The sequence below is a fragment of the Amycolatopsis pittospori genome (assembly GCF_013870525.1).
Classification (GTDB): domain Bacteria; phylum Actinomycetota; class Actinomycetes; order Mycobacteriales; family Pseudonocardiaceae; genus Amycolatopsis; species Amycolatopsis pittospori.
Genome location: NZ_JACBXD010000016.1, coordinates 55760 through 111108, shown reverse-complemented (window position 1 = coordinate 111108; position 55349 = coordinate 55760). Strand labels below are relative to the sequence as shown.

The following is a 55349-nucleotide window of genomic DNA, read 5'->3' as shown; positions in this document are numbered from 1 at the left end:
CTGCTGATTTCGGGGCGAACCACCCCGATGTCGGTCCCAGGTGGGACGATGTCGGGGTGGTGAACCTCTATCGCGACACCGGAGTGGTGTTGCGAACGCACAAGCTGGGTGAGGCCGACCGGATCGTCACCCTGCTCACGCGGCGGCACGGCAAGGTCCGTGCGGTCGCGAAAGGCGTGCGTCGGACCTCTTCGCGCTTCGGGGCCCGCCTGGAGCCGTTCGGACACGTCGACGTCCAGTTCTACACCGGCCGGTCCCTCGACGTGATCACCCAGGTCGAGACGGTCGACGCCTTCGCGCTCCCGCTGGTGGCCGATTACCAGCGCTACACGGCCGCGAGCGCCATCGCCGAGACGGCGGACAGGCTGTCCGCCGAAGAGGGCGAGCCGGTCCTCAAGCTCTACATGCTGGTCGTCGGGGCGCTGCGCGCGCTGGCCGGTGGTGAACGCGACAGTTCCCTCGTCCTCGACGCCTTCTTCCTGCGGGCCATGGCCTACGCGGGCTGGGCGCCCGCGATCACCGAATGCGCCCGGTGTGGTCTGCCGGGGCCGCACAAGGCCTTCAGCGTGTCGGCGGGCGGCTCGATGTGCCCGGACTGCCGGGTGCCCGGCTGTGTGCATCCCTCGCACGAGGTCCTGACACTGCTCGCGGCGCTCCTGCACGGCGAATGGACGGTGGCCGAGGCGTCGCAACCGGTGCCGCGGCGGGACGCCTCAGGCCTGGTCGCGGCCCATCTTCAGTGGCATCTGGAGCGTCAATTGCGCTCGCTGCCGCTGGTGGAGAGGCGTGCGCGGGAGACCCCCACCCCGGCGCAGTAGGGTCGCAGGCACAGGTTCACTCGATCAGGAGGCTCGAAGGTGCTGCGCAGGGGACGCGAGAACAAGGCGTCACAATTCGAACTTCGCGCGCCGGAGCCGCACCCGTCCGGTGCCCGGCCGCCGGAGATCCCCCGGGAACTGATCCCGAAGCATGTGGCGCTGGTGATGGACGGCAACGGCCGCTGGGCCAACGAGCGCGGGCTGCCCCGCATCGAGGGCCACAAACGCGGTGAAGCGGTGATGATCGACGTCGCCAGCGGAGCCGTGGAGCTGGGCGTCAAATGGCTGTCGGTGTACGCGTTCTCCACCGAGAACTGGAAGCGGAGCCCGGAAGAGGTCCGCTTCCTGATGGGCTTCAACCGCGACACCATCCGCCGCCAGGTCGACTACCTCGGTTCGATCGGCGTCCGTATCCGATGGGCGGGCCGCCGTCCGAAGCTGTGGGCGAGCGTCATCAAGGAACTGCAGGTCGCCGAAGAGAAGACCAAGAACAACACGGCGCTGAACATGACGATGTGCGTCAACTACGGCGGCCGTGCCGAACTGGGCGACGCGATGCGCCGGATCGCCCAGGACGTGGCCGACGGGAAGCTGAACCCGGACAAGGTCACCGAGAAGACCATCGGGAAGTACCTGTACCAGCCCGACATGCCGGACGTGGACCTGTTCCTGCGGCCGTCGGGGGAGCAGCGGACGTCGAACTTCCTGCTCTGGCAGTCCGCGTACGCCGAGATGGTCTACCAGGACACGCTCTTCCCGGATTTCGACCGCACCCACCTGTGGCGGGCTTGCCTCGAGTTCGCGAAACGCGACAGGCGCTTCGGCGGCGCCGTCGACAAGGCCTCTGAAGGGACCCCATGACCACCGAAGCAGCGGACACGGCGGCGTTGCTGACGTCGGCACGGGAAGCCCTCGAACGCTATCTCGAAGTCCACGTCGACGACGACGGCGCGCTGACCTTCTCGCACGCGGACGTCCCCTGTGTCATCCAGGCGACCCGGCTGGCCGAGGGGCTGACCGTGCTGAGCCTGACCTGCGTGGTCGCCTGGGATCTGCCGGACGATCCGGCGATCGCGGCCTCGGCGGCGGAACGTGCCGGGCAGGGTCTGTTCGGGACGCTCGGCGTGGTGCGCTCGGAGAAGGGCATCGACATCACACTGAGGTACGCGTTCCCGGCCGAGGGCATGGACGCCTCGCCGCTCGGGACGCTGCTCATGCTGGTCGTGTCGACCGCTTCGCAGCTGCGCACCGATCTGCTGGGCACCGCCCCCGGGGACTGACCGTCTCCACACAGGGTCACCTGGCATCATCTCGCGCATGGAAACCATTTCCAGAAGCGCCCCGGAGCGGAAGCCGGCCCGGCGGTTCAAGATCACCTCGATCGAGGTGCTCTGCGCGATCCTGCTGATCGCGATCCTCGGGCAGAGCTGGCTCCAGCAGGTGTTCGACGTGCCCGCGCTGCGGACCGGCTCGACGGTCTTCGTCGCCGTCTGCGTGCAGGCACTGCCGTTCCTGGTGCTCGGGGTGCTGATCAGCGGCGCGATCGCGGCATTCGTGCCCGCGCGGGTGCTGGAGAAGGTGCTTCCCAAGCGAGCCGGTGCGGCCGTCGGCGTCGCGGGGCTGGCCGGTGTCGCGCTGCCGGGTTGTGAGTGCGCGTCGGTGCCGGTGGCGCGACGGCTGATCGGCCAGGGTGTCGCGCCCGCGGCCGCGCTGACGTTCCTGCTGGCCGCGCCCGCGGTGAACCCGGTGGTGCTGGTCGCGACGGCGGTGGCGTTCCCCGGGAATCCGGAGATGGTCTTCGCACGCTTCGCCGGTTCGCTCGCCACGGCGATGGTCATGGGCTGGCTGTGGGCGAAGTGGGGCAAGCTCGACTGGATCGCGGAGCGCGCGCTGCGGCGTCTTCCCGAGGTCCAGCACGGTTCGCGCTGGAAGACCTTCGCCGAAACCGCGCGGGCGGACCTGGTCGAGGCCGGTGGTTTCCTCGTGCTCGGCGCGATGATCGCGGCCGCGATGAACGTGCTGGTGCCCGCGAAATGGTTCGGGGTGCTGGGGGAGCAGATCGTGCTCGGAGTGCTGGTGATGGCCGTGCTCGCCGTCGTGCTGGCCCTCTGCAGCGAGGCCGACGCCTTCGTCGCCGCGTCACTGACCGCGATGCCGCTGCTGCCGAAACTGGTGTTCCTCGTGGTCGGGCCCGCGATCGACGTGAAACTGTTCGCCCTGCAGACCGGCACCTTCGGTAAATCGTTCGCGTTGCGGTTCGCGCCGGTGACGTTCGTCGTCGCGCTCAGTTGCGCGGTCGTCTCGGGAGTGCTCATCCTCGGAGGTGGCGCGTGAAGCGCGAGACGCAGAACATCCTGCTGATCCTGCTCGGCGGGGCGCTGCTCAAGATCACCATCAACGGCGACTACCTGCGCTACGTGAAACCCGCGCAGCAGCCGTGGATCATCGCCGGCGGCGCGGTGATGGTCGCGCTGGGCGCGGTCGCGATCGTCCGCGACCTGCTGGCCGCCCGGGCCGAGGCCGCGGTCTCCGGGGACGTCCACGCGCACGACCACGACACGCGTTCGGCGTGGCTGCTGATGGTGCCGGTGCTGGCCGTCTTCCTGGTCGCGCCGCCCGCGCTGGGCGCCGACTCGGTGACCCGCACCGAGGCCAGGGCGCCGCAAAGCGCCTCGGCGAGCAACGCGGCCGCCTTCCCGCCCCTGCCGGCCGGCGACGTGGTGCCGCTGGAGGTCAACGAGTTCGTCAGCCGCGCCGGCTGGGACAAGAGCGGCACGCTGAACGGCCGCACGGTGAAGCTGTCCGGTTTCGTCGTGCACAACGAGGGCGACACGATGCTGGCCAGGCTGGTCATCGGCTGCTGTGCGGCCGACGCCTACCCGATCACCGTGCGGCTGGTGGGGGACGGCGTCTCCGGCTTCGGCAACGACACCTGGCTCGAGGTGACCGGCGTGGTCGTCCCGGGGACGGCCGTGCGGGAGAACAGCTACATGCCGGACCTGACGCTCACTTCGGTGCGCCAGGTTCCGGCGCCGAAGGACCCCTACGAGTACTGATCGCGCGTGCCGCAGCGTGCTATGAACGGCTCGTTACTTGCAAATTTTGCAAGTAACGAGCCGTTCATAGCACTTGGCGTCAGTGGTTCGAGCAGGTCCCGACGATCTCCACGGTGTGGCTGATGTCGGAGAACCCGTGCTCCGAAGCGATCTTCTCGGCCCACCGCTCGACGGCGGGACCCTCCACCTCGACGGTGCTGCCGCAGAGCCGGCACACCAGGTGATGGTGGTGGTGCGACGAGCAGCGCCGGTAGATGGCCTCGCCGGTGTCGGTGCGCAGGACGTCGATCTCGCCCGCCTCGGACAGCGACTGCAGCGTCCGGTACACCGTGGTGAGCCCGATCCCGTCGCCGCGTTTGCGCAGCTCGTCGTGCAGTTCCTGGGCGGAGCGGAAGTCGTCGATCTCCTTGAGCAGTTCGACCACGGCGGACCGCTGTTTCGTCGACCGGCGTCCCGGCACCGGCGCGGAACTGTTGGCTGTCGTGGGACTCATGCTCACTTCCCCTCCTGAACGTGGGCTACGGCGTCCACCACGATATGCGCAAGGTGATCGTCGACCAGCCGGTACACCACCTCTCGGCCGCGTCGCTCACCCTGTACGACGCCCGCCGTCTTCAGTACCCGCAGGTGCTGGCTGATCAGCGGCTGCGCGACATCGAGTGTGTCCACCAGTTCGTGCACGCACCGGTCCGCGTTACGCAGTTGCAGGACGATGGCGATGCGCACCGGCGCGGCGAGCGCCCGGAGCAGGTCACCGGCGTCGGCGAGGACGGACGCCGAGGCCGAGGCCGCGGGTTCGGCGGGGGGCCGGGCCGTCGAGTGCGGTCCGGGGTCTTCCGTGAAGCCAGGGGCGGCCGAGTCCGGGGTCACCGTAGCCATCGCCGCCTCCATGTTCATCATGATTTCCGAAGTCATTGCCAGTAACAGTCGGCTTCATCTTAGTGTTCCCGCCTCGTGGGGTCTGTTCGCCGACCGGGCGACCACTTGGCGGCCCCGTTACTACTCCATTCGGGTGACTTCGCAAAGAAATGACCATTCCACTTCGCATGTGGTCGCTGACGGTGCAAGGTTGTCGCGGAGCGTTTCGTCGCTTCTCGTACGCTGACGACCGCGCTCGGAGGGCCCGGAGAGGCAGTGGGGAGACATGACTCGTTTCGTGACGAAGCTGGGCGCCGTGACGGCGGCCTTCGCTTTTGTGTCGGTTCCGGGGCTCGCCTCGGCGCAGACGACGCAGGCCGTCGATGAGAAGACCGGCCCGGTGTCGTTCGCGAATGTGGCGTCGGTGCGCATCGGGAACTCCGGCTCGCTGATCACCGAAACACAGAGATCACCGCTGACCCCCGGACAGTCGAAGCTCTCCCCGGACCGCACGAAGGTCCCGCGTGACGACGGCGAGAAGAAGACGTTCGGTGGCAACTGGGACATCAACCTCGGCCGCTACGGCGCGGCCGCGCAGAGCCCGTACCCGAAGGGTGTCGCCAGCCGCGACCACAACGTGCTCGCCGCGCTGCAGCAGACCACGGTCCCGACGGCGGTGGCGGAGAGCAACTACGCCCTGATCGACAACGGGCACGGCGGCGCGACGCCCGCCGACAACACCGTGCTGGTGCTCGAAGGCGCGAAGAGCGCCGTCGACTGCACCTCGCCGAGCAAGCCGGCGTCGTCGACGAGCGTGAGCAAGATCTGGGTACGCGACGGGAACGGCGATCTCAAGTCGTCCGGCGCTTCGGGCGTCGACGTCAAGGGACTCAAGCTCGGCCCGCCGTCGACCGTCCAGGGCGAGGACATCAGCAAGGAGAAGACCAGCTCCGACCTGACCGTGTCCCGTGTGTCCGCCTTCGACCAGCTGATCCGGCAGGACGGCTGGCGCAACGGCGACGTCAACGCGGCCGCGGGCTGGAAGCTCGAGATCGTCACGCACGTGAAGAACCCGGCGGGCGCGGACCTGCGCGAAGCCCGCACGACGATCGTGCTCGGCGGCGTGAGCTGCTCGATCCCGAAGAACTTCGTGGCGAAGCCCGCCGGCGGGACCGGCCCGGGCGCGGCGCCCGAGCAGCCCGCGGTGCCGGGGACCGTGCCCGCGGGCGGCATCCCGCCGCAGACGGCCGACTCGACGCGGACCGTGGTCGGACTCGGCCTGCTGGGCGCCGGCATCGTGATCGGCGCCGCGGCCATGCTGCTGTTCCGTCGTCGTAACCCCGCTTCGGTGCGCGAGAAGTAGCGTTCTCGTGCGGAACTGGCTGGCGGGAGCCTCCGCCGTCGCGTCCGCGCTCGCGATCTCGGCGGGCGTGATCGTGCTGACCTGGATCCCGCCCGAAACCCCGGTTTCGTTCGCCGAACCCGCGGTCCTGCCGGGGGAGGACGGTGCCCCCTTGGCGCTGCCCGCCGACAGCGCGACACGCGGACAGCGGCCCGGCACCATCCGCCTGCCCGAAGGCGGGCTGGCGAAGCTCGTCCGGTCCGAGGTCAACGCCGACGGCATCCTCCCGATCCCGCGTGGTCTGCAGGACGCCGCCTGGTGGGGCGCGCGGCTCGGCGCCGACTCCGGGACGGCCCTGATCTCCGGGCATGTCAACTGGGGTGGCGCGGAAGGGCCGTTCGACGAGCTTTGGCGGATGCGGGACGGCCAGGAAGTGAGCGTCAGCGACGCCGCGGGCGGCATCTGGACCTACCGCGTGCGCGAGGTCGTCACCGTGCACAAGAACGATCTGCCCGCGCGGGCGGCGAAGCTGTTCACGCAGAGCGGGCCGCACCGGCTGGTGCTGGTCACCTGCGGCGGCGACTACCTCGGCGGGACCGACGGCTACCGGGACAACCGCGTCGTCGTCGCCACCCCCGTCTCCGGCCCGCCCGCCTGACCCCACTCCCGCGTTTAGTCCTCTGAATGCGGTCCTTGCGTGCGCAACTACCGCATTCAGAGGACTAAACGCGGGAGGACTGACCCCACCTGAAGTCGATGCAACCCGCGTCAGCTCGTGTCGCGTGTCTAGCGACACCGGCCGCTCCGGCGGCTTGAAGCGAGCAAGGAGTAATACCCGATGGTGGGACAGTTCGACGACCGTGCGGCGAGCGAGGAACAGCCGAAGAAACGCTCCGGCCTGGGCTGGATCCTCGCCTGCGCCGGAGTTTTCGTGGTGGCGGCCGTGATCGCGGTGTTCGTTTTCACCGGAAAGAGTGACCCGGTGGTCGCGGCCGCGCAGGATCAGGCGAACGCGTCGGCGGCGCAGACCCCCGGGGACACCCCGGCCGACACGGGTCAATCGCCCGGCACGGTCAAACTGCCCGGCGGCGGCACGGCGAAGCTGATCCGCAAGGAACTGACCGCCGACGGCACCCTTCCCATCCCCGAGGGCCTCGACGAAGCCACCTGGTGGGGCGCGAAACTGGGCGCCGAGCAGGGCGCTTCCCTGCTGTCCGGGCACGTGAACTGGAAGGGCAAGAAGGGCCCGTTCGACGAGCTGTGGCGGCTCAAGACCGGCCAGGAGGTCAGCCTCGTCGACACCGACGGCGGCAAATGGGTCTACAAGATCGGCGAGATCGTCACCGTGCACAAGACGAAGCTGGCCGAGCAGGCCGAGAAGCTGTTCGGGCCGGACGGGCCGCACCGGCTCGTGCTGGTCACCTGTGGTGGCGAGTACGTGGGCGGGACCGACGGCTACGAGGACAACCGCATCGTCACCGCGTCGTTGGTCAGCCGTCCCTGACCCGTTCCAACCTCGCCGGAGGTCGTGCGGGGTCCTGCGGTTAGTCTTGTCGTTCCAGTCCTAACCGTCCCCGCATGCTTCGGAGCGTGGAGTGCCCGCGAACACCATCGAGACCGTCGTCAGCCTGTGTAAGCGTCGAGGCTTCGTTTTCCCGTGTGGAGAGATCTACGGCGGTACCAAGTCGGCGTGGGACTACGGGCCGCTCGGGGTCGAACTCAAGGACAACATCAAGCGCCAGTGGTGGAAGACCGTCGTGCAGAGCCGGGACGACGTCGTCGGCCTCGACTCCTCGGTGATCCTGCCCCGCCAGGTCTGGAGCGCGTCGGGTCACCTCGACGTCTTCACCGACCCGCTGATCGAATGTCTGTCCTGCCACAAGCGTTTTCGTGCCGACCAGCTGGCCGAGGACTTCTCCGCGCGTACGGGCAAGGAGGTGACCGAGGACGACCTGTCCGAGGTCCCGTGCCCGAACTGCGGCAACCGGGGCGAGTACACCGCGCCGCGTGACTTCAACATGATGCTGAAGACCTACCTCGGCCCGGTCGAGTCGGAGGAGGGGGTCCACTACCTCCGCCCGGAGACCGCGCAGGGCATCTTCATCAACTTCCTCAACGTGCAGACCACCGCGCGGAAGAAGCCGCCGTTCGGCATCGGCCAGATCGGCAAGTCGTTCCGGAACGAGATCACGCCGGGCAACTTCATCTTCCGCACGCGTGAGTTCGAGCAGATGGAGATGGAGTTCTTCGTCGAGCCGGGCGAGGACGAGACCTGGCACCAGTACTGGATCGACGCGCGCACCGAGTGGTACAAGGATCTCGGCATCAAGCCGGAGAACCTGCGCCACTACGAGCACCCGAAGGAAAAGCTCTCCCACTACTCGAAGCGCACCGTCGACATCGAGTACCGGTTCGCGTTCAACGCGGGCCAGGAGTGGGGCGAGCTCGAGGGCATCGCGAACCGCACCGACTACGACCTGACGACGCACTCGAACCACTCCGGCGTCGACCTGTCGTTCTTCGACCAGGCTTCGAAGCAGCGGTTCCGCCCGTTCGTCATCGAACCCGCGGCCGGTGTCGGCCGCTCGATGATGGCGTTCCTGGTCGACGCGTACCACGAGGACGAGGTCCCCAACGCCAAGGGCGGCGTCGACAAGCGCGCCGTGCTGAAGCTGGACTACCGGCTCGCGCCGTACAAGGTCGCCGTGCTCCCGTTGTCCCGCAACGCCGATCTCACGCCGAAGGCGCGCGACGTCGCGGCAACGCTGCGGAAGCACTGGAACGTCGACTTCGACGACGCCGGTTCGATCGGCAAGCGGTACCGGCGCCAGGAAGAGATCGGGACGCCGTTCTGCGTCACCGTCGACTTCGACACCCTCGACGACCTCGCCGTGACCGTGCGCGAACGCGACACCATGGCGCAGGAGCGGGTCGCGATCGACAAGCTCGAGGCTTACCTGGCGGGCCGCCTGATCGGCTGCTGACGCCCCTCGCGTAGTGCTATGAACGGCCCGTTACTTGCAAAATTTGCAAGTAACGGGCCGTTCATAGCGTTCAGGGACGGGGGAGCGGGGCCGGCCCCAGCGCGCACCCCTGACAAGTGTCACCCTCAGGTCGTGACGCGCGGCCCAAGGCCGCGAAGCCCTGGAGCGACAAGCTCTAGGCATGAGAGAACAAGACATCACCGCGGGGGCGGCGGTAAGGCTTTCCGGCCTGCGTAAGCATTACGGCGACGTGCGCGCCGTCGACGGTGTCGACCTCACGATCGCGCCGGGCGAGGTGGTCGCCCTGCTCGGGCCGAACGGCGCCGGCAAGTCCACCACCGTCGACATGATCCTGGGTCTCACGCGGCCCGACGGCGGCACCGTGACCGTCTTCGGGCGCGAGCCGGGTGACGCGGTCGGCGACGGGATGATCGGCGCGATGCTGCAGGGTGGCGCGCTCGTCGAGGATCTCACCGTCGCGGAGACGGTCGGCATGGTCGCGGCCCTGCATCGCAAGCCGATGCCGGTGCGCGAGGCGTTGCGCCGCGCGGGGATCGACGACATCGCGAACCGGCGCTCCACCCGGCTTTCCGGTGGGCAGAAGCAGCGTGTGCGGTTCGCGGTCGCGTTGGTGAGCGACCCGGATCTGCTGATCCTCGACGAGCCGACGGCCGCGATGGACGTCGGCACGCGCCGCGAGTTCTGGAAGTCCATGTACGAGTACACGAACTCCGGTCGCACGGTCCTGTTCGCGACCCACTATCTCGAAGAGGCCGAAGAGTTCGCCGACCGCGTCGTGCTGATGCGGTCGGGGCGGATCGTCGCGGACGGTTCGGTCGCGCAGGTCCGTGCGCTGGCAGGGGGACGCACGGTCCGCGCGGTGGTGCCCGCGGCGGCGGAGCCGGTGATCGCGGGGCTGCCCGCGATCACCGGTTTCGAACTCCGCGGCGACCGCGTAGCCCTCTCAAGTTCCGATTCCGACACCACGCTCCGGGCGTTGCTGGCCCAGGTTCCCGAAGCACACGACATCGAGATCAGCGCCATCGGCCTCGAAGGCGCTTTCCTTTCCCTGACAACGGAAACCACCGAGGAAGCCGTCCGATGAACCCGACCTATCTCAAGACCGAGATCGTCCGTACCTTCCGCTCGACGCGGTTCGTGCTCTTCGCGGTCGCCTTCCCGGTACTGATGTTCCTGCTACAGACCAACGTTTTCGGTGCCGCCGACGTGAACATCGCCGGGGTGATCATGGTCAACATGATGGCTTTCGGCACCTTCTCCGCCGCGATGACGAGTGGCGCGAAACTGGCCATCGAGCGCTCCACGGGCTGGCAGCGGCAGCTGCGGCTGACCCCGTTGACCGGCGCCGGCTACCTCAGCGGCAAGGGCCTTTCGTCGATGCTGGTGGCGCTCCCGGCCCTGATCCTGGTCCCGCTGGTCGCCGTGCTCTTCCAGGGCGTCCATCTCGATGCCTCGGCCTGGCTGAGGCTGGTGGCGGGGATCTGGATCGGCGCCATCCCGCTGGTCCTGCTGGGCCTGCTGCTGGGGCAGTTCGGCACGCCGGAGTCGATGCAGCCGGTGAGCATGGTCGTCACGATGGGCATGGGGTTCCTCGGGGGCCTGTGGATCCCGATCGACGGCATGCCTTCGTGGATGAGCGACCTCGCCCAGGTGACGCCGACGTACTGGCTGATCCAGCTGGTCCGCCCGGTCGTCACGGACCATCTCACGGTGAGCTTCCCGGCGGCGGCCGGTGTGCTCGCGGCGTGGACCGCGGTGCTCGGTGCGCTGGTGATCAGGCGTTACCGTAAGGACAGTGCGCGGGTCTGAGAAGGGTGAACCGGTGGACGACTACCCGGGCAGGGTGAAGACGGGCCTGAACAACCGCGAGAACTGGTGGTCGGACATGCCGCCGCGGACCGGCCGGGGACCGCGTCCGGGGCGGTGGGGTCTGCTCAGCCTCCTGTTCATCCTGCCGCTGCTCATCCCCGCCGGGCTCACCGTGTTCTCCGCCGGGCGTACCTGGACCGACGTGCTGATCGTCGTGCTGTTGGTCGCCTATGCCGCCTGCTACGTGCTGTTCCCGCTGGTTCTCCGGCCGTACCGCCGAAGGATGACCTACGCCTTCTCCGCGGCGATGCTGGGTATCGGTCTCATCCTGACCTTCTTGTCCGAGAGCAACCCGTACGTGCTGATCTACGCGACGGCGGTGCTGGCCTTCACCCTCTCGCCGGCGTGGGCGGCGATCCTGGACGGCGGGGCGCTGTCGCTGATCCTGGTCGTCCACCTCTTCCAGGGGCGGGACGATTTCGGCGACCTGATCTCGGTGGCTTCGATCACGGCGGCGATGTTCTTCATGGCGAACCTGGTCCGCGCGGTGCGGAAACTCGAAGCGGCGAACCAGGAGATCGCGACGCTCGCGGTCGCGGGGGAGCGCGAACGCCTGGCGCGGGACCTGCACGACATCCTCGGCCACAGCCTCACCACCATCACGGTGAAGGCGGGGCTGGCCCGCCGGATGCTGGAGAGCGGCAAGGACGACGGCCGCGCGATCGACGAGATCCGCGAGGTCGAAGGCCTGACCCGCAGCGCGCTGTCGGATATCCGCGCCACCGTGTCGGAGTATCGCGAGGTGTCGCTTTCGGCGGAACTCGCCGGGGCGCGGGCGGCGTTGCGGGCGGCCGAGATCGACGCCGACCTGCCGCACGCGGTGGACAACGTCGATCCCGGCCTGCAGCGGACTTTCGGGTACGTGCTGCGGGAGGCCGTCACCAACGTGCTCCGGCATTCCGCGGCGAAGCGGGTGAAGGTCCGCTTCGGCCAGACCTGGCTGGAGGTCGAGGACGACGGCCGGGGTGGCGAGACGGCGGCCGGGAACGGTCTGCGTGGTCTGACGGAACGCCTGGAGGCCGTCGGAGGGACCTTGAAGGCCTCCGCGCCGGCCGGGGGAGGATGGCTGCTCCGGGCCGAGGTCCCGGCCGCGACGATGCGAAGCGACGTGCGGGCGTCGCTCGCCGAACCCTCTGGAGGGTGTGCGTGATCCGGGTCTTGCTCGCCGACGACCAGGCGATGGTGCGCGGCGCCCTTGCCACGGTGCTCGGCCTCGAATCCGACATCGAGGTGGTCGCCCAGGTCGGTTCGGGGGACGACGTGCTCCCCAAGGCCGAGGAGACCCGCCCGGACGTCGCGCTGCTCGACGTCCAGATGCCGGGCAAGGACGGTCTCGAAGCCGCCGCCGAACTGCACGGCGCCCTGCCCTCGTGCCGGATCATCATCTGCACCACCTTCGGCAGACCCGGCTATCTCTCGCGGGCGATGGCGGCGGGCGCGGCGGGATTCGTGGTGAAGGACGCGCCCCCGGAGCAACTCGTCGACGCGGTGCGGAGAGTCCACAGTGGACTCCGGGTGGTCGATCCCGCCCTCGCCGCCGAATCGCTCGCCACCGGAGCGAGCCCGCTCACCGCACGCGAACACGACGTCCTCAAGGCGGCGAAGGACGGCAGCACGGTGGCCGACATCGCCCGTGCGCTGCACCTTTCCGAAGGCACCGTGCGCAACCATCTTTCGGCCGCGATGGGCAAGACAGGGGCGCGGACCCGGGCCGAAGCGGTACGTCTCGCGGAAGAGCACGGCTGGCTCTGAGATCACCTCGCCGCTCTGCGAGAATCACCTTCGTGAGTACCGCCGTACGGACGAAACCCACCCGCGCGAACTGGGTGCGCCGGATCGTGGCGGGCACGCTGCTGGTCGTCTTCGCGGTGATCGGCGGGACGGCGTTCCGCGTCTGGCAGGTCGCGCGCGAGGACGTGCGCGACCGGGCCGACGTCATCGTGGTGCTCGGCGCGGCCCAGTACAACGGCAGGCCGTCGGAGATCTTCCAGTCGCGGCTGGCCAAGGCGAAGGCCCTGTACGACCAGGGTGTCGCCGCGACGATCGTCACCGCGGGCGGCAAGAAGGCCGACGACAACTACACCGAGGCCCAGGCCGGCGCGCTGTGGCTGCGGAAGCGGGGCGTGCCCGTTTCGGCCACGCTCGCCGTCGGCGAGGGCAGTGACACCCTGCGCAGCCTCCGCGCGGTCGCCGAGCAGGTGGAGAAGCGGGGCTGGAAGACGGCCGTCCTGGTCAGCGACCCGTGGCACTCGTTCCGCGCCCGGACCATGGCCGACGACCTGGGCCTGGACGCCTGGACGTCGCCCACCCACAGCGGCCCGATCGTGCAGACCCGCGAGACCCAGGCGTTCTACATCGTCCGCGAGACCGGTGCGCTGCTGTACTACCGGCTCACGAAGTCCCCGGTCGACGCTCTGTAAGTGTCGGTGATCGCGCTTAAGCTGGGCCGGTGAGCGACACCTACACCTCGGCCGACAGGGCGCGCCTGCTGCCCGAGCGGCCCAAGGGCGCGGCGCTGGAAGGCGCCGAGGACGGGCGGAACGCCTTCGCCCGTGATCGCGCGCGCGTGCTGCACTCGGCGGCCCTGCGGCGGCTGGCCGGTAAGACCCAGGTGGTCGGTCCGGGTGAAGGTGCCGAGGTCAGCGGGGTGCCGCGCACCCGGCTGACGCATTCGCTGGAGGTCGCGCAGATCGGCCGCGGCATCGCGGACGAACTGGGCACGGACCCGGATCTGGTGGACACCGCGGGTCTCGCGCACGACATCGGACATCCGCCGTTCGGGCACAACGGCGAGCGCGCGTTGAACGAGGTCGCGCGGCCTTGCGGCGGGTTCGAGGGCAACGCGCAGACACTGCGGATCCTGACCAGGCTGGAGCCCAAGGTCCTGCTCGAAGACGGGTCCTCGGGCGGGCTGAATCTCACCCGAGCCTGCCTCGACGCCGCGACGAAGTATCCGTGGCAGCGCGAGGAGGGCAACCCCAAGTACAGCGTCTATGCCGACGACGCCGAGGTGTTCGGGTGGATCCGCGAAGGCGCGCCCGAGCGCCGTACCTGCCTGGAAGCGCAGATCATGGACTGGTCCGACGACGTCGCCTATTCGGTGCACGACGTCGAGGACGGTGTACTGGCCGGTCGGATCTCGTTGCAGGTGCTGGCCGATTCCGAGGAACGTGCCGCGGTGGCCGAGGCGGCGCAACGGTTTTCGGACCAGTCGCAGTCCACTTTGGAGGGTGCGGCGAAGGAACTGCTCGACCTGCCCGTCGTCGCGGAACTCGCCAGGCCGGGCCTCGACGGCTCGCTCAAGGCACAGGTCGCGTTGAAACGGCTGACGAGCGAACTGGTCGGCCGGTTCGCGACGGCGGTCGTCGGCGCGACGCGGACGGTGTACGGCGAGGGCCCGCTGAGCCGCTACGCCGCGCAACTGGTGATCCCGGAGCAGGTCGCGGCCGAGGTCGCGCTGTTCAAGGCGCTCGCGCTGCGGTACGTGATGAGCGACAGGCGGCGCCTGGCGATGCAGGACGGCCAGCGTCAGATGCTCGCCGAACTGGTCGGGGCGCTGTGCCGCCGCGCCCCGGAGGCGCTGGACGGTCTGTTCCTCCCGGCGTGGGAGGCGGCCCCGGACGACGCGGCCCGTCTGCGCGTGGTCGTCGACCAGGTGGCGTCGCTCACGGACGCGCAGGCCTCCGCGTGGCACGCCTGGCACACCGGCCGCCACGGCTGAGCGCGAAGGCGGAACTTTCGGACAGGAGACGGACCGGCCCGTGCACGGTACGGTCGGCGGCATGGGCGCTGTCGAAAGCCACCTCAGGTTTGGTCTGGACCTCTATCGGGTGCTGGCGAGCCGCGCGGAGAACGCGTGTTTCTCGCCGTACTCGATCGCGAGCGCGCTCGGCCTGGTGACGCAGGCCGCGAAGGGGAAGACCAGAGAAGAGCTGGTCGAGCTCCTCGGCGATCCGGACGACCTCGCCGACCTGCTGAACAAGGCCTCGTCGCTGCTCGACGACGGCCCCGAACTCGCGGTCGCGAACACGCTCTGGGCCTGGGACGGCCTCCCACTCGAAGACTCCTTCCGCAAGGAGCTGGCGACGTGGCCGGGCGGCAAGGTCGCGAGCGCGCCGTTCGGCGACGACCCGGAGGCCGCGCGGAGGCTGATCAACGCCGATGTCGCCGAGGCCACCCGCGACCTGATCCCCGAACTGCTGCAGCCCGGGACGGTCGCTCCGGACACCGTCGCCGCCATCGTCAACGCGCTGTATCTCAAAACCGCGTGGACCAACCCGTTCTCGAGTGACAACACCGCGCCCGCGGACTTCCACGCGCCGTCGGGCACCCGTACCGTGCCGACGATGTGGCTCGAAAAGCGGCTCGACCACACCCACGAGGACGGCTGGCAGGTCGTCCGCCTCGGCGCCGAGGGCGGGGTGGAGGCGATCGTCCTGCTGCCCGACGGCGAACTCGACGACGCCGAACTCGACGCGGGCAAGCTGGCCGGTCTGCTGGAGAACACCCGTTCCAAGACGATCAGCCTGTCGCTGCCGAAACTGGACCTCGACGTCGCGAGCCCGCTGACGCAGAAGCTCCAGGAACTCGGCGTACGGACCATGTTCACCGCGCGCGCCGACCTCACCGGACTCGCCGACGACGACCGGCTCGAAGTGTCCGAGGTCGTCCACCAGTCCGTGCTCCGCATCGACGAACAGGGCCTCGAAGGCGCCGCCGCGACAGCGGTGCTGATGCGGCTGACGTCGATCATGGTCGACGAGCCGCTCGAAGTCGCCGTCGATCGCCCGTTCCTCCTGCTCGTGCGGCATGCCACGACGGGTGTGATCTACTTTCTCGCCCGCGTAGTCGAGCCGTGAGGATGGTCAGTGAGTCTTTTCCAGGCTGAGGCGGCCGCCGAAGTGGCCGAGGAGACTTCCGGGCGACCTCGCCGGTTCACCGGTGCCGACGCCGCCATCATGGGCGGCTTCCTGTTGTTCGCGTTCCTGCTCTACAACGGGCTCTGGCTCGACCTCGAAGAGGGCTACCTCTGGAACAGCGCTTCGGACCAGAACCTGTGGGAGTGGTTCTTCTCCGTCACCGCGGACAACGTGCTGCACCTGAACAACCCGCTCACGACGCATTTCCAGAACCATCCGCTCGGTGTGAACCTGATGGCCAACACGGCCATGCTCGGTATCGGCATCCCGCTGGCGCCGGTCACCCTCACCTTCGGGCCGACCGTCACCTGGGCCATCGCGCTCACCGGCGGTCTCGCCGGCACGGCGGCGGCCTGGTACTGGGTGTTCTCGCGGCATCTGGTCACCCACCGGGTCGGCGCGGCCATCGGCGGCGCGTTCGTCGGATTCGCCCCGCCGATGATCTCGCACGGCAACGCGCATCCGAACTTCGTCGCGTGGTTCGTCCTGCCGTTCATCGCACTGCTGGTGTTCAAGATCGCCCGCGGCGAACGCCCGGTCCGCAACGGGATCTTCCTCGGCCTGCTCGCGGCGTACCAGATCTTCCTCGGCGAAGAGCCACTGCTGATCTTCGCGATGGCGTTCGCGATCTTCGCCATCGCCTACTTCGCGACGAACCACCGCGAGTTCCGGCCGATGGCGAAACCGCTGGGCGTCGGGGTCGGCATCGGCGTCCTCGTGGCGCTGGTCCTGTGTGCTTTCCCGCTGTGGTGGCAGTTCTTCGGCCCGCAGAGCTACCAGGCGATCGAACACGGTCCCGTCGGCAACGACACGGCCGCGTTCACCCGGTTCGCGACGCAGTCGGTCGCCGGGCAGCCGCAGGCCGCCGCGGACGTGTCGATGAACCGCACCGAGGAGAACGCCTTCTTCGGCTGGCCGCTGATCGTGCTGATGGTGATCATCACCGTCTGGTTGTGGCGCGAGGTGTTCGCGCGGGCGCTGGCGATCTCGATGTTCGTGATGGCCTGGCTCTCCCTCGGTGTGGAACTCGTGGTGGTCCACGAGAACACCGGTATCCCCGGGCCGTGGAAGCTGCTTTCGGGGCTGCCGCTGTTCGAGTCCCTGCTGGAATCGCGGCTCGCGATGGGCTGTATCCCGCTCATCGGCGCCCTGCTGGCGCTCGCGACCGAGCGTGTCTACGCCGCCGCGTCGAAACTGCCGGAAACACCGGGGGAGCGGCAGTTCCCCTTGCGGCTGCTGTGGATCGGCGTCGTCATCGCGGTCCTGCTGCCGGTGGCGCCGACACAACTGATCGTCAAGGAACGGCCGCCGACACCGAAGTTCCTCGCCGACGGCACCTGGCGGACCTATGTCGCGCCCGGCGGGACCGTGGTGCCCGTTCCGTTGCCGAGTTCCGGCGAATCCGAACCGCTGCACTGGCAGATCGACGCCGGACTCGGCTACTCCATGCCGGAGGGGTACTTCGTCGGGCCGAGCGGTCCCGACGACAAACGCGGCCGCTACGGCGCCGTCCAGCGGCCGACGTCGATCATCTTCGACCAGATCAAACAGACCGGCGTCCCCGCGACGATCACCGAATCGCAGCGGGTGCAGGCGCTGGAAGACCTGCGGTACTGGAACGCCGACGTGCTCGTGCTGATCCCGCGCGAACACCAGGACGCCTTCCGGGCCACCGTGGACCTGTTGCTGCGCAAACCCGCCGAGTTCGTCGACGGCGTCTGGGTCTGGGACGTCCGGACGATCACCCCCTGACGCGGCCGGTCAGTCACCCGCGGGGCGGCGCACGACGAACGGTTCGGTGTGGCCCTCGATGCCCCAGGATCCATCCGGGTCGGTGAACGGCTCGTCGAGGGGCAGGGCCAACTGCTCGTTGACCCACACCGTCCCGCATTCGAGCCGTCTCGCGACTTCGGCGGCGCGTTCCTCGTCCGCGCCCCACACCGAACCGCACGAGCCGGCCGCCGAGGTGTTCGCCAGCCCGACGGCTTCGTCCACTGTGGAGCATCGCACGATCGGCAGCACCGGGCCGGACTGTTCTTCGCGCACCACTCGCATCCCGTCGTGCGCCTCGGCGAGGATCGCCGGTGCGAAGAAGTACCCGGGCCCGTCGAGCCGTCCGCCGGTGACGATCCGCGCGCCGTCCGACCGCGCTTCCTCGATGAGACCGGTGACCTGGTCGTAGCGCGACCGGTTGTTCACCGGGCCCATCTGCGTTCCGGGTGTCCGCCCGTCGCCCACCACGACCTCCTCCGCCAAGGCCGCCAGCGCCGCCACGACTCCGTCGTAGGCGGATCCGATGGCGTAGACCCGTTTGACGGCCATGCCGATCTGCCCGCAGTTGGCGAACGCGCTCCAGAACAGTCTTTCCGCGATACCCGCGGGATCGGTGCCGGGGAGGACGATCGCGGGGCCGTTGCCGCCCAGTTCCAGCGTCAGTCGTTTCAACGCGGGCGCGGCCGCGGCCGCCACGTGCCTCCCGGTGGGGACGGAGCCGCTGAAGTCGATCTTCCTGATCCCCGGATGCGCGACCAGATGCTCGCCGAGCGGATCCTGCCCGGTGAGCACGGTCAGCACACCGGGTGGCAGCACCTCCGCCAGCATCCGGCCCAGGTGCAGGGTGGTGAGCGGGGTGCGCGGCGACGGCTTGAGCACCACCGTGTTCCCGGCGGCGAACGCCGGCGCGAGCTTCGCGACGGCCAGCCGCACGGGGAAGTTCCACGGGGTGATCGCGGCGACCGGACCCAGTGGGCGCCGGTGTGCCTCCACCCGGCCGTCGACCCGCGGTTCCAGGCGCAGCCGGGCGAAGTACCGCAGCCGCGCCGCGGCCCTGGCGAACTCGGTTTCGGCTTCCCGAAGCGGTTTCCCCTGTTCCTCGGTCAGTACGGGGGCCAGCACGCTCGCGGCCTCCTCGACGACGACCGCACACGACATCAGCGCCGCGTGCCGGTCCGTGGCGCGCCACGCGGGCCAGGCATCGGCGGCGGCACGGACCGCTTTGTCGACATCGGCGGGCCCGGCATCCGGGACGGTGGTGATTCGCTGTCCGGTCGCGGGATCCTCGACGGCGAGGTGGCCCATGTGTTTCCTCCGGTGGGGGAGTGCGGAGGGGACGCCGAAGAAACCGGTGTGCGGGAAGGAATGCCGAATGTCAGCCTACCTTCGATGATCGAACGAAGGTTCCGGCGAAAAGGCTAATCGGATCGACACGCGATCCCGTTCCGTAGCCGGAAGGCCGCCGTTTCGGCCGTATGGTCCACGTCACTCGCGAGCGTGTCACGTCCGCGCGGGTCGCCTCGTCCACCTACTGAACGCAACCCGCACGAGGAGGACCCCATGCCGCGAATTCCCGCCGTCAAGACCGCCGACGCCGGTTTCCTGCTGAAGCTGTTCTACAAGTTCGCCGGGAAGCGTTTCGGTGCCGTGCCCGAGCCGATGGCGGTCTACGCGCACCATCCGGCCCTGCTCCGGGCGAACGGGCTGCACGAAATGATGGTCGAGAAGGCGAGCAAGACCTTGCCGTCGAACGTGCGCGAGCTGGCCGTCTACCGGGTCGCGACGCAACTCGGCTGCTCGTGGTGCATCGACTTCGGCACCATGTTGCAGCTGCACGAAGGTCTCGACATCGAACGGCTGAAGAAGATCGACGACTACGCGAAGTCGTCCGCGTTCACCGACCAGGAACGGCTCGCGCTCGCGTACGCCGACGCGATGACCGCGAGCCCGGTGACCGTCACCGACGAGCAGGTCGCCGAGCTGGAACGCGAATTCGGCCGCAAGGGCGTCATCGAGCTGACCTATCAGATCGGGCTCGAGAACTCGCGCGCCCGGATGAACAGCGCTCTCGACATCACCGCGCAGGGCTTCACCTCGGGCGACGCCTGCCAGGTGCCACTGCCGTAGCCGGCGGGTGATCCGGGCGGGGGAGGGCCGCCCGGATCACCCGTCGGCGAGGTGGCTCAGTAGCGGACGAAGGACAGCTGGATCGGGGCTCCGTTGTAACAGGCCCCGACATGTCCCCAGGTGCCGGTGGTGAAGTGGTGCACCATCTGGAAACCCGTGATCCAGCGGCGCGGATAGCGCGTCGCGCGCGAGTTCGGACTGATCCCGGTGATCCCCACGTTGAAAGAGCCGCCATTGTCGTAAGACGAGTACTGGCCGAAATGCAGATTGTGGTTCGTCTCGTTGATGACGTCGATTCGGTCGATGTAGAGGTTGGAGCCGCTGAAGTTGCCCCATATCTGGGTCCGCATCGACCAGTCCTCGACATTGCCCAGCTCGTCGCAGGAGTCACCCCAGGTGGCGATGATCGACGAAGCGATGCCCTGGTAGAAGTAGTTTCCCCCGCCGCGTTGGGCGGCCGCGGGCTGCACGGTCGCGAAGATCCCCGCCAGCAGGACGAGGAGTACCGAAAGGGCGCGTTGCAGGGGGCGCCGAAGCGCTCCGCGTGAGGTGGCGAATTCCTTCTTCATGTCTACCGCTTTCACCGGATTACAGTTTTCCAGTGTGCAGGATTGCAGTCCGTCGTATCCGTCGGCAATGCGCTTCAGGCAGACGTGAAACCCTGGGGTATCCCGGATTAGTCATCGACACTGATATCGCCGGTTCCCTCGCGCATCCGAGTACAGGGAGAGTCATGCGAAGAATCACGACCGTCGCCGTCGCCGTCGCCGCGGCCACCGGCGGGCTGCTCGCCACGGTGGGACCCGCCTCCGCCGGATACCTGGTCGGCGCCTACTGCGGCCGGGCCGTCATCTGTGAGACCAAGGAGGTCTGGCGCCAGCAACTGCCGGACTGGTCGAGGTACACGACGATCAACTACGACGCGAGTTCGCCCGAAGGGTTCAAGGACTGCTCCCTGAAGGTCTATCTCAACGGCGTGCAGGCGGACCACATCCGATTCAACGCCATGGACGGGCCGAGATTTCACCAGAACCGCTATGACAGCGGTTCCCTCAAGGCCCGCATGGAATGCAACGCGAACAGCGTTCTGCCGTCGCTGAACATCGACATCAGCGACAACATCTGAGCCCCGGCCGTCGTGAGTGTCCTGGGTCGTTAGGGCCGACCGTGTCTTAGGTACCTACGGTCGGGCGGGTTGGCGTGACTGGACGGACGTCACACGTGACTGGGCGGACGTCACCTGGTGTCGTCCGTCTGATCACGGGTGTCGTCCGGCTGATCACATGTGCCGTCCACCCAGTCACGCGAAAGCACCGACCCGGCCCGGCTTGGTCGTGAGTGGTGAAGGTCGTTAGAACGACCCAAAACACTCACGACCCCCACCAGAACCGGGGCCCTGCGTCACCCTCGGCCCACCTTGGCCTTCGCGTCCGTGAGCTTGTCCGGGTTCGCCATGTCGTAGATCGCGACGATCTTCCCGTCGCGGATGACGAACGCGTTGACATGCTCGTCGAGCGCCCGGTACCCCTCGGAGGCGGCCTGCGGCGGGATGTAGAGGCCGAGGTCGCCGTTGACCAGTGCGGGCCGGGCCTGCTCGATCCCGCTCGGGTCGTACAGCCGCATGAGGCCCTGGAACAGCCGGGTGACCTTGTCGAAGCCGGTGACCGTGTGCACCGCGGTGCGCGCCTTGCCGCCGCCGTCGCCGACGAGGACGACGTCGGGGTGCAGCACTTCGGCCACCGCCTGGATGTCGCCGGTGAGCATCGCGGTCATGAACCTCTCGATGATCTGCTGCTGTTCGGCCAGGGCCGTCCGGGGCGGCGGATCGGCGTCGGCGACCGCGCGACGGCCGCGGGAACCGTGCTGGCGGGCGGCGTCGGTGGTGCAGCCCAGGATCTCGGCGATCTCGCCGAACGGAACCGCGAACGCGTCGTGCAGGACGAACGCCACGCGCTGCTCGGGCGTCAACCGGTCGAGGACGACCATGGCCGCCATCCGCATGCCGTCGTCGCGGACGGCGATGGTCAGCGGATCCTCCGACGACGGCGTGCCCAGCGGGCCGAGCACCGGTTCCGGCAGCCACTCGCCGACGTACCGCTCGCGGCGCACCACGGCCGACCGCAGCCGGTCCAGGCAGATCCGGCTGACGACCGTCGTGAGCCAGCCTTTGTGGTCTTCGATCGCGGACCGGCGGCCGTCGTCCAGGCCGCTCAGCCGCAGCCACGACTCCTGGACGGCGTCCTCGGCGTCGGACAGCGCTCCGGTGAGCCGATACGCGACGGACACCAAATGGGGGCGCAACGCGGCGAAGTCCCCGGCCAGTTCATCCAGAGCGGTGCTCATTCCCCGAGTGTGCCGTACCGGGCTCCGGGAGGGAGAACTAGACTGGTGGCGTGGCAGGACGGATTCGGGAGAGCGACATCGCGGAGGTGCGCGAGCGCAACCGGATCGACGAGGTCATCGGCGACTACGTCGCCCTTCGCAGCGCCGGCGGCGGCAGCCTGAAAGGGCTTTGCCCGTTCCACAACGAGAAGACCCCGTCGTTCAACGTGCGCCCCACCCACGGGACCTTCCACTGCTTCGGCTGTGGCGAGGGCGGTGACGTGATCAAGTTCATCCAGAAGATGGATCTGATCTCGTTCGTGGAGGCCGTCGAGCGGCTCGCCGACCGCGCGGGCTTCCGGTTGACCTACGAAGGCGGCGGCGGGAGCGTCCAGCGCGATCGCGGCACCCGCGCCCGGCTGATCGAGGCGCACCGCGCGGCCCAGGAGTTCTACGCCGAGCAGCTGCTCACGCCGGACGCGCGCGCCGCCAGGGACTTCCTCTCCGAGCGCGGCTTCGACTCCGCCGCGGCGCAGACGTTCGGCTGCGGATACGCGCCGGCGGGCTGGGACAAGCTCACCAAGCACCTGCTCACCCGCGGGTTCGAGGTCAAGGAACTGCTCACGGCCGGGCTGGCCAAGGAGGGGCAGCGCGGGCCGATGGACCGGTTCAACCGGCGGCTGCTCTGGCCCATCCGCGACGTCGGCAACGAGGTCGTCGGGTTCGGCGCGCGGCGCCTCTACGACGACGACCGCGTCTCGGCGAAGTACCTGAACACCGCGGAATCGCCGATCTACAAGAAGTCGCAGGTGATGTTCGGCCTCGACCTGGCCAAACGCGAGATCGCGAAGCGGCACCAGGTCGTCGTCGTCGAGGGCTACACCGACGTGATGGCGATGCACGCCGCCGGGGTGCCGACGGCCGTCGCGTCGTCGGGGACGGCGTTCGGCGAGGACCATATGAAGGTCCTCCGGCGGCTGATGATGGACGACGACGCCTTCCGCGGCGAAGTGATCTTCACCTTCGACGGTGACGAAGCCGGCCAGAAAGCGGCGCTGAAGGCCTTCGAAGGTGATCAGACGTTCGCCGGGCAGACCTACATCGCGGTCGCCCCCGACGGTATGGACCCCTGCGAACTCCGGCTGGCCAAGGGCGACACCGCGGTGCGCGACCTGGTCGCGCGGCGGATCCCGCTGTTCGAGTTCGCGATCAAGAGCATGCTCAAGGCGTTCGACCTCGACTCCGTCGACGGACAGGTCGCGGCGCTGCAGAAGACCGTCCCGATGGTCGCGGGCATCAAGGACCGCGCCAGCCGCGACGGCTACGCGTCGAAACTCGCCTGGTGGGTCGGCTGGCAGGACGCGGCGCAGGTGGTGAACCGGGTCCGCGGCAGCGCGGGCGCGACGGCGAAACGCTCCGCCACCGTCGAGGTCCGGCGGCCCGCCCCGGCGGCCACCGCCACCATGGAAGAGGACCTCCCGCGCCCCGCCCCCGGCGATCCGCGGTTCATCGCCCAGCGCGAGGCCCTCAAGGCGGCGCTGCAGCAGCCGATGCTCGCCGGGGCCGAGTACGACGCGCTCCCCGAGGACGCGTTCACCCACCCGGTGTACATCGCCATCCACAAGGCGCTGCTGGCCGCCGGGGGAGCGGGTTCCGGGCTGACCGGTCCCGCCCTGATCGACGCCGCCACGCCGCACTGTCCACAAGGGACCGTCCGGCGCGTGCTCAGCGAACTCTCGGTGGAGCCGTTGCGTGCCAAGGGCGAGGTCGACTCGCGCTATATCTCCGCGCAGTTCGCGGCGGTGCAGGAGAGTCTGGTCGGCCGCCAGATCAACGAGATCAAGTCGAAGCTCCAGCGGCTTTCCCCGGTCGAGGCGCCGGACGACTACCGTGCGCTGTTCGGCGACCTCGTCGCCCTGGAGCAGTACCGGAAGGCGCTGAAGGAACAGGCCATCGGCGGATTGGACTGAGTGCTCATGGGCTGGCTGCGTCACCTGCTCGGTGACCGTGTCCCCGCGGATTTCGGTGGCACCCTGGACGACGGCGAGCACGTCGTCCGGAGTGCTCCGGTCGAGGGCGGCGGGTATCTGCTCGTCACGCAACTCGGCCTGTGGATCCCCGGCGGCGAGGGGCCGCGCCGGGTCGGCTGGCATCTGGTCGGCAAGGCGGCGTGGTCCGACGGCGTGTTCACCCTGACCGAATCCGAGGAGGCCGGTACCGCCGGGAAGGCCGTGGTGCTGGCCGACAAGGCGCCGGTCCGGTTCAAGCTCGCCCGGCCGGGCAAGGTCCCGTTCCTGGTGCGGGAGCGCGTCGACGGTTCGGTCCGGGAGCGGCACCGCAAGGACCTCGGAGCCGGGGGAGCGTGGTTCGTCGAGCGCAAGATCCCCGGCCAGGACGGCACGGTGCTGCAGGTGCGGCCCGATCCGGGCACCGACGTCGAGGTGATCAAGGCGATCGCCGAGGAAGCGGCGGAGAAACTGGCCAAGCCCCGCGGCTAGCAGTACGCTCGTACTGTATCGCTGGGAGGCAGCATGTGGGATCCGGTCAAGTACCTCGACTACGCCGGCCTGCGGGCCCGGCCGTTCTACGACCTCGTCGGGCGGATACCGGCCGAGAAACCCCGCCGGGTGGCGGACCTGGGTTGCGGCCCGGGAAATCTGACCGCCGGCCTGGCGGAACGCTGGCCGGACGCGATCATCGAGGCCAGCGACAGTTCCGCCGAAATGGTCGAGGCCGCCCGCGCGCGAGGCGTCGACGCCCGCGTCCTGGACGTCAACGACTGGACGCCCGAGCCGGACACCGACGTGGTCATCTCGAACGCCGTCCTCCAATGGGTCCCCGAGCACCGTGTCCTGCTTCGCCGCTGGGTGGACCTGCTGCCGCCCGGAGCGACGCTCGCGTTCCAGGTCCCCGGCAACTTCGACGCCCCTTCGCACGCGCTCGTCCGCGAACTCGCGCGCACCGAAGAGTGGGCTTCGCGCCTCGCCGGCGTCGTGCTGCGGGAGAACGAAGCCGTCGACAGCCCCCTCGGCTACGGAAACCTGCTGGCCGACGCCGGTTGCGCCGTCGACGCGTGGGAGACGACGTACCTCCAGCGACTGTCCGGCGAGGACGCCGTCCTCGAATGGATCACCGGGACCTCGCTCCGCCCGGTCAAGGAGGCCCTGCCCGGCGCCGACTGGGACCACTTCCGCGCCCAGATCGCCCGAAAGCTGGACGAGGCCTACCCGCCGCGCCCCGATGGGACCACCTGGTTCGAGTTCCGGCGCGTCTTCGTGGTCGCCGTCGTCCCCTGATCGACGTAGCGAAGGGGCCCTTCACCGCATCGGATGCGGTGAAGGGCCCCTTCGGTTCGTTTCAGGGCGCGGGTCAGCGCTGGGCCCGCCCGAACCTCTCACCGACCTTGGCGCGAGCGACCCCGGCGGCGCCCTGCACCATGGGGTGGTCAGCGATCTTGCGGTAGGTCCGCACGATCTGCTCGTACCGCCCCCGGCCGGCCCTCGCGCCCAACACGTAGCCCGCGGCCGCACCCAGCAGGAACATCTTCATCCGAGTCCACGCCTCCCGTTCGATCTTGCTCCGGCTGTCATTGTCCCTCAAAACGCGAGCTTGACGAGGTCGCGGGAGAAAGTGGGGGTGGGTGTGCGGCCGTTCGAGCGCATGGGCTAAAGTTCTCTCATCGGTCGGAGCGATCCGGCCGGTACGGAGCACAATCCCCTGTAGCTCAACTGGCAGAGCATTCGGCTGTTAACCGGAGGGTTCTTGGTTCGAGTCCAAGCGGGGGAGCACAGAGTTCCTTCAAAAAGCCCAGGTCCTGGACCTGGGCTTTTTTGCTACCCCTGGGCAGGGGCGATTTAAAACGTCACGTTGGGGTAACCGTGCGTTGCCGTGTCGTGCCCGGCTACCTCCGGGCACGACACGGTGAAGCGTTCCAGCTTGATTCGCCCTGGTCTCGGGTGGCGGCCGCTAGGGGAATCCCGATGCTCGAATAGGGACGGCGACCCGGGGCTACAGGGTCCCGTCGAACACGACAGTGCCGTTGGCATCGCGCGCTTGAATGTGGATATCCGGCTGGAACGGGTCGCTCACGTCTTTCGGAACGAAGGCTGCGAAGGTCCCGTCGACCACATCGGTCGTCGAGGTCAGGCCGGAGCCGAAGTCACAGGTCACCGTCACCGCCTTCGCCGGCAGCAGCGTCCCGACGAACGGTGTCCGGGAAGTGGCCCGGGTACCACCATCTTCGACAGCGCCCAGGGTCTGTATCGAGATTCTCCTTGGCTTCTCCGGCGGGAGCTCGAAATTGTCTTGGTAGACGTGCATCTTCATCCGGCCGGGACGCCGCGGGTCCGGAACGGTCGTGCACGCCAGGCTCCGGTCGCCCATCCGGCCGAGAACGACCTGATAACCGTCCTTGTCCAGCAACGCGCCCGGCCTATAGCCCGCCGCGTCGGAGACGGCGTCCACCGCACCGGACAGGCACGCGCCCAGCGCACGTCCCGCGGGCGAGGTCCGGTCGGCCGGGGCGACCGGGCGATCGATGGCCGAAAGCAGCGGCGCCGGAGCCGGCGGCAGGCTCGTGGTCGTCGCTCCGACGGCGTCGTAGACGGACAGTTCCGTCTTGGCGGGGGCGGTCCAGGAGAACGAGACGAACTGTTGTGTCAGAGGCGAAGCTTCCACGACGTCCCCGTTGCTGAAATCCTCCGCCTGGAACGCGAGACCCGCACCCCGCAAGGCCGGATCGAGCACCCCGCCGATCAGCCCGTTCGCGCTCTGCAGGAGCAGCCCGGTGCGGGTGCCCGGCACATACGCGGGGGCGGCGTTCGGGTCGGACAGGGTAACGGAGGTCAGCGTCGTCTCACAGAACATCGGCTTGCCCGCCGCCGTCGCGGCGACGACCGAAACACCCAGCTTGAGGTCGGTGAACACGGGTACCCAGTCCTCACGCGGGGGCACTCGGTCCGTCTTGGCGGCGGCCCGCACCGCGGCCCAGCAGCGGTCGAGCGAGGACGTCGCCAGCTTGACGTCCAGGTTGAGCCCGCCGGCGGCCGGCTCGGGGCCGGGGTCCGTGCCCTGCTGCCGGAGCAGCTGAGTCGCGACGGCGGCGCCGGAAGCGACGAGAACGACCGCCGCCGCCGCGGCGTACCAGGCGCGCGCCGTCCGCCGCGGGTTCGAGATCCCCTCGCGGACGGCCGAGCGCATCCGGGTGCGGACGTCGTCCGGCATCGCCTGGCGAGGTGGGTACACGGGTTCGCCGCTCATTTCTCCTCCAGCAACGTACGCAGCCGGGCTCGTCCCCGGGAAAGATGGGCGCGGACGGTGACCTCGGCGATGCCGAGAAATTCTGCGGCGTCGGCGATGCTCACCTCGGCGGCCAGGCAGAGTTCGACGACTTCGCGCTGCGATTTCGGCAGTGAGCGGACGGCTTCGGCGATTCGCCCCAGCCGGCGCTGGCCGTCGATCTTCTCGGCCACCGAATCGGCGTGGTCGGATACGGCGGGCTGGGCCGGGATCTTCCCGAGCAGCCGCAGCCGTCGACGGGCACCGCGGTGCTCGTCACGGGCGACGTTGGCCGCGACCGTGTAGAGCCACGGCAGGGCGCTGTCCCGCACCAGGGTCACCTCTGCCCGCCGCCGCCAGGCGATGAGGAAGGTCGTGGACGCCAGGTCCTCGGCGCTGCTCCACGAACCGGTCAGGCGGTACGTGTAGTTCCACAGAGCCTCGGCGTGCCGCTCGAACAATTCACTGAACGCCCCCTCGTCGCCGTCGGCCGCGCGGGCCCACAGTTCCCGGTCACCGGTCTGTTCCACCGGTACCCCCACCCCGATCGCATCACCGCTCACGCCCTGGTTGTGGCCGGCACCGGCCGGACGTTGCGCGCAACTTTCCAGGTCGGAGGAGCCATATCGAGCCATGATCATGGAACAGGCCCGGACGACGGGCAACCAGGCGACGTCCTGGCGGCTGCCCCTGTCCGTAGCGGTGCTCTCGGCGGTGGTGTTCCTGCTCGCCCGTCCGCATTTGATCGACGACACGTTCATCACGCTGGCGTACGCGCGCAACGTCGCCTTCCACGGCCACTGGGGCCTGCTCGCCGACGCGACGTCGAACACCGCGACGTCGCCGGCGAACGTGCTCATCCTGGCGGCCCTGACCATCTTCGTCCGCGACGCCGTCTTCGCCGCCGGAGCGTTGTTCGTGCTGTGCCAGGTCCTCCTTGCCCTGGCGTTGCGCAGGCTCGGCTCGGCGGCGGGACTGCCGTCCGGGTTCCCTGCTCTGACGATCGCCGCGCTGACCGCGAACCCGCTTCTGCTCTCGTCGATCGGGCTCGAGGTCACCCTCGGTGCGGCGGTTCTGGGCTGGCTCACCGTGTTCGCCGTCGAAAAGAACCCGTTCGCCTTCGGTTTTGCAACCGGCCTGCTCGCCCTGGTACGGCTGGACCTGATCGTGTTCGCGGTGGTGCTCGCCGTCTTCCTCCGGCCCGGCGCGGGACGCGCACTGCTCGGCGCCGGGCTGATCACGCTGCCGTGGTTCGGCTTCAGCTGGGTGGTGCTCGGCGCCGCGGTGCCGGACACCGTCGTGATCAAGACCCTCCAAGGCGCACAACATGCCTGGGGCGCCTGGAACTTCGGCAACGGCCCGCTGTTCTACGCGCGGACTTCGCCGGTGATGGCGGCGCTGGCGTTCCTGCCCGCCGTACTCGCTGTCCTCGCCGTGGTGACACTGGCCATCCGGCGGCGCACGATCCCCGCCGGGCTGCGGCCGTTCGCGCTGCTCGCCCTCGGCGGCCTGCTCTACCACTTCGGTTACGTGCTGCTGACGGTCCCGCCCTACCACTGGTACTACGGCCCCGGCCTCACCGCGGCGACCGTTTTCGTCTGTGCCGTAGCGGTTTCCCAGCGGATCCTGCTCGGCGGGATGCTCGCGCTGATCGTCGCGAGCCTGATCGCGTATGCGGCCGTCGGGCTTCCCCGCACGTACGCGCCGTTCACGTCGAACTACACGTCGAGCGCGCAGTACGCGCGTATCGGAGCAGAACTGGGAACGCTCACCGGAGGCCGGACAGTCGGCAGCGCGGGAGAAATCGGCATCCTCGCCTACACCTGCGGCTGCCCGGTCGTCGACGTCTTCTCCGACCGGGGCCTGCTGCCGGCCGCGATCGAGGCGCGCGGCAAGGAGAACCGCTGGACCCGCGCGATACTCCGGGTGAACTACGCCTTCTTCGACTTCGACGTCCGGCCACGTCGTCCCGAACTCGTGCTGCGCCGGCTGGCGGTCCCGCCGCCGGACGCGCTCGCGCACTGGACGCTCTACGCGCCGACACTCGGAAAGCAGGAGCTGTACCTGGTGCCGAACAAGGAGTGAAAGCCCGAGCCTGCCCGGAAGACCTCCCGGGACGCCGGGGGGGGGGGGGGGAGTCACTCGTCGACTTGCCGGGGTCGTGAGTGATAAGGGTCGTTCTAACCCTCTTCATCACTCACGACCCTGCACAAAGCGTCCTGAGCGGAATGCCGGTTCAGCAGACGGTCGAAGAGTTGTAGATGTACACGGCGGAGGCCTTGTCGTTCAGGGAGGGCGGCGGGTGTTCGCTCCCGAGGCCGGCGCCCATGCAGTAGTAGGGGTTCGGTGTGCCGCTGACGTTGACGAACCAACGGGCGTCGTAAGCGGACCGGTTCTGCCACGAGCTCATCTTGTCGTTGAAGTCCAGATCGGGCAGGTAGTGGTAGCGTCCGCGGACGTTCGAGGCCCACATGTCGCCCCGCAGGTCGTCGTGCTCGAACAGGCACACGTATCCGCTCGGGCACTGCACGGCGGCCGCGCCGGGTTCCCGGATGGTCAGGCGGGTATTGCCGCCGTCCCACAGGATGGTGTTCCCTTCCACGGTCCATCCCGGTTCGAGCCGGTCCAGCTGAATTCCGGCGGCGGCGAACCGGGCGAACGGGTCCGTCTCGGACGCGGCGGCCGAGGTGGTCGCGGCCAGCGACAAGACGGCGGCGGCGACGCCGACGGCGATGGACAGCCTTCGGGCGGTGGCACGGAGTTTCATGGGATCCCCTCCTGGACGGCGCGGCGGACACCGCGCCGTCCAGCAGTGTTCTGGTCGCCGCTAAGGAATCGCTGATCGTCGTCCTTAGCGGAGCGTGTCCGCTAGGGTGGTCGTGTCAGACAACCAGCGTCGGTTGGAAGGTGGAGCACGCTGGCCGTTCCGGCATGCCCGTTCGGCGTCATGGACGCCCCGGGGATGCCTCGGCTAGAAGGATGTTCCCTATGTCGAAAACCGTCGACGCCGCGATAGTCGGTGCGGGTCTTTCCGGTTTGGTCAGTGCGTACCGGCTTCAGCGAGCCGGGGCCGACGTCGTCGTTCTCGAAGCGAAGGACCGTGTCGGCGGGAGGCTGATGACGTCGGCCTCCCGGTCCGGGATCGGCGTCGATTCCGGCGGCTCGTGGGTCGGGCTCCGGCAGCAGGCGGTGCTCGCGCTGCTGGAGGAGTTCGGGATCGGTTTGGTCCCGCAGTACGCCGACGGCGTGAACCTGCTGCGGATCGCCGGCCGCGAATATCGTTACCAGGGCGAGATTCCGCGGTTGCGGCCGCACGAAATGCTCGACCTCGGCCGGGCGATGTGGGTGCTGGACCGGATCGCGAAGCGGCTCGGCGCACCGCCGTGGACGGGTGATTTCGCGGCTCGCGTGGACGAGCGGTCCCTGGGTGCGTGGATGCGGCGCAACGTGCGCACCGCCGCGTCGCGCTTGGTCCTGGAGATGGTGACCGCCGCCAGTTTCGGTTGCCGCCCGACGGAGTTGTCGCTCCTCACGTTCTCCGCGCACGTGCACGGCAGCGGTGGACTCAGTGATCTCATCGGGGTGTCCGACGGCGCACTGGCCTATCGGATCGCGGGCGGAGCCGCGGCCCTGCCCGCCCGGCTCGCGGAAAGCCTCGGAGACCGGGTCCGGCTCGGCCACGCCGTCACCGGAATCGAGCGCCATGCCGATCACGTGATCCTCACCGGTCCCGGCCGTCCGCCGGTCCGCGCACGACGGGTCATCGTCGCGGCGGATCCCGCCACCGTGGCGTGCATCGCTCATCGTCCGGCCCTGCCCGCCGGCCGCGCCGAACTGCAACGACGCTGGCAGATGGGATCCGGTATCAAGGCACACGTCGTCTACCGGCGGCCGTGGTGGCGTGAGCGGGGACTGACCGGCGCGGCCATCACCGACGCCGGAACCGCGCGGATCACCTTCGATGTCAGTCCACCCGAAACCGGGGAAGGCGTCTTGACGACGTTTCTCGGGCTGCCGGTGAGCGACGATCCGGCGTTGCTGGCTCCCGAGGCGGGGGATCGGCGACGTCAGCGGGTGCTCGAAGATCTCGCCGCGTTGTTCGGGCCGGATGTCTGGACCTTCGAGGACTACATCGAAAAGGACTGGACGCGGGAATCGTGGCAGTCCGGTTGCCTTCTCCGGGTGCCGACCGGGGTGCTGTCCGTCGGCCGCCCGTGGCTCACCGAACCCGTCGGCGCCCTTCACTGGGCAGGCTCGGAAAGCTCCCATTTCGGGGAAGGCCATATGGACGGGGCCGTGCGTGCGGGCACTCGCGCCGCGGAGGAGGTGCTCGCCGAGCTGGCGTTGAAGCAACTCAGGACGTGATCGTGTCGATCAGCCTGTTGTAGCGGAGCCTTAAGGCGCGTTCGACGGCGGAAAGGGCTCCGGCGACGGCCATCGTGATGGTCGCCCACCGGGGCAGGTGGATCGGCGACGTGAAGGTGCCGATGTGCTGAGCGACGGCGGGGACCTTGGTGATGGCTTCGATCCCGGCGAGGAGGCTGACGGCGAGCGCGGTCAAGAGGATGACGAGGGACACCGCGCCGACGATCGCGCTGGTGCGGGGAAACCGTCGACCGAACCGTGCTCGCAGTCCTTCTTGGGAACGGTGGTGGGGGCGCAGCGCGCGCTCACCACCGTCCTCGGAGACGAAGTGCATGCGCTTCAGCCCGAACGCGCTGGTGGCGACTTCGATGACGCCGCCGGGCACCGGGAACGCCGCCGGGAGATTGGAGCGGTGGATCTGGACACCGTCGCGGTACAGCGCGGCAGGGCTCTTCCCGGATGCGTTTTCGTGCTGCTGCTTGGTTTTCGCTTCGGCGAGGTGCCGGACGTCGACCGCGTACACCTCGTTGCCGCCCGTGGGGCCGGTGGAGTCGAGGAAGAACAGAGAACGGGAGAACAGTTGCCAGCGGCGGTATTCGGGGAGTGGGCTCAGGTCCCCGGGTTTGACCTTGCCGAGTTGCCAGCGTCTCTTGAGCTTCGTGATCATGTCCGTTCCTCTTCCGGGGCGGTGAGACCGAGAAGTGCGTTCATCCGCTGCAGGACGTCGATCTGGGCCGGGTTGTAGAGCTCCACCAGGCCGTGGAGGATGACCGGTTCGGCGAGGGCCCGTGACGTCGCCACGTCCTTCAGGAAAGGGCGCGCCTCGAACTCGTGACGCGCGGCCGACGCGAGCCCCTCGGCCACTCGTTGCCTCGTGGCGTCGTCGGCGTCCGCGGGGAGTGTGTCGAATTCGGCTTGTGCCGGTGGGCGGGGCGCCGTGTTGAGCTCCTGCAGACCGGCCATCGCCTTCGGATCGAGCACTCGCGAAAACAGCATCAACAGCGAACGTTCCGTCTCCGGCAGGCCGTCGGTTTCGCCGTCGTACCCGTAAGGCAGATCGATGAGGCTGCGACGTCGCAGGATCAACGCGAGCTCCTTCCTCATCCGCTGTTGTCGTTCGATGCTCGCTTCCAGCTCCGCGTCCAGCGCGCGCAGCGTCTGTTCGACACCGTCGTCCGATTCCTCCATGGCCGGGATGTCGGACGGCTGGATGCCCAGGTCGACGAGCCGCCGGATCCGCAGGAGCCGGACCAGGTGCTCGACGCGGTACCGCTTGTACCCGTTCGCCGCCCGTTCGGGCTCGTCGAGCAGCCCGATCCGGTGGTAGTACCGGACGGTCTTCAGCGTCGTGCCGGCCAGTTCCGCCAGCTCACGTGTGCTCCAAGCCATCCATCGCATTGGACACCGTGCCCCTGGGGCACGGTCAAGCGTCTCGCTCGTTCGAGTGCGCGTTGTGTACTCGGGCAGTGGCGAAAGCGCGTTCGGGCAAGGATGCCGCCGGGTGGGCCGGTGTATCGGCGGCAACTGTCCTACGATGCCGTAGCGGCACCATGTTGATGTTCTTTTCGGCAAAAGACCTGGTAAATCGGCCGCCGGTGACCACAGAACCAGACCGAGTCGAGGCGGCGCATGCAACCCCATCTTGAAGCAGGCGAGGACTTCACCCTCCTCCTGGAACGCGAAGCCAGGAAACTCCAGGAGAAAGCCGAAGCCCTGACCGCCGCGTTCACCGCGTCCGCCGCCACGGCGCGGTCCGCGGACGGCTCGGTGACGGTGAAGGTCGAGGCCAACGGCTCGCTGAGCTCCATCGAGTTCGGCAACCGGGCGTGTGCGCTCGGCCCGGCCCGGCTCTCCGCGCTCGTCATGCAGACCGTGCGCGAAGCCCAGCGCAAGACCGCGGCGAATCTCATGGATTCGTACGTCGGGATCAACGGTGACGACCAGGCCGCGGAGCTGGTCCGCACCTTCATGCCGAAGGTGGAGGACGCCGAGGAGGACGTCCCGGCGAACCCGGAGCAGGACAAGTGGGCTCCGGAGGCGCACCACGAGGACCGGCCGCCGCAGCCGGGCCGTCCCGTGCGCCCGCCGAATCCGCCGGCCTCGCGACCCCGGCCTCCCGCCGCTCCCGACGACGACGAAATGAGGCCGTGGTGAGCGGATTCGATGTCACGACGGACGCGCTGAAGAAGTACGGAACCCACCTCGACCAGCTCGAAGAGGCACTGAAGAAGAGCGCCGACATGGTGGGCAGCTGCGTCGCCGACCCCGGGATCTTCGGCATCTTCGGCGGCCAGATCTACGGTGCCGGCGCGAGCATGCACTGCGGGAAGGCGCGGGACCACCTGAACGACTACTCGGGGAACGTGAAGGAGTTCTCCGACAGGGTGCGCGACGCCGCGAAGAAGTACGAAGAGAACGAGCAGGAGTCCGAGAAGTTGATCACCGCCGCCGGTGACGGTATCGAGGATGTGAAGGTCAAGTGAGCGACGAGTACCACCGCGGCGATTTCGGCAACGGCACCGGCGTCCACGCCGACGACTTCAAGGACGAGAAGAACAACTTCGCGGGCGGGGGCGACACCGCCGGCGCCGGGTTCTTCGATTCGGCGTTCGGGCTGAAACGAGCCGTCAACGAGGGCGACAGCCTCAGCATCGGCATGGCGTCGGTCGGCATGGGGATCGACATCCTCGGCATGGTCCTCGACCCGGTCGGCTCACTGCTCACCGCCGGTATCGGCTGGCTGATCGAGCACCTGGTCATCTTCCGCTGGCCGCTGGACTTCCTGATGGGCGACCCGAAGGGCATCGAGGCGGCCAAGGCGGCGATCTACGCCGAGGGCAAGACCGTGCGGCAGTGGTCGGAAGACCACGCGAAGGCCACCAAAGACCTCATGGCGAACTGGCAAGGCCCGGCCGCCGACAAGTTCCGGACCGACATGGAAGGCGTCTCGGCCCAGATCGACGCGCTGTCCGACTACGTCGATTTCGCCGGCAAGCAGATGGGGATCGCGGGTGCCCTGATCGGCACCGTCCGCGGCATCGTCCGGGACATCATCGCGATGACCCTGGCCGGCATCATCAAGGCCGCGATCATCGCGGTCGCCTTGGCGCCCATCACCTTCGGCGGCTCGATCATCGCGGCGATCACCTCCACGATCGCCCAGGTCGCCGTGGCGATCGGCAAGATCGCCTCGAAGATCGCCGACGTCGCCAAGCAGCTCGCCCAGATGCTCAAACTGCTGGCCAAGACGCGGGGGAAGGCCGACGACGTCGTCAAGCTGACGCTCGGCGGCAACATCGACAAGATCAAGGTGCCCAAGCCTCAGCCGCACACCCCCAAACCGCCGCCGGGTGACGCGCCCGGCGGGCCCAAGCCGATCGAAGGCCCGCCCGGGAAGAATCCGCTGTCCACGGCGAAACCGGACAAGCTCGGCGACATCGCCACCTGGGTGGTGCGGGACAAGCTGTCGAAGATGCCCGACGCCACCCCGGAGCTGATGAAGAAGTTCGACTACTGGTGCAGCATGCCGATGCCGGAGCTGGTCAAGCGGTTCGGCAAGAGCGCGGAAGCGCTCGAAAAGGCGGTCAAGATCATGAGTGACCCGACCTACGGCGCACCGGGGCTGGCCGGGAAGATCATCATCGACACGATGAAGGCCGTCCCGCCCGCCGTGAACGAGCCCGCACCGGAATAGTCATCGGCAGCTCGCCGTTCATCGCCCGGCGAGCTGCCGATCGTGCACCCGGCGCAGGAACAAGAGGGAAAGCACCGCGCCGCACAGGCAAAGGAACATGTCCCACTGGGTGTCCCAGACATCGCCTTGCGTGGCGAGGAAATCGTCCGCGCCCGACCCGGCGACGAGTGCGCTGAACCATTCCACGAACTCGAAACAGGCGCCGATCGCCAGGCATACGCAGACGGTCAGGAACGAGACCCAGCCGCCCGGACGCAGCGGCGTCCGGCGCAGGAGCACCTCGCGTACCGCGATCGCGGGGACGAAACCCTGGACGAAGTGGCCGAGCCGGTCGTAGTTGTTCCGCTGCGTGCCCAGCCATTCCTGCACCCATTCCCCGAGCGGGGTCTCCGCGTACGTGTACTGCCCGCCGTAGCACAGCACGAGCGCGTGAAGCACCAGCAACCAGCAGAGCAACCGGGTCAACGGAAAGCGTCGGCGCAGCGCGATCACCAGTGGCAGTCCGATCAGGACCCAGACGACTTCGAGGAACCAGGTGCCGAGCGACTTCGCCTGGATGCCGGTCGCCACGAGTGCCGCGAGCACCACGCCGGCCAGGAGCATCCCTTCGGTCCGGCCGACTCCTCGCACCATGGGAAAACCGTACAGCGACAAGGACAACGCCGCCGGTTACCGGGGTTCAGGTCCGCCTCGCCGCACCGGCGGCGGCCAGCAACGCGACCGCGAACAAGACGTACGCGCCGAGCAGTCCGCCGGCCGAGCTCAAGGTGCCGCCGATGGCGCGACCCAGGAGCTGACCGATGCATTCGGCCGTGATGACCGCGGTGGCGAGTTCGGTGGCGGTGAAGCCGCTCGCGCCGGCGGTGGTCGCTCTGATGTACAGGCCGGGGTAGGCGAGGCCGACACCGATTCCGGCCACCGCCCACGCGGCGAGCACCACGGCGAACGATCCGCCGACGGCGAGTGCGACGGCCAGCACGGCCGTGCCGAGGGCGGTGATGCTCAAGCCCGCCACGGGAAAACGTCGTGCCGAGGTGAACTGGGCGGCCAGCAGGCTCGTCACCGCCCAGCCGAGCGGGGCGGCGCTCAGGACGATCGCGGCCTGCCCGAGGCCCAGGTGGAAACCGCTCGTCAGCAGGACGGTGATCAGGCTGTCCGCGCCGAAATAGCCGATCGCGAACAGCACCATCGCGCCGAGCGCGGCGGGGGTCCCGGGCCGCAGGCGGGCGGTTCCCGCGGGCAGGATCGCGATCATCCCGGCCACCGTGATCGCCGCGCCGACGAGCGCGACCGGCCACGATCCCGTGCTCAGCACGACGACCGCCGCGCCCAGCGGGACCAGCAGTGTCCGCCCCAGCGGCCGGGCGGCCTCGGCGGGAGGATCGTCGCGGACGGCACGCACGACCAGCAACCGTCCGAAAAGGACGAACGGAATCGGTAGCAGCAGGGTCCAGCGCCAGCCCACGAGATGTTCCAGGCCCAGTGTCGCCGCCGGGCCGACCAGAGCGGGCACGATCCACATCGCCGACGACGCCGCGACCACGCGGAGGCGTAGCCGTTCGTCGAGATGCCGGATCGCGGAACTGATCCCGAACACCGCGAGCAGGCCGCTGGCGAGCCCGCTGGAGAACTGGCCCAGCGCGAACATCCACGCCGTCCGGGCGGTGGCGGCCAGGACGAGCCCGCCGAGGTACGCGAGCATCCCGGCGGCGAGGGTGCCGCGCGCGCCGAGCCGCCCCAGGACCCGGCTCGCCAGCGGAAGGGCGACGAACAACCCCAGGCTGGACCCGGCGATCAGGAGTCCGAGGTCGCTTTTCGCGTCCAGGTCTACGGTGACGATCGGCAGGAGGGTGGAGCCGACGAAGCCGGTGACGGCGGCCGCGAATTCGAGCGCGACGATCCCGGCCGCGAGGACCAGCGATCCCGTGCGATGCGTGAGCCGGCCACCGCTCACGTATAGAGCTCCCGGTCGTAAAGGTTGATCTGCACCCACACCCCGTCGGGATCCTGGACGCGCATCGAGTGCCCGAAGCCTTCGTCGGTCACCGGGTCCGGTGCGAATCCGGCTGCCCGCAAGCGCTCCGCCACTTCTTCCAGAGGTTCGTCGGCCTCGAAGGCCAGTTCACAGCGACCGACGTCCTCGGCGGACCCGCGGTGGAGGGCCAGCATGCCGCCGCCGGCGGGCATTTCCAGCCACCCGCCCGGGCGTGACGACGGCCCGGCCCGCAGGCCGAGCGCCTCGTAGAACCGCGTCAGGGCCGCGACATCCGAGCTGTAGCGGATCGGCATCACTCGCATCACGAGGGTTCCTCACTGGTGGTCCGGCTCTGGCCCAGGTAGTCCTCGAGGACGCGCTCGACGAACGAGGAGAGCGATTCGTCCGCGTCGACAGAGGCGTGCTTCACCCGCCTGATGAGGTCGTTCGGCAGGTAGACGCTGAATTGCCGTTTGGCGGCCGGGGTCATGCCCACATGCTAGCAAATGAGCATGCCCGCATGTGTGCATCTTCTGGGAGCAGGTCGGGCAGCTTGCCAAGATCCTGAGCCAGGACGCCGAAGACTTCGGCCCGGTGCCCGAGCCCGGGGTGGCATGAGCCCCAAACGCAACGACGACGTGCCGCCGCCCGCTGTCGATGGCGAATGGCCCTGGCCGGCCACAGGCAGGAGAAGGCGCCGGAACCCGCCCCTGCCGGGTTCCGGCGCCTTCAGCGCCCGTCACTCACCTTCGCCAGGTGGGACGAGGCGTCGTACGGCACCATCGAATCCGGTGCTGTACAGGCTCGCCGGGTCCCAGCCCGGTCCGGCGCCGAAGCGCACGGACGAGCCGAGGTGGACGCCGGTGGCGATCGCGCAGGTCGAGCCGGACTCCGGATCGACGCGGTAGACGATGCCGTGTTCCCCCGCGGTGTAGAGCCGTCCGTCGGGGCCGATGGTCAGGTCGTCGATGATGTTCAGCGGCCACGGTGCCTGGAGCCGGATCTTCTTCGCGGGTGCGGAAGGGTTCGCGAGGTCGATCCCGGCGATCTGGAAGTCCGGGCCGCCGGTGTTGGCGACGTACAGGGTGCGGCCGTCGTTGCTGACGACCATGCCGTTGGGACCGAGCAGATCGGGACCGTACCGTTCCGGCGCTGACGGATTCTCCTCGCGCACCAGCCAGAGTCCGCGTTTCGGGCCGATCAGGGTGCTGATCACCGCGTCACCGTTCGGCAGCACCGTGCCGCCGTCGGGCATCGTGAGATCGGTGGCCCACGTCCGTCGCTTCCCGGTGCCGAAGTCGTAGATGTCGATGGTGCCGGTCTTGAGGCCGAGCGTGCCGTCGACCGTCAGGTGCCCGGTGTTGAGGTACAACTCGTCGCCGCGGACCGTGAGCGCGCCGGGGCCGCGGACCGGCAGCAGGGTGCTGACCGCGCCGTCGGGTGTCACACGCTCGATGGTTCCGGTGCCCGCGAACAACGTCCGGGACACCAGGAGCCCGCCCCGGCCGTCGAAGGCGAGATTCTCCAGTGGCAGGCCGAGTCCGGTAGCGACGGTGCGGACCTGCCAGGGCACGCAGTCCTGGGCCGGGGCGGCGACAGCGGTGCTCGGTGCGGTGAAGGCCGCCGCCGCGATGACGGCGGCCGCGACGACCCCTCGAAGGCGTCCGGTCATGAAGTCCTCCCGCAGTTCCCGGCGGTCGGGACGCCGTGCAGTCGTTGGCTGATCCAGGAGACGGCGTAGGGCACGCTCGCGAGGGCGTACGTGATGTGTTCGGGCACGTTCGACAGGTGGTACTCGACGTTCGCGCCGCGCGCGCACCAGTCCGCGACCGAGCCCCGGTTGTATTCGGGCGAAACGATTTCGTCGAAGCGGGACTGCTGGACGAGGACCGGACCCTTCGGCGCGCGGGTGCCGACGTAGTTGTCCGCGAGCACCGCGTCGACGTCGGCGTTGTGGTAGATGTCGAACCGGGTGTAGTCGTTCACGCGCTGGAACGGGTTGCCCGCGACCAATTCGACGACGCAGTCGTCACCGATCCGTTCCGCCAGCTGCTTTCCCTTGTCGTTGAACGGGTCCAAAGTGGAGTATTCGCGGGACAGGCCGACCATCGCGGCGAGCGCGAATCCGGAGAACGGGCCGCCGTCGATCCCCTCGACGGTCTTGCGGAGGTCACCGGTGAAAGCGTTGGCCACCCAGGCTTTCACGTCCAGTTCGGGTGCGTAGGCAGGCTGTTCCTGTGCCGCCCACGCGGTGGCGTGCCCGCCGCCGGAGTAACCCCAGGCCGCGACCGGCGCGGCCGGGCCGAGACCGGCTTCGGGCAGGGCCAGCGCCGCGCGGATGCCGTCGAGCGTCGCGCGTCCCGCCACCTTGCCGGCGATCCACGACATCCGGGGGCCCTGGTAGTCGGTCTGGATGGCGACCCAGCCGTTGAGCAGCGCGGTGGCCACCGCGCTGGAGTCCTTCTGCAGTCCGGTCCGCAGTTCGTACGACGGATTGCAGTGCGTGCCGAGGCTGTCGATCGCGCTCTGGTAGGACAGCAGCGTGCGTTTGCCGCTCGCGGGCGCGGTGAGCGGCACCATGATCGTGCTGACCGTCGCGATCGGCCGGTCGGCGACGTCGGTCGAGCGCACCAGTACCTGGTAGGCGCGGACCGGGGTGGGGATGAGGTAGGTGCTGACCTTCACTTCGCGTTTGCGGAGGACGGAGCCCGGCGGTCGTGCCTCGAATCCTGCGGGCGGGCGGTAGAACGGATCGTCGTCGGGCCTCGGGATCGCTGTCTGCGTCGAGGGAGCCGCCGACGGTGCCGCCGTGGCGACCCCGGCCCCCGTCGCCAGCGAGATGATCATGACGCCTGCCAGCATCATCGATCGCAGTACTGGTCTGGACTCCATCGCTCCTCCTTGAGCACGCGCCAAACTAATACATGTGTATCAATTTTTCTGATACAGGAGTATCGATCAGAGCCCAGGAGTGTGTCAACGATCACCGAACGTGAGGGTGATCGGATTACGGCTTCGCGTCCGGGATCGGGAGGCTGGTCTGACGGCGCAGTTCGCCGGGGTCCGTCACGAAGGCGAGGAAAAGTCCTTGTATCGAACGGTTCGTGAGCTCGAGGTCCGCTTCGGTCGGCTGCGGATTGGCCAGCCGGTGCAGGGCCAGGCCGTCCAGCAAGGCCATGAATGCCTTGGCTGCCTGCCGGGAATCGGCGACGCCGAGCGACGCGAGCAGGGGGGCGGCCGACGCTTCGAAGGCGCTCATCGCCTCGTCGACCACGGTGCGCATGGCCGGGTTCCGCGCGGCCTCCATGTACAGCTCGTACTGGGCGACGGTCACGCCGAATTTGCCGGCCACGAGGGCGTTCGTGAGCCGCTCACCGATGTCCAGCACGGACTTCGCGCCGCGCACGACGTCCGCGAGCAGGACTTGGACGATCTCGATCCGCTCGTGGATGTGGAAGCGCAGCGCCTCCGCGATGAGCTCTTCGCTGGTCGCGAAGTAGTAACCGGCCGCGGCCTGGGGCAGGCCGGCGCTGGCGGAAACCGCGCGGTGGGTCACCGCCTTGACGCCGCTGTCGCAGATCAGCTGCATCGCGGCGCGGAGCAGCAACTCCCGGCGCTCCCGGCTCCGTGCCTGCTGCTTGCCGCGACTACCGGTCATTGACTTCCCCTTCGGTCGAACCGATACTAGCGTATCAATCTAACTGATACGTTTGTATTAATCCTGGGAGAGCGCATGGGAGACGGCGTCCACCGGTCCGGGCGGCTCGGCGCGGCCGAACTGCGAGAGATTCCCAGTCTGTGCCAGGTTTTCCAGCACACGGTCGCGGAGTTCGGCGACGTCGTCGCGCTGCGGACGCCGGACGACGCGGTGTCGCTCACCTGGCGGCAGTACGGCGAACGAGTGCGGCGCTTGGCCGAAGGGCTGCACGCGCTCGGTGTCCGGCCCGGGAACACGGTGGCGCTCATGTTGACCAACCGGCCAGAATTCCATCTTGTCGACATGGCGGCGATCCACCTGGGCGCCATCCCGTTCTCGGTGTACAACACCAGTTCCGCCGAACAGATCGAGTACCTGTTCGCGAACGCGGAGAACCGGATCGTGGTCTGCGAGGAACAATTCCTGCCGCGGGTGCGGAAAGCGGACCTCGTCGTCTGCGTGGACGGCGCCCCCGAGGGTACGGTTTCCCTTGCCGAACTGGAAAAAGCCGAGTCGCCGGACTTCGACTTCGCCGCCTCGTGGCGCGCCGTCGGCCCGGACGACGTGCTGACGCTGATCTATACCTCCGGCACCACCGGACCGCCCAAGGGTGTCGAACTCACCCATCGCAACCTCGCCTACAGCATGGGCGCCGCGCTGGAATCGCGCGACATCGCCGACGCTGTCGACAACGGGCGCGTGCTCTCGTTCCTGCCGGACGCGCATCTGGCCAACCGGTACTTCGCGCATTACTTCCCGGTCGTCTCGGCGGCGACGATCACCTGCGTGGCGAACCCGAAAGCCGTCGTGGCCACGCTGCCCGCCGTCCGTCCGACGGTCTTCCTCGGTGTCCCGATGCTCTGGTACAAGGTCAAAGCCGGGATCGAACAGGCCGTCGCGGCCCAGCCCGGTGTCCGGCGGAAGCTCGCCGAATGGGCACTTCGCGCCGGCCTGTCCACGGTGCGCGATGAGCGGCCTTCCGGCTGGTCGCGCTTGCGGCATCGGCTGGCACGCCGGCTCGTCCTCGACCGCTTGCTCGCCAAGATAGGGCTGGACGCCTGCGTGATCCCGATCAGCGGCGCCGCCCCGATCGCGGTCGACACGCTGGAATTCCTGATGGCCGTCGGGCTGCCGGTCTGCGAAGGCTGGGCGATGTCGGAGACCTCGGTCCACGGCACGCTCAATCCGCGTCACGCGATCCGGCCCGGCACCGTCGGCAAGGCCCAGTACGGCGCCGAACTCCGGCTTGCCGACGACGGGGAACTGCTGATGCGCAGCCCCGCCCTGATGCGCGGCTACCGGAACGACCCGGAGCGGACCGCCGAGGCGATCGACGCCGACGGCTGGCTGCACACCGGCGACATCGCCGCCATCGACGACGACGGCTACGTGTCCATTGTGGACCGCAAAAAGGAACTGATCATCAACGCGGCGGGCAAGAACATGTCGCCGTCCAACATCGAGAACGCGCTCAAATCGGCGGGCGCCCTGATCGGTTCGGCGGTGGCGATCGGCGACCGGCGTCCCTGTGTGGTCGCGTTGATCACCCTCGACCCGGATACGGCCGCGGCCTTCGCCGAGCGCCACGGCCTCCCGGCGGATCCCGCCACACTGTCCGCGCATCCTTTGCTGCGTCAGGAGATCGCCGATGCGGTCGAGCGGGCCAACGGCAGGCTCTCCCGCGTCGAGCAGATCAAGGAGTTCACCGTGCTGCCGGTCCATTGGGAACCGGGTGGTGTCGAGCTGACGCCGACGATGAAGCTCAAGCGGGCGTCGATCGCGGAGACCTATGCCGAGGAGATCGACGCGCTCTATCGGTCGTGAGGTGTCGGCAGTCACAGCCAACTCGCTAACTTGTTTAGCGACTAATCTAGTAAGCTTCTTGGTATGACTTCATCCGGCTCGTGGCAGGTCGAGTTCCCCGGCGTGGGCAACGCGGTGATGGAACGCCTGCAAGAGGTGGGCACGCTGACGCGAGTCATCGAGAAGCGCCTGAGCGGGGCCCTGGGGATCAACGCCACGGACCTCGCCGCGATGGAGCACCTCATCAGCGAAGGGCCGCTGACGGCGAAGGATCTGGCTGATCGGCTGCGGGTTTCGACGGCGGCGAGCACGCATGTCGTCGACAGGCTCGAAAAAGCCGGGCACGTCGTCCGCCGCCCGCACGCCACCGACCGTCGCAAGGTGCTGGTCGAGCCGGTCCAGGAGTCGGTGACCAGGATCTTCGGCCATCTCCAGCCGCTGCTCAGCGGTCTGGAAGGCCTGGTCGAAGCGCTGGGCCCCGAAGGCCGGGACGTCGTCGAGAACTTCTTGACCGGTGTCGTGGGGTTCTACACCGGCACCGCGGATTCCCTGCCCGAGAGCTGACCCCGCCCTTCCCCTGACCGGTGCGCGAGCCGCCCCGGTGTACGAACGCGCCCGAAAACGGCCGCGCACCAAGGATTTTGGAGTGAACGACATGTCCGTGACCCAGGAGAAGACGTCTCCGAAAGCGGTGTGGTGGCTGCTGGCCACCGTGCTCGTCGTCGAATTGATGGACCTGCTCGACTCGACGATCGTGAACGTGGCGGGCCCGTCGCTGGAACGGTCGCTGGGCACGAGCCCGGTCGGGCTGCAGTGGGTGATCGGCGGTTACGCGCTGGCCCTCGGCGCGGGCCTCGTCCTGGGCGGACGGCTCGGCGATCGCTTCGGGCGCCGTCCGATGTTCCTGTTCGGGCTCGTGGCCTTCACCGCCGCGTCGCTGCTGTGCGCGCTCGCCCCGAGCATCGGCCTGCTGATCACCTTCCGGCTGGTGCAGGGTGTGGCCGGCGCGATGATGCTGCCGCAAGGGCTGGGAATCCTGCGCGACAACCTCTCTTCCCGCGACCTCACCAAAGCGCTCGCCGTCTTCGGGCCGGTCCTCGGACTCGGCGGGGTGCTGGGCCCGGTGCTGGGTGGCGCGCTCGTCGATTGGGACCTCTTCGGTCTCGGGTGGCGGCTGGTCTTCCTGGTCAACGTCCCGGTCGGGCTCGCGGCGCTGGCGCTGGCCTGGCGGCTGGTCCCCGGCGGCGCCGGAACGCGCACCCTGCGCGTGGACATCATCGGGGCGGTACTCGTCGCGGGTGCTTCCGCGTTGCTGGTCCTTCCGCTCAACGAGGGACAGGCGTCGGGATGGCCTTTGTGGACTTGGCTTTCGCTGGCCGCCGCCGCGATCGGCTATGTGGCGTTCGCGTTGTGGCAGCGCCGGATCATGCGGCTCGACCGTGCCCCGCTGGTCACCCCGGCGCTGTTCGGCAAACCCGCGTTCACCGTCGGGCTGGCTGCGGTCGCGCTGTTCTTCGGCGGGCTGATCGGGACCCAGCTGGTACTGACGTTCTTCTTGCAGATGGGACAGGGATTCACCGCCGGGGAGGCCGGGCTGGGCAACCTGCCGGTCGCGCTGGGCACCGCCGTCGGCGGCGGGATCAGCGGAGGACTGCTCGCCGCGAAACTCGGTCGCGCCGTCCTGCAGACGGGCGCCGTCGTCCAGTTCGCCGGTGTCGCGTGGCTGTGGCTCGCCTTGTCCGGCGAGGGTGAGTTCACCATCTGGCGGATCGTGCCCGGCGGTGTCGTCGCCGGGATCGGCGCGGGCATCGTGATCGCCGCGGTCTTCAACACCGTGCTCGGCGCCGTCGCCGACGACGAGGTCGGCTCCGCGTCCGGAGTGCTGACAGCGGTTCAGTCCATCGGCGGTTCGGTCGGTGTCGCGGTGTTCAGCACCGTGTTCTTCGCCGATGTCACCCGGCCCACGGAGAGCTTCCGCGACGCGCTCGTGGTCCAGGCGGTGGTCATCGGGTTGTTCCTGCTCATCTCGCCGCTGTTCCCGCGCCGAGCCCGGCCCGACGAGGTCGAAGCCGCCGCCGAGGCGACCGTGGGTGCCCGATGAGCGAGGTCCTGATCTCCGGCGGCGGTATCGCCGGACCCGCGCTCGCCTTCTGGCTTCGCCGCCATGGCCTGACCTCGACCGTGATCGAACGGGCGCCGGAGCCACGCCTCGGCGGGCAGACGGTCGATCTGCGCGGCGCCGGCCGCACCGTCATCGAACGGATGGGCCTGGAGCAAGCCGCGCGCGACCGCGTCACCCATGAGGAGGGGCTGCACTTCGTCGACGATCTCGACCGTGTCCGGGCGTCGTTCGGCAAGGACGCCCTCGGCGGCGACGGGTTCGTCACCGAACTGGAGATCCTGCGCGGCGAACTCGCCGACCTGCTCCACCAGCGAACCCGGGAAGAGACCGAGTACGTCTTCGGCGACGAGATCACCGGCCTGACCGACACGGGTGACGGCGTGGACGTCACCTTCCGCTCCGGTTCCGGACGGCGTTTCGACCTCGTCGTTCTCGCCGACGGCCTGCGGTCACGGACCCGCGACCTCGTCTTCGCCGACATCGCCCGCACGCGCTCGTTCGGGCTCTACACCGCCTACTTCACCATTCCGCGGGCGGAATCCGACGGTCAGTGGGCCCGGTGGTACAACGCGCCCGGCCGCCGCGTCGTCCTTCTGCGGCCCGACAACCAAGGCACCACGCGTGCCTCGTTGTCCTTCCTGCTGCCGAGGCCGGGGCTCGACCGGTTGCAAGCCCCGGCGCAGCAAGAGTTCCTGCGCGGTCACTACGCGGACGCGGGCTGGGAGACCCCGCGTGTACTCGACGGAATGAGCGGCTCGCCCGACTTTTCCTTCGAGTCCGTCGGCCAGATGCGGCTGGAACAGTGGTCACGCGGCCGGATCGCGGTGGTCGGAGACGCCGCCTACTGCGCCTCGCCGCTCAGCGGCATGGGCACCAGCCTCGCCCTCGTCGGCGCCTACGTTCTCGCCGGAGAACTCGGCCGTCACCGTGGCCACCTCGACGCCTTCCGTTCCTACGAGACGATCATGCGGCCCTACGTCGAACAAGCCCAGAAGGTCCCGTGGATCGCGCCACGGCTGGCAGCACCCCGGTCGCGTGCCGGGATCCGCTTCCTCCACACCGTCACCGGTCTCGCGGCCGGCCCGAAGGCCGGCCGCGTCGCGGCTCGCTTCACCAACCCGCCCTCGGAGGCCATCGACCTGCCTCGTTACGAGGAGCGCTGAGGTCAGTTCAGCTTGCGGGTGTCGGCGGGCAGACCGCCACCGGCGTAGACGTCCTCGGCGAGCTTGGCCAGGGCGGTGAGGGCGACGTTCTGGCTCCACGGGCCGTAGGAGACCCGGGAGACGCCGAGTTCCTGCGCGGTCGCCAGCGGGATGGAGCCGGGGATGCCGATCAGGTTGACCTTGCGCTCGCCCAGCGCCTCGACCAGCCTGCCGACCTGGCGCTCGTCGAGCTTCCCGGGCGCGAAGAAGTTCGACGCGCCCGCGTCCAGGTACGCGCGGCCGCGGGTGATCGCCTCGGCCAGCGCCTCCTCGGGGTCGCCGCCCTTGAGGAAGGCGTCCGTGCGGGCGTTGACCACGAAGTCGACACCGGCCGACTGCGCTGCGGCGACGGCGGCCTCGACGGCCTTCACCGACTCGGCCAGCGGCTTCATCTGGTCTTCGAGGTTGCAGCCGACCGCGCCGACCTCGATCGCCCTGGCGACCGTGCCGCCCGGGTCGCCGTAGCCCGCCTCCAGGTCGGCGGTGACCGGCAGATCGCCCGCCGTCCGCACGATCAGGGCGACCTCGGCGATCATCTCGTCGCGGGGGATCTTCTCGCCGTCGGGATAGCCGCGCGAGGCGGCGATACCGTGGCTCGGGGTGGCGAGCGCCTGCGTGCCGGGGGTTTCGGCGACGACCTTCGCGGTGATCGCGTCCCAGACATTGACGACGAGCAGCAACTCGGGGGCGGCGTGCAGCTCCTGCAGCCGGGTGGCCTTCTCAGCGGTGGAAACCATGTCCCCCAATCTAGGGCCTGTGACCGGGGTCGGCGGGGAAGGCGGCGGCTGGATCGGGTGGCTGTCCGTGGTCGGCCGCTTGTGATGGAATCACCCTCAGGAGGCCGCGGTGAGCGCTCCCAACCCGCTCGCCTGGGTCCGCCAGTCGCTCTGGTTCGGCGTCCCGCCCGCCCACCGCTGGCCGATCCGGTTCAGCGGGTCGCGATCGGACGTCCAGAGCGAATCGGCCTGCCGTCGGGCGTAATCCCGGTATGGGCCCGAGTTCGTCGCGCTCGCCAGATCGGCGAGGAAACGCATGAAGATGCCCTTGAACTGCTTCTGGTTGTCGTCACAGGAGTTCTGGCCTACGTCGCAGGATTCGGTGAGGACACCGTTCCTCGTCAGCACTGGCCCGGTCACCGCCGCGTCGGCCAGCCGCCGGGCCTCGTCGAGCAGGCGAGGTTCGTTCGTCGCACGCCAGACCTCGACGAGACCGCCGATGGCCAGGCCCTGGTTGTAGGTCCAGACCGTCTGGCCGTTGTTGCGGCAATCGCGCGTCAGGCCGTCGTTGACCAGACCCGAGGAATTGATCATCCCGCTGGCCAGGTACCAGTCCGCGGCGGTCCGTGCCCGTTGCAGCCACACGGAATCACCCGGCGTGCGGCGGTGCACGGAGGCCGCCAGCCTCAGGTACAGACCACTGGTGACGGCGTTCTTGTAGGTCCGTTCACGATCCCACCAAACGCCACCGCCGCAGGAACCCGTGTCCCAGTACTGGTGCACGTAGGCGGCGATCGTCGTCGCCATGGTCAGGTAGCGCGGATCGCCGGTGTGGTCGTAGGCGGCCACCCACGCCAGGCCCCACCAAGCGCTGTCGTCGATGGCGCGGCTGGCGAAATTCCCTTCGATGGCATCGGAACTGCGTTCGCCCGCCGGGAAGGTGCCGCGATTGCGGTCGAAGGTCCGCGCGATCACCCAGTCGTAGCGTCGATCCCCGGTGCTCTTCGCGTGGTCGATGACCGCCGTCAGCGTCGCCGCCGAGTTCCACCAACTGCTCGGCCACCAACCCGGGTACGGATCATAGGAGTACAGAAGCGCATCCGCCGCCGCTTGCGCCCGAGCCGGCGCCGGACGCGCCCACGCCGTACAGGATCCTTCCTGGTGCCCGGCTTCGCGGCCGCACGCGCGGACGGCGCCGCCGTAGTGACGGCCGCGCGGATCCCGGGTCGCGAACAGCACCGTCCGGCCGGTGCTCGCGCCCGCGGCGACCGGCGTGCGGCCGAGCGACGAGCCACCCGCCCAAGTGGTTCCGGCGTCCCACGAACGATCCAGCCAGATCTCGTCGCCCTGTGCGCCGGATTCGATGGTGCCCCAAGCCATCGCGTTCGCGTCGACGTGCAGCCGGATCGTGCGCCCGTACAACGTCGTCGGCGGAACAGGCCGCGTGTCACCGTTCGCCTGAGTCGAACCGTCACAGGTGACATCGCAGACGGTGGGATGGATCCACTGCGTACAGGTGACCCCGGCGGCGTCCCCGCACGCGCGGAGCAGCCCGCGCCGGTGCTTGCCGGGGTCGGTCACGTTGTACATCAAGGTTCTCGTGCCGGTCCAGGCGCCGGGGATGCTCGCCTTGCCCAGCAGGCCTTCCCAGCTCGCGCCGCCGTCCCAGGACCGGTCGAGCCAGACCGAATCGCCGGTGACACCGCGATCGATGCTGCCCCAGGCCATCCCGTCGGCGTCGGACACGTGCAGGCGCACTTGGCGGCCGTTGACCACTTCGTCCGGGACCGGGAAGGTGTCCTGCTGGGCGCGGGACGGATCGAGGGTGTCGCAGGACAGCACGCAGACCACGGCCGCGGGCGCGACCTGTTGCGCCGCCGGTACGGGAATCGCCGTCAGGATCAGACTGAGTACGAGATGGATCAGCGATGACATCGTTGTCCGCCCTCGGAGTCGGCCAAGCGCCGGATCTGGGATCTCTTTCATGATCCGGCTTTCGTCACCGCCCGGTCAACGGACACCACCGGTCAGATCTCAGGACAGGATTTCTGTTACGCCCCGGAGCCAGGGCGCGATGTAGGGATGTCACTTTCGAGTGGAGGTCTCGTGGAGCTAACGATCAACGCAGGGGGCGAAGAACAAGCCCTGAAAGAGTTCTATAGCTGGCTTCGCGACGACGTCGACGTGGTCCGGTCCGCGACCATCACCACCGCGGGGGCGCGGGAGTCGGGGCAGATGGGGGCCTTCGAGGTCATCTGCATGTCCATCGGTTCCCTGACCGGGCTGGCCAATCTGGCCATCGCGTGGGGCAACTTTCTGCGGTCCCGCAAGGAAACGCCGCCGTTCACCATCACGATCGAGGGTGAGCTGTCGGCCGAACAGCGCGCCATGCTCCGCAACCTCGACCTCCCGCTGGAGGACTCGTGAGTGGTAAGAACGGTTCTATTGAGGGGTAAGGCAAACGTTTCGTGTCTCAGCTACCCGCCCGTCAAGGTTGCGAAAGCCACTTTCGCAACCTTCAACGTTGCGAAAGTGGCTTTCGCAACACCTGCCACGCGGCCGGACGCAACGACCGGCGCCGACCACGCCACCTTTGCCGTACCTCTCAATAGCCGCCTTTACCACTCACGACCTCACACGCCGCTTCCCAGCCACCGCAACGTTTCCAGGGCGACCGCCACATCCACCGCGTTCTCCGCCAAGGGCCGGGGGAGGAGTTCGTCGGCTCGCGCCAGCCGGCGGATGACGGTGTTGCGGTGGGTGTAGAGCCGTTCCGCGGTCCGCGTCGTGTTGCCGAGTTCGTGCACGTAGGTCCGGACGGTCTCCCGGGTTTCGGCGTCGGCGTGCCGGAGTTCGCCGAGGGTGTCGGCGAGGAATTCGTCGGCCTGCGCGGGGTCGACGGTGAGCAGCGCGAGCAGCTGGATGTCCTGATAGCGCGCGATCTGCTGCGGTGAGGTGAGCCGGGCGAGCATCCGCTGGGTGGCGGCGGCGTCCAGGTGACTGCGGCGGAAGCCGTCGATCCCGCTGCCGGGGCGTCCCAGCGCCACGCGGACGTCGGGGTGCGGCGTGAGTTCTTCGGTGAGCCGGTCAGCGCGGGGCTGGGTCCGGCCGGGAAGCCAGACCCAGAGGGCGGCGGCGCTGGCGACGACGGTCAGCCGGTGTGAAGCGCCGCCGGCCCGCATGAGCGTTTCGGCCGCGCTTTCGAGCTGCTGGGACGACGGTGTGGCCGACCCGCTCCAGACGATCGCGGCCGTATGGGGGCCGGCGAGCGGGTAGCCGAGCTGGGCTTCGGCTCGTGAGCGGCTGATGGGGGCGCCTTCGAGCAGCAGGGTGACCGTGGCGCGCCGTTCGGCGTGGGCGCCGCGGGTCAGTTCCGTGCGCTCGGCGGCCATCCGTTCGGACACCGCCGCGACGGTGTCCTCGATGAACGTCGTGATCGACAGCGACGAGACGTCCAGCAGCTCGCGGAGCAGGACCGGGTCGGACGTGAGGTCGAAGCAGATTTCGATCCACCGGCGCCACGCGACGCCCTGAGCCCGCCGGTAGGCGTCGAGACCGCCGGAGTCGAAGCCACGGCGCACCATGTCGCGGGCGCCTTCGAGCACTTCCTGGTTCAGGTTGGCGTTGACCCGCCTGCCCGGATGCTGCACGTTGGCGGCCGCCCAGTGCAGCAGGTTGGCCATGTTCGCGCGTTTGGTCCCCTCGGTGAGCACGGGGTCCTCGGCGACCGCGCGCATGCTGTCCCCGCCGAGCGAGGCGGCGTGCAGCTCTTCGATCCACTCGGCGCGCGGATGCAGCACGATCTCGGCCCCGCGCCGGAACAACTCACGCGCCTCCGGTGACAGGGACGGCCACGGCGCTGCGGCACTTTGCACCATCGGTACATGATGATGGTGCGGATAGTGCTAGCGCAATCCCACGGCGCACCCGCATCGTGGAGGTAACCGAGACGAGGCTGGAGTACCGCATGACGACGAGCACACCCGTCGAGCACCTCGACGTGGTCATCATCGGTGCCGGGATTTCCGGGATCGGGGCCGCGCGCTACCTGAAGACCGAGCAACCGGGCAAGAGTTTCGCCGTCCTGGAGGCCCGCGGGGCCTCGGGCGGCACGTGGGACCTGTTCCGCTACCCCGGCATCCGGTCGGACTCCGACCTCCACACCTTCGGTTACGAGTTCAAGCCGTGGCGGGACAAGCAGTCCATCGCCGACGCGCCCCGGATCCTCTCGTACCTGCGCGAAACGGTCACCGAGAACGGCCTCGAGTCCAGCATCCGCTACCACCACAAGCTGCTCTCGGCTGCCTGGTCCAGCGACGAGGCGCGCTGGCTGCTCGAGATCGAGCGGACCGACACCGGCGAGCGCACCCGGCTGAGCGCGGGCTGGATGTTCAACGCCGGTGGCTATTACCGCTACGACGAGGGCTTCACCCCGGACTTCGAGGGCCGTGACCGGTTCGGCGGCACGATCGTGCACCCGCAGCACTGGCCGGAGGACCTCGACTACGCCGGGAAGCGCGTCCTCGTGATCGGCAGCGGCGCCACCGCGGTCACCCTGATCCCGGCGATGGCCCCGACGGCGGCGCACGTGACCATGCTGCAGCGCACCCCCACCTACGTGATGCCGGTGCCGCGCGAGGACAAGATCGCCAACGGCCTGCGCAAGATCCTCGGCGAGGAGAGGGCGTACGCGCTCACCCGCCGCAAGAACATCCGCAAGGGGCTCGCGGTCTGGCAGTTCTGCCAGAAGTTCCCCAAGACCGCCCGCTCGCTCATCCGCTACGTCAACAAGAAGCAGCTTCCTAAGGGCTATCCGGTCGACGAGCACTTCAACCCGCCGTACGACCCGTGGGACCAGCGGCTGTGCGCGGTGCCCGGCGGCGACCTGTTCGCCGCCATCCGCAAGGGCAAGGCCGACGTCGTCACCGACAAGATCTCGACCTTCACCGAGAAGGGTGTCCTGCTCGAATCCGGGCGGGAACTGGAGGCGGACGTCGTCATCACCGCCACCGGCCTGAACCTCCAGGTCTTCGGCGGCGCCTCGCTCAGCGTGGACGGCAAGCCGGTGGTCCTGCCGGAAACCGTCGCCTACAAGGGAATGATGCTTTCGGACGTGCCGAACGCCGCGTTCGCGATCGGCTACACGAACTCGTCGTGGACGCTCAAGATCGGCCTGCTGTGCGAGCACTTCTGCCGTCTGCTCGGGCATATGGACGCCCACGGCTACGACGTGTGCCGTCCCGTCCCGGCCGATCCGGACATGCCGACGAAGCCGTTCCTGGACTTCGCCGCCGGGTACGTCCAGCGTGCCCTCGATCAGCTTCCGCGTCAGGGTGACCGCATGCCGTGGCTGACGTCGATGAGCTACCACTCCGACATCAAGCTGCTGCGCGCGGACGACATCACCGATCCCGAGCTGCACTTCTCCCGCGTCGAGGTCCGGGAAGCGGTGAGCTCGTGACCGACAGCTTCGCCGAACTGCCCGAGGGCCCGAAGATCTGTTATCGCGAGGACGGCCCCGCCGACGGTGTGCCGCTGGTGCTGATCGCCGGACTGGGCCTCGACCTCACTTCGTGGCCACAGCGGATGATCGACGGGTTCACCGGCCGCGGCTTCCGCGTCCTCCGGTTCGACAACCGGGACGCGGGCCGCTCGGACCGCGTCAAGGCGCCGAATCCGGGCAAGCTGCGGCAACTGCTGGCCAAGCCGCTCCCGGGCGCCTACGACCTCGGGGACATGGCCGCGGACACCGTCGGCCTGCTGGATCACCTGGGCATCGACACCGCGCATCTGGTCGGCATGTCGATGGGCGGCATGATCGCCCAGACGGTCGCCGCCCGGAATCCCGAACGGGTCCTCTCGCTGACGTCGATCTTCTCCACCACCGGCCACCGCCGGGTCGGGCAGCCGGCCCGGTCGACGTTGCTGCGCATGGCGAGGCGGCCGGCCCGCACGGTCGAGGAGTCGGTGACCGGGCATCTGGCGATGATGGGACACCTCGGTTCGGCCAGGTATCCGCTGGACAAGGACGTCGAAAGCGCCTGGGCGACCGGCCTGTGGGAGCGCGCCGGAGGACGGCGGGCCCGGAGCGGCATCGCCCGCCAGATCGGCGCCATCCAGGCCAGCGGCGACCGCACCGCGGAGCTTCGCCGCATCACCTGCCCGACGCTCGTCGTGCACGGGGACACCGACCGTATGGTCCACCTCAGCGGCGGGCGGGCCACCGCCGACGCCGTGCGCGGAGCCCGGTTCGTCGAAATCGCCGGGATGGGCCACCACATCGCCCCGGACCTCGTCGACAGGCTCGTCGAGCTCACCGCCGAACTGGCGCTGGAACCCACAGGAGAGCATCGATGAGCAGCGTGCGCGGCAAGGTCGCCGTCGTCACCGGCGCCGGATCCGGCATCGGACGGCAGGTGGCGCTGGAACTGGCGAGGCGCGGTGCGCGGCTAGCACTGTCCGATGTGGACGAAACCGGCCTCGCCGAGACCGTCGCCGAGGTCAAGGCGCTCGGTGCGGAGGTGCAGGGCGCCGCGCTGGACGTCAGTGACCGGGCGGCCGTCCAGGAGTACGCGGCCACGGTCGCCGGGCAATTCGGTGTGGTGCACCAGGTCTACAACAACGCCGGCATCGCCGGTGGCGGGCAGACCGTCCTCGACGCCGAGTGGGAGCTATACGACCGCACGCTCGCGGTCAACCTCTTCGGCGTCATCAACGGCACGAAGGCCTTCCTGCCGCACCTGGTCGAATCCGGCGACGGGCATGTCGTCAACATCTCCAGCCTCAACGGTTTCATGGCCCAGCCGACGCTCAGTGCTTACTGCGCCAGCAAGTTCGGCGTCCGCGGCTTCACCGAGGCACTGCGCACCGAGATGATCGCGGGCAGGCACGCGGTGCGCGTGACGGTGGTCCACCCGGGTGGCGTCAAGACCGGTATCGCGTCGTCCGCGCTGAAGGAAGCGCAGGCCCGCGGCATCGAGCCGACCGCCGATCAGCTGGAGCGTGTCCGGCTGTACAACGAAAAGCTGCTGAAGATGCCCGCCGACCAGGCCGCTCGCATCATCGTCGACGGTGTCGAAGCCGGGAAACCACGGGTGCTCGTCGGGAACGACGCGAAGTTCGTCGACAGGCTCGTCCGGCTGCTCCCGCGTCTCTACCCGAAGCTGATCGTCGACTTCGAACGGCGGCGGTTCGCCCGCTGATCAGGGGCGGGGGATGCCCTGGTGCCCGAAGAGCCCGAGTAGCCATGTGTAGCGGAGGGCTTCGCGTGCTTGGCCGTAGGCGTCTTCGGTGCCGTTCCAGATGGCCTGGGTGATCAGTTCGATCGTGGCGGCGACCACCGTCCGCGCGGTGAACGGCGGCGGCGAAGGAAGCGTGGGATCGTTGGTGCGAACCCATTTCGCTGTCCGGTCGAAGACGGCTTCACCGGCGCGCAAGGTCTTCTCCCGCGCTTCGAGTCCCGCGTCGCCGAGGGCGTAGATCTCCAGCAGGGCGGCGCGGACGGCCGTGGGCCGGCGGTGCACGTAGTCGACGAGGAAGTCGCAGCACGCGGTGATGGCGTCCAGCGGCGTCGCGGCTACGGCGCCTACCGCGACACCTTGCGAGATGAACTCGGTGGTGATGTGCCGGTAGGCGGCGAGGAACGCGTCCTGCTTGTCGGTGAACTGTTCGTAGAACGACGTACGCGAGACGCCCGCCGTGGCGGTGATGTGGCCGACCGTGGTGGCGACGTAGCCGCGTTCGCCGGTGTTCTCCAGTACCGCGTCGATCAGCCGCGCGCGCTGGGTGCCGGCGACCTCGTCGCGGCTGAGGTTGTGCGGCCCCTTCGGCAGTTTGCGGGGTGTGCGGTCGTGCTCGGTCACCTGCGGCACGGTACCGGTTCAGGTGGTGCAGACCAATGGTGAACACGGCTGTGCCCGGCCGTGCGGACGGCCGGGCACAGTGCGTGGATCGAACGGTACGGTCAGCCGACCGGCACCTCCGGGGCCAGGGAGTTGCCGGGCGCGATCTTCCCGCAGCTCGTCGGCGCGGTCTTGCCCGCGAACCGGTCGTTGAGCCAGAGGATCGCCTGCGGCGCCCAGGCGACGGCCGCCCCGACGTGGCTCAACGTGTTGTACTGGTCGTACCTGACCGACTTGTTGCCGGTGTCGCAGTACTGCCGCGCCAGCGCGCGCACGTCACCCGCGACCATCACGCCGTCGCCGGTCCCGATGCCCGGCGGGTTGCCGAACGTGCCTTCCACGACGCCGTTGTTCCCCTGCGCGATGAACGCGGGAATGGTCGGTGTCGGCGCGGAACCGAGGTTGACCTTGTTCACGGCTTCGACGTACGGGAGCACCGTATTCGGGTTGGTGTATTCCGGTTTCACGAATTTTTCCCAAGTCAGCCCGGGATAACGGCCGAGCGCGT

The 55349-nt window shown here is 68.8% G+C and carries 59 protein-coding genes and 1 tRNA gene (2 of these 60 running past the window's edge); 37 read left to right on the top strand and 23 right to left on the bottom strand.

Annotated elements, in window-relative coordinates; genetic code table 11:
* The 6 genes in view from H5J31_RS12160 to H5J31_RS12135 are tightly spaced (at most 49 nt apart) and all read left to right on the top strand, a layout consistent with a single transcriptional unit that may run on beyond the window.
* Window positions 1-7, top strand: partial view of a CD225/dispanin family protein gene (locus H5J31_RS12160; RefSeq protein WP_181772623.1) — the 3' portion only. The gene continues 425 nt to the left of window position 1, outside the view; the window shows 7 of its 432 coding nt (coding positions 426-432); its start codon lies off the left edge, out of view; it ends in the stop codon at window positions 5-7.
* Between the two features lie 49 nt (window positions 8-56).
* Window positions 57-818, top strand: coding sequence for a DNA repair protein RecO (recO, locus tag H5J31_RS12155; RefSeq protein WP_181772622.1), 762 nt, complete (start codon window positions 57-59; stop codon window positions 816-818).
* 39 nt (window positions 819-857) lie between these two features.
* Window positions 858-1679 carry an isoprenyl transferase gene (locus H5J31_RS12150; RefSeq protein ID WP_181772621.1) on the top strand — a complete coding sequence of 274 codons (822 nt, stop codon included), beginning with the start codon at window positions 858-860 and terminating at the stop codon, window positions 1677-1679.
* On the top strand, window positions 1676-2098 hold the full coding sequence (locus tag H5J31_RS12145; RefSeq protein ID WP_181772620.1) for a hypothetical protein: 423 nt from the start codon (window positions 1676-1678) through the stop codon (window positions 2096-2098). The genes H5J31_RS12150 and H5J31_RS12145 overlap by 4 nt, the downstream gene beginning before the upstream one ends.
* Window positions 2099-2135: 37 nt before the next feature.
* Window positions 2136-3152 carry a permease gene (locus H5J31_RS12140; RefSeq protein WP_181772619.1) on the top strand — a complete coding sequence of 339 codons (1017 nt, stop codon included), beginning with the start codon at window positions 2136-2138 and terminating at the stop codon, window positions 3150-3152.
* Window positions 3149-3874, top strand: a complete 726-nt coding sequence (locus H5J31_RS12135; protein WP_181772618.1) for a TIGR03943 family putative permease subunit — start codon at window positions 3149-3151, stop codon at window positions 3872-3874. The genes H5J31_RS12140 and H5J31_RS12135 overlap by 4 nt, the downstream gene beginning before the upstream one ends.
* A 79-nt stretch (window positions 3875-3953) precedes the next feature.
* On the opposite strand, the gene H5J31_RS12130 is transcribed toward H5J31_RS12135, so the two are convergent.
* Both H5J31_RS12130 and H5J31_RS12125 read right to left on the bottom strand, forming a co-directional pair.
* Window positions 3954-4367, bottom strand: a complete 414-nt coding sequence (locus H5J31_RS12130) for a Fur family transcriptional regulator (protein WP_181772617.1) — start codon at window positions 4365-4367, stop codon at window positions 3954-3956.
* Between the two features lie 2 nt (window positions 4368-4369).
* Window positions 4370-4753, bottom strand: a complete 384-nt coding sequence (locus H5J31_RS12125) for an ArsR/SmtB family transcription factor (protein ID WP_407925042.1) — start codon at window positions 4751-4753, stop codon at window positions 4370-4372.
* 265 nt (window positions 4754-5018) lie between these two features.
* On the opposite strand from H5J31_RS12125, the gene H5J31_RS12120 reads away from it, so the two are divergent.
* From H5J31_RS12120 to H5J31_RS12065, 12 genes are all read left to right on the top strand, one after another.
* Window positions 5019-6095 carry a hypothetical protein gene (locus H5J31_RS12120; protein ID WP_181772615.1) on the top strand — a complete coding sequence of 359 codons (1077 nt, stop codon included), beginning with the start codon at window positions 5019-5021 and terminating at the stop codon, window positions 6093-6095.
* A gap of 7 nt (window positions 6096-6102) precedes the next feature.
* The gene (locus H5J31_RS12115) at window positions 6103-6732 is read left to right on the top strand and encodes a class F sortase (RefSeq protein WP_181772614.1); all 630 of its coding nucleotides are present in this window, start codon (window positions 6103-6105) and stop codon (window positions 6730-6732) included.
* Window positions 6733-6912: 180 nt separating this feature from the next.
* Window positions 6913-7578: a class F sortase gene (locus tag H5J31_RS12110; protein ID WP_181772613.1), complete on the top strand. Its 666-nt coding sequence runs from the start codon at window positions 6913-6915 to the stop codon at window positions 7576-7578.
* A gap of 91 nt (window positions 7579-7669) precedes the next feature.
* Window positions 7670-9058: a glycine--tRNA ligase gene (locus H5J31_RS12105; RefSeq protein ID WP_181772612.1), complete on the top strand. Its 1389-nt coding sequence runs from the start codon at window positions 7670-7672 to the stop codon at window positions 9056-9058.
* A 181-nt stretch (window positions 9059-9239) separates the two neighbouring features.
* Window positions 9240-10163, top strand: coding sequence for an ABC transporter ATP-binding protein (locus H5J31_RS12100; RefSeq protein WP_181772611.1), 924 nt, complete (start codon window positions 9240-9242; stop codon window positions 10161-10163).
* Window positions 10160-10888, top strand: a complete 729-nt coding sequence (locus H5J31_RS12095; RefSeq protein ID WP_181772610.1) for an ABC transporter permease — start codon at window positions 10160-10162, stop codon at window positions 10886-10888. Before H5J31_RS12100 ends, H5J31_RS12095 begins: the two co-directional genes overlap by 4 nt.
* Window positions 10889-10901: 13 nt before the next feature.
* Entirely contained in the window at window positions 10902-12098 is a 1197-nt protein-coding gene (locus H5J31_RS12090) for a sensor histidine kinase (protein ID WP_181772643.1), read from the top strand.
* Window positions 12095-12700 carry a response regulator transcription factor gene (locus tag H5J31_RS12085; RefSeq protein WP_181772609.1) on the top strand — a complete coding sequence of 202 codons (606 nt, stop codon included), beginning with the start codon at window positions 12095-12097 and terminating at the stop codon, window positions 12698-12700. The genes H5J31_RS12090 and H5J31_RS12085 overlap by 4 nt, the downstream gene beginning before the upstream one ends.
* 32 nt (window positions 12701-12732) lie before the next feature.
* Entirely contained in the window at window positions 12733-13368 is a 636-nt protein-coding gene (locus H5J31_RS12080; RefSeq protein ID WP_181772608.1) for a YdcF family protein, read from the top strand.
* A 29-nt stretch (window positions 13369-13397) separates the two neighbouring features.
* A complete protein-coding gene (locus H5J31_RS12075; RefSeq protein ID WP_181772607.1) occupies window positions 13398-14669 on the top strand; it encodes a deoxyguanosinetriphosphate triphosphohydrolase in 1272 nt (423 codons plus the stop codon).
* 61 nt (window positions 14670-14730) lie between these two features.
* Entirely contained in the window at window positions 14731-15807 is a 1077-nt protein-coding gene (locus tag H5J31_RS12070; protein WP_181772606.1) for a serpin family protein, read from the top strand.
* Between the two features lie 9 nt (window positions 15808-15816).
* Complete coding sequence (locus H5J31_RS12065) at window positions 15817-17619, top strand: DUF6541 family protein (protein WP_181772605.1); 1803 nt, start codon at window positions 15817-15819, stop codon at window positions 17617-17619.
* A 9-nt stretch (window positions 17620-17628) separates the two neighbouring features.
* Here the strand turns inward: H5J31_RS12065 and H5J31_RS12060 are convergent, their stop codons facing one another.
* Entirely contained in the window at window positions 17629-18945 is a 1317-nt protein-coding gene (locus H5J31_RS12060) for an aldehyde dehydrogenase family protein (protein ID WP_181772604.1), read from the bottom strand.
* A gap of 255 nt (window positions 18946-19200) precedes the next feature.
* Here H5J31_RS12060 and H5J31_RS12055 point away from each other — a divergent pair, with 255 nt between their 5' ends.
* Window positions 19201-19767 carry a carboxymuconolactone decarboxylase family protein gene (locus H5J31_RS12055; RefSeq protein ID WP_181772603.1) on the top strand — a complete coding sequence of 189 codons (567 nt, stop codon included), beginning with the start codon at window positions 19201-19203 and terminating at the stop codon, window positions 19765-19767.
* 56 nt (window positions 19768-19823) lie between these two features.
* On the opposite strand, the gene H5J31_RS12050 is transcribed toward H5J31_RS12055, so the two are convergent.
* Entirely contained in the window at window positions 19824-20336 is a 513-nt protein-coding gene (locus H5J31_RS12050; protein WP_181772602.1) for a hypothetical protein, read from the bottom strand.
* A gap of 164 nt (window positions 20337-20500) precedes the next feature.
* Here H5J31_RS12050 and H5J31_RS12045 point away from each other — a divergent pair, with 164 nt between their 5' ends.
* The gene (locus H5J31_RS12045) at window positions 20501-20893 is read left to right on the top strand and encodes a hypothetical protein (protein ID WP_181772601.1); all 393 of its coding nucleotides are present in this window, start codon (window positions 20501-20503) and stop codon (window positions 20891-20893) included.
* Window positions 20894-21168: 275 nt separating this feature from the next.
* Here the strand turns inward: H5J31_RS12045 and H5J31_RS12040 are convergent, their stop codons facing one another.
* Window positions 21169-22110, bottom strand: coding sequence for a sigma-70 family RNA polymerase sigma factor (locus H5J31_RS12040; RefSeq protein ID WP_181772600.1), 942 nt, complete (start codon window positions 22108-22110; stop codon window positions 21169-21171).
* Window positions 22111-22160: 50 nt separating this feature from the next.
* Between H5J31_RS12040 and dnaG the strand changes: the two genes are divergently transcribed.
* The 3 genes from dnaG to H5J31_RS12025 are packed head-to-tail and all read left to right on the top strand — an operon-like array spanning window position 22161 to window position 25385.
* On the top strand, window positions 22161-24059 hold the full coding sequence (dnaG, locus tag H5J31_RS12035) for a DNA primase (RefSeq protein WP_181772599.1): 1899 nt from the start codon (window positions 22161-22163) through the stop codon (window positions 24057-24059).
* A 6-nt stretch (window positions 24060-24065) separates the two neighbouring features.
* Window positions 24066-24587 (top strand): hypothetical protein, encoded by a 522-nt coding sequence (locus H5J31_RS12030; protein WP_181772598.1) that lies wholly within the window; start codon window positions 24066-24068, stop codon window positions 24585-24587.
* 33 nt (window positions 24588-24620) lie between these two features.
* Window positions 24621-25385: a trans-aconitate 2-methyltransferase gene (locus H5J31_RS12025; protein WP_181772597.1), complete on the top strand. Its 765-nt coding sequence runs from the start codon at window positions 24621-24623 to the stop codon at window positions 25383-25385.
* 73 nt (window positions 25386-25458) lie between these two features.
* Here the strand turns inward: H5J31_RS12025 and H5J31_RS12020 are convergent, their stop codons facing one another.
* On the bottom strand, window positions 25459-25689 hold the full coding sequence (locus H5J31_RS12020; protein WP_236004955.1) for a hypothetical protein: 231 nt from the start codon (window positions 25687-25689) through the stop codon (window positions 25459-25461).
* A 113-nt stretch (window positions 25690-25802) separates the two neighbouring features.
* On the opposite strand from H5J31_RS12020, the gene H5J31_RS12015 reads away from it, so the two are divergent.
* Window positions 25803-25875: transfer RNA gene (locus tag H5J31_RS12015), tRNA-Asn, on the top strand.
* Between the two features lie 222 nt (window positions 25876-26097).
* On the opposite strand, the gene H5J31_RS12010 is transcribed toward H5J31_RS12015, so the two are convergent.
* Both H5J31_RS12010 and H5J31_RS12005 read right to left on the bottom strand, forming a co-directional pair.
* Window positions 26098-27348, bottom strand: a complete 1251-nt coding sequence (locus tag H5J31_RS12010) for a hypothetical protein (RefSeq protein WP_181772596.1) — start codon at window positions 27346-27348, stop codon at window positions 26098-26100.
* Window positions 27345-27896, bottom strand: a complete 552-nt coding sequence (locus H5J31_RS12005; protein ID WP_181772595.1) for an RNA polymerase sigma factor — start codon at window positions 27894-27896, stop codon at window positions 27345-27347. The genes H5J31_RS12010 and H5J31_RS12005 overlap by 4 nt, the downstream gene beginning before the upstream one ends.
* Before the next feature lie 103 nt (window positions 27897-27999).
* On the opposite strand from H5J31_RS12005, the gene H5J31_RS12000 reads away from it, so the two are divergent.
* Window positions 28000-29451, top strand: coding sequence for a hypothetical protein (locus H5J31_RS12000; RefSeq protein ID WP_181772594.1), 1452 nt, complete (start codon window positions 28000-28002; stop codon window positions 29449-29451).
* 151 nt (window positions 29452-29602) lie between these two features.
* Here the strand turns inward: H5J31_RS12000 and H5J31_RS11995 are convergent, their stop codons facing one another.
* Window positions 29603-30133, bottom strand: a complete 531-nt coding sequence (locus H5J31_RS11995) for a peptidase inhibitor family I36 protein (protein ID WP_181772593.1) — start codon at window positions 30131-30133, stop codon at window positions 29603-29605.
* A 221-nt stretch (window positions 30134-30354) separates the two neighbouring features.
* Between H5J31_RS11995 and H5J31_RS11990 the strand changes: the two genes are divergently transcribed.
* A complete protein-coding gene (locus H5J31_RS11990; RefSeq protein ID WP_181772592.1) occupies window positions 30355-31731 on the top strand; it encodes a flavin monoamine oxidase family protein in 1377 nt (458 codons plus the stop codon).
* On the opposite strand, the gene H5J31_RS11985 is transcribed toward H5J31_RS11990, so the two are convergent.
* On the bottom strand, window positions 31721-32398 hold the full coding sequence (locus H5J31_RS11985) for a hypothetical protein (protein WP_207897888.1): 678 nt from the start codon (window positions 32396-32398) through the stop codon (window positions 31721-31723). The two genes, H5J31_RS11990 and H5J31_RS11985, sit on opposite strands and share 11 nt — an antisense overlap.
* Window positions 32395-33120 carry a MerR family transcriptional regulator gene (locus tag H5J31_RS11980; RefSeq protein ID WP_181772591.1) on the bottom strand — a complete coding sequence of 242 codons (726 nt, stop codon included), beginning with the start codon at window positions 33118-33120 and terminating at the stop codon, window positions 32395-32397. The genes H5J31_RS11985 and H5J31_RS11980 overlap by 4 nt, the downstream gene beginning before the upstream one ends.
* Before the next feature lie 240 nt (window positions 33121-33360).
* Between H5J31_RS11980 and H5J31_RS11975 the strand changes: the two genes are divergently transcribed.
* From H5J31_RS11975 to H5J31_RS11965, 3 genes are read left to right on the top strand one after another with little or no spacing between them, the layout of a single operon-like run.
* Window positions 33361-33885, top strand: a complete 525-nt coding sequence (locus tag H5J31_RS11975; protein ID WP_181772590.1) for a YbaB/EbfC family nucleoid-associated protein — start codon at window positions 33361-33363, stop codon at window positions 33883-33885.
* The gene (locus H5J31_RS11970; protein ID WP_328701459.1) at window positions 33882-34214 is read left to right on the top strand and encodes a type VII secretion target; all 333 of its coding nucleotides are present in this window, start codon (window positions 33882-33884) and stop codon (window positions 34212-34214) included. The genes H5J31_RS11975 and H5J31_RS11970 overlap by 4 nt, the downstream gene beginning before the upstream one ends.
* Entirely contained in the window at window positions 34211-35425 is a 1215-nt protein-coding gene (locus tag H5J31_RS11965) for a WXG100 family type VII secretion target (protein ID WP_181772588.1), read from the top strand. Before H5J31_RS11970 ends, H5J31_RS11965 begins: the two co-directional genes overlap by 4 nt.
* Window positions 35426-35443: 18 nt before the next feature.
* Here H5J31_RS11965 and H5J31_RS11960 read toward each other — a convergent pair whose 3' ends face one another.
* The 7 genes from H5J31_RS11960 to H5J31_RS11930 all read right to left on the bottom strand — a co-directional run bounded on the left by H5J31_RS11960 (window position 35444) and on the right by H5J31_RS11930 (window position 41058).
* Entirely contained in the window at window positions 35444-36058 is a 615-nt protein-coding gene (locus H5J31_RS11960) for a DUF2238 domain-containing protein (RefSeq protein ID WP_181772587.1), read from the bottom strand.
* A gap of 46 nt (window positions 36059-36104) precedes the next feature.
* On the bottom strand, window positions 36105-37379 hold the full coding sequence (locus H5J31_RS11955) for an MFS transporter (protein WP_181772586.1): 1275 nt from the start codon (window positions 37377-37379) through the stop codon (window positions 36105-36107).
* On the bottom strand, window positions 37376-37723 hold the full coding sequence (locus tag H5J31_RS11950) for a VOC family protein (RefSeq protein ID WP_181772585.1): 348 nt from the start codon (window positions 37721-37723) through the stop codon (window positions 37376-37378). The genes H5J31_RS11955 and H5J31_RS11950 overlap by 4 nt, the downstream gene beginning before the upstream one ends.
* On the bottom strand, window positions 37723-37890 hold the full coding sequence (locus H5J31_RS11945) for a CopG family transcriptional regulator (protein WP_181772584.1): 168 nt from the start codon (window positions 37888-37890) through the stop codon (window positions 37723-37725). Before H5J31_RS11945 ends, H5J31_RS11950 begins: the two co-directional genes overlap by 1 nt.
* Before the next feature lie 249 nt (window positions 37891-38139).
* Window positions 38140-39072 carry an SMP-30/gluconolactonase/LRE family protein gene (locus H5J31_RS11940; RefSeq protein WP_181772583.1) on the bottom strand — a complete coding sequence of 311 codons (933 nt, stop codon included), beginning with the start codon at window positions 39070-39072 and terminating at the stop codon, window positions 38140-38142.
* Complete coding sequence (locus tag H5J31_RS11935) at window positions 39069-40292, bottom strand: lipase family protein (RefSeq protein ID WP_236004952.1); 1224 nt, start codon at window positions 40290-40292, stop codon at window positions 39069-39071. The genes H5J31_RS11940 and H5J31_RS11935 overlap by 4 nt, the downstream gene beginning before the upstream one ends.
* Window positions 40293-40407: 115 nt before the next feature.
* On the bottom strand, window positions 40408-41058 hold the full coding sequence (locus tag H5J31_RS11930; RefSeq protein ID WP_181772582.1) for a TetR/AcrR family transcriptional regulator: 651 nt from the start codon (window positions 41056-41058) through the stop codon (window positions 40408-40410).
* 75 nt (window positions 41059-41133) lie between these two features.
* Between H5J31_RS11930 and H5J31_RS11925 the strand changes: the two genes are divergently transcribed.
* The 4 genes from H5J31_RS11925 to H5J31_RS11910 all read left to right on the top strand — a co-directional run bounded on the left by H5J31_RS11925 (window position 41134) and on the right by H5J31_RS11910 (window position 46185).
* Entirely contained in the window at window positions 41134-42921 is a 1788-nt protein-coding gene (locus tag H5J31_RS11925; RefSeq protein ID WP_181772581.1) for an AMP-dependent synthetase/ligase, read from the top strand.
* A 63-nt stretch (window positions 42922-42984) separates the two neighbouring features.
* Window positions 42985-43464 (top strand): MarR family winged helix-turn-helix transcriptional regulator, encoded by a 480-nt coding sequence (locus tag H5J31_RS11920; protein ID WP_181772580.1) that lies wholly within the window; start codon window positions 42985-42987, stop codon window positions 43462-43464.
* A 91-nt stretch (window positions 43465-43555) separates the two neighbouring features.
* Window positions 43556-45001: an MFS transporter gene (locus H5J31_RS11915; RefSeq protein ID WP_181772639.1), complete on the top strand. Its 1446-nt coding sequence runs from the start codon at window positions 43556-43558 to the stop codon at window positions 44999-45001.
* Window positions 44998-46185, top strand: a complete 1188-nt coding sequence (locus H5J31_RS11910) for an FAD-dependent monooxygenase (protein WP_181772579.1) — start codon at window positions 44998-45000, stop codon at window positions 46183-46185. Before H5J31_RS11915 ends, H5J31_RS11910 begins: the two co-directional genes overlap by 4 nt.
* A gap of 2 nt (window positions 46186-46187) precedes the next feature.
* Here H5J31_RS11910 and H5J31_RS11905 read toward each other — a convergent pair whose 3' ends face one another.
* Both H5J31_RS11905 and H5J31_RS11900 read right to left on the bottom strand, forming a co-directional pair.
* Window positions 46188-46961, bottom strand: a complete 774-nt coding sequence (locus tag H5J31_RS11905) for an isocitrate lyase/PEP mutase family protein (protein WP_181772578.1) — start codon at window positions 46959-46961, stop codon at window positions 46188-46190.
* 96 nt (window positions 46962-47057) lie between these two features.
* Complete coding sequence (locus tag H5J31_RS11900) at window positions 47058-48875, bottom strand: glycoside hydrolase family 76 protein (RefSeq protein WP_181772577.1); 1818 nt, start codon at window positions 48873-48875, stop codon at window positions 47058-47060.
* A 171-nt stretch (window positions 48876-49046) separates the two neighbouring features.
* Here H5J31_RS11900 and H5J31_RS11895 point away from each other — a divergent pair, with 171 nt between their 5' ends.
* Window positions 49047-49367 (top strand): effector-associated constant component EACC1, encoded by a 321-nt coding sequence (locus H5J31_RS11895; RefSeq protein WP_181772576.1) that lies wholly within the window; start codon window positions 49047-49049, stop codon window positions 49365-49367.
* A gap of 206 nt (window positions 49368-49573) precedes the next feature.
* Here the strand turns inward: H5J31_RS11895 and H5J31_RS11890 are convergent, their stop codons facing one another.
* Complete coding sequence (locus tag H5J31_RS11890) at window positions 49574-50818, bottom strand: PucR family transcriptional regulator (protein WP_181772575.1); 1245 nt, start codon at window positions 50816-50818, stop codon at window positions 49574-49576.
* A gap of 89 nt (window positions 50819-50907) precedes the next feature.
* Between H5J31_RS11890 and H5J31_RS11885 the strand changes: the two genes are divergently transcribed.
* The 3 genes from H5J31_RS11885 to H5J31_RS11875 are packed head-to-tail and all read left to right on the top strand — an operon-like array spanning window position 50908 to window position 54142.
* A complete protein-coding gene (locus tag H5J31_RS11885) occupies window positions 50908-52401 on the top strand; it encodes a flavin-containing monooxygenase (protein WP_181772574.1) in 1494 nt (497 codons plus the stop codon).
* Complete coding sequence (locus tag H5J31_RS11880; RefSeq protein ID WP_181772573.1) at window positions 52398-53297, top strand: alpha/beta fold hydrolase; 900 nt, start codon at window positions 52398-52400, stop codon at window positions 53295-53297. Before H5J31_RS11885 ends, H5J31_RS11880 begins: the two co-directional genes overlap by 4 nt.
* Complete coding sequence (locus H5J31_RS11875; protein WP_181772572.1) at window positions 53294-54142, top strand: SDR family NAD(P)-dependent oxidoreductase; 849 nt, start codon at window positions 53294-53296, stop codon at window positions 54140-54142. The genes H5J31_RS11880 and H5J31_RS11875 overlap by 4 nt, the downstream gene beginning before the upstream one ends.
* Here the strand turns inward: H5J31_RS11875 and H5J31_RS11870 are convergent, their stop codons facing one another.
* Window positions 54143-54802 carry a TetR/AcrR family transcriptional regulator gene (locus tag H5J31_RS11870; protein ID WP_328701458.1) on the bottom strand — a complete coding sequence of 220 codons (660 nt, stop codon included), beginning with the start codon at window positions 54800-54802 and terminating at the stop codon, window positions 54143-54145.
* A gap of 101 nt (window positions 54803-54903) precedes the next feature.
* Window positions 54904-55349, bottom strand: partial view of a lipase family protein gene (locus H5J31_RS11865; RefSeq protein WP_181772570.1) — the end only. 865 nt of this gene lie beyond the right edge of the window; 446 of the gene's 1311 nt are visible here — the last part of the coding sequence; its start codon lies beyond the right edge, outside the window — the gene reads right to left on this strand; the stop codon is at window positions 54904-54906.

Bases quoted from the DNA above. Each gene is read 5' to 3' on its own strand.
- H5J31_RS12145 (WP_181772620.1), top strand. From the start codon at position 1,676: ATGACCACCGAAGCAGCGGACACGGCGGCGTTGCTGACGTCGGCACGG.
- H5J31_RS12140 (WP_181772619.1), top strand. From the start codon at position 2,136: ATGGAAACCATTTCCAGAAGCGCCCCGGAGCGGAAGCCGGCCCGGCGG.
- H5J31_RS12130 (WP_181772617.1), bottom strand. From the start codon at position 4,367: ATGAGTCCCACGACAGCCAACAGTTCCGCGCCGGTGCCGGGACGCCGG.
- H5J31_RS12125 (WP_407925042.1), bottom strand. From the start codon at position 4,753: ATGGCTACGGTGACCCCGGACTCGGCCGCCCCTGGCTTCACGGAAGAC.
- H5J31_RS12120 (WP_181772615.1), top strand. From the start codon at position 5,019: ATGACTCGTTTCGTGACGAAGCTGGGCGCCGTGACGGCGGCCTTCGCT.
- H5J31_RS12110 (WP_181772613.1), top strand. From the start codon at position 6,913: ATGGTGGGACAGTTCGACGACCGTGCGGCGAGCGAGGAACAGCCGAAG.
- H5J31_RS12100 (WP_181772611.1), top strand. From the start codon at position 9,240: ATGAGAGAACAAGACATCACCGCGGGGGCGGCGGTAAGGCTTTCCGGC.
- H5J31_RS12095 (WP_181772610.1), top strand. From the start codon at position 10,160: ATGAACCCGACCTATCTCAAGACCGAGATCGTCCGTACCTTCCGCTCG.
- H5J31_RS12070 (WP_181772606.1), top strand. From the start codon at position 14,731: ATGGGCGCTGTCGAAAGCCACCTCAGGTTTGGTCTGGACCTCTATCGG.
- H5J31_RS12060 (WP_181772604.1), bottom strand. From the start codon at position 18,945: ATGGGCCACCTCGCCGTCGAGGATCCCGCGACCGGACAGCGAATCACC.
- H5J31_RS12055 (WP_181772603.1), top strand. From the start codon at position 19,201: ATGCCGCGAATTCCCGCCGTCAAGACCGCCGACGCCGGTTTCCTGCTG.
- H5J31_RS12050 (WP_181772602.1), bottom strand. From the start codon at position 20,336: ATGAAGAAGGAATTCGCCACCTCACGCGGAGCGCTTCGGCGCCCCCTG.
- H5J31_RS12045 (WP_181772601.1), top strand. From the start codon at position 20,501: ATGCGAAGAATCACGACCGTCGCCGTCGCCGTCGCCGCGGCCACCGGC.
- H5J31_RS12040 (WP_181772600.1), bottom strand. From the start codon at position 22,110: ATGAGCACCGCTCTGGATGAACTGGCCGGGGACTTCGCCGCGTTGCGC.
- H5J31_RS12030 (WP_181772598.1), top strand. From the start codon at position 24,066: ATGGGCTGGCTGCGTCACCTGCTCGGTGACCGTGTCCCCGCGGATTTC.
- H5J31_RS12025 (WP_181772597.1), top strand. From the start codon at position 24,621: ATGTGGGATCCGGTCAAGTACCTCGACTACGCCGGCCTGCGGGCCCGG.
- H5J31_RS12010 (WP_181772596.1), bottom strand. From the start codon at position 27,348: ATGAGCGGCGAACCCGTGTACCCACCTCGCCAGGCGATGCCGGACGAC.
- H5J31_RS12000 (WP_181772594.1), top strand. From the start codon at position 28,000: ATGATCATGGAACAGGCCCGGACGACGGGCAACCAGGCGACGTCCTGG.
- H5J31_RS11995 (WP_181772593.1), bottom strand. From the start codon at position 30,133: ATGAAACTCCGTGCCACCGCCCGAAGGCTGTCCATCGCCGTCGGCGTC.
- H5J31_RS11990 (WP_181772592.1), top strand. From the start codon at position 30,355: ATGTCGAAAACCGTCGACGCCGCGATAGTCGGTGCGGGTCTTTCCGGT.
- H5J31_RS11985 (WP_207897888.1), bottom strand. From the start codon at position 32,398: ATGATCACGAAGCTCAAGAGACGCTGGCAACTCGGCAAGGTCAAACCC.
- H5J31_RS11980 (WP_181772591.1), bottom strand. From the start codon at position 33,120: ATGGCTTGGAGCACACGTGAGCTGGCGGAACTGGCCGGCACGACGCTG.
- H5J31_RS11975 (WP_181772590.1), top strand. From the start codon at position 33,361: ATGCAACCCCATCTTGAAGCAGGCGAGGACTTCACCCTCCTCCTGGAA.
- H5J31_RS11960 (WP_181772587.1), bottom strand. From the start codon at position 36,058: ATGGTGCGAGGAGTCGGCCGGACCGAAGGGATGCTCCTGGCCGGCGTG.
- H5J31_RS11950 (WP_181772585.1), bottom strand. From the start codon at position 37,723: ATGCGAGTGATGCCGATCCGCTACAGCTCGGATGTCGCGGCCCTGACG.
- H5J31_RS11945 (WP_181772584.1), bottom strand. From the start codon at position 37,890: ATGACCCCGGCCGCCAAACGGCAATTCAGCGTCTACCTGCCGAACGAC.
- H5J31_RS11940 (WP_181772583.1), bottom strand. From the start codon at position 39,072: ATGACCGGACGCCTTCGAGGGGTCGTCGCGGCCGCCGTCATCGCGGCG.
- H5J31_RS11935 (WP_236004952.1), bottom strand. From the start codon at position 40,292: ATGGAGTCCAGACCAGTACTGCGATCGATGATGCTGGCAGGCGTCATG.
- H5J31_RS11930 (WP_181772582.1), bottom strand. From the start codon at position 41,058: ATGACCGGTAGTCGCGGCAAGCAGCAGGCACGGAGCCGGGAGCGCCGG.
- H5J31_RS11925 (WP_181772581.1), top strand. From the start codon at position 41,134: ATGGGAGACGGCGTCCACCGGTCCGGGCGGCTCGGCGCGGCCGAACTG.
- H5J31_RS11920 (WP_181772580.1), top strand. From the start codon at position 42,985: ATGACTTCATCCGGCTCGTGGCAGGTCGAGTTCCCCGGCGTGGGCAAC.
- H5J31_RS11915 (WP_181772639.1), top strand. From the start codon at position 43,556: ATGTCCGTGACCCAGGAGAAGACGTCTCCGAAAGCGGTGTGGTGGCTG.
- H5J31_RS11910 (WP_181772579.1), top strand. From the start codon at position 44,998: ATGAGCGAGGTCCTGATCTCCGGCGGCGGTATCGCCGGACCCGCGCTC.
- H5J31_RS11905 (WP_181772578.1), bottom strand. From the start codon at position 46,961: ATGGTTTCCACCGCTGAGAAGGCCACCCGGCTGCAGGAGCTGCACGCC.
- H5J31_RS11900 (WP_181772577.1), bottom strand. From the start codon at position 48,875: ATGTCATCGCTGATCCATCTCGTACTCAGTCTGATCCTGACGGCGATT.
- H5J31_RS11890 (WP_181772575.1), bottom strand. From the start codon at position 50,818: ATGGTGCAAAGTGCCGCAGCGCCGTGGCCGTCCCTGTCACCGGAGGCG.
- H5J31_RS11885 (WP_181772574.1), top strand. From the start codon at position 50,908: ATGACGACGAGCACACCCGTCGAGCACCTCGACGTGGTCATCATCGGT.
- H5J31_RS11875 (WP_181772572.1), top strand. From the start codon at position 53,294: ATGAGCAGCGTGCGCGGCAAGGTCGCCGTCGTCACCGGCGCCGGATCC.